The 57671-nt window shown below is 70.3% G+C and carries 48 protein-coding genes (2 of these 48 only partly in view); 27 read left to right on the top strand and 21 right to left on the bottom strand.

Annotated elements, in window-relative coordinates; translation table 11 throughout:
- Positions 1-571, bottom strand: partial view of a hypothetical protein gene (locus A4U64_RS21185; protein WP_065923077.1) — the 5' portion only. 68 nt of this gene lie to the left of the window's left edge; only the first 571 of its 639 coding nucleotides appear in the window; it begins with the start codon at positions 569-571; the stop codon falls past the left edge of the window.
- A gap of 287 nt (positions 572-858) precedes the next feature.
- Here A4U64_RS21185 and carD point away from each other — a divergent pair, with 287 nt between their 5' ends.
- From carD to A4U64_RS21155, 6 genes are all read left to right on the top strand, one after another.
- Complete coding sequence (gene carD, locus A4U64_RS21180; RefSeq protein ID WP_003935974.1) at positions 859-1347, top strand: RNA polymerase-binding transcription factor CarD; 489 nt, start codon at positions 859-861, stop codon at positions 1345-1347.
- 27 nt (positions 1348-1374) lie between these two features.
- Positions 1375-2067, top strand: a complete 693-nt coding sequence (gene ispD, locus A4U64_RS21175; RefSeq protein ID WP_065923076.1) for a 2-C-methyl-D-erythritol 4-phosphate cytidylyltransferase — start codon at positions 1375-1377, stop codon at positions 2065-2067.
- Positions 2068-2544 carry a 2-C-methyl-D-erythritol 2,4-cyclodiphosphate synthase gene (ispF, locus tag A4U64_RS21170; RefSeq protein WP_029540770.1) on the top strand — a complete coding sequence of 159 codons (477 nt, stop codon included), beginning with the start codon at positions 2068-2070 and terminating at the stop codon, positions 2542-2544.
- A gap of 11 nt (positions 2545-2555) precedes the next feature.
- A complete protein-coding gene (gene cysS, locus A4U64_RS21165; RefSeq protein ID WP_029540772.1) occupies positions 2556-3950 on the top strand; it encodes a cysteine--tRNA ligase in 1395 nt (464 codons plus the stop codon).
- A complete protein-coding gene (gene rlmB / locus A4U64_RS21160; protein WP_029540775.1) occupies positions 3950-4912 on the top strand; it encodes a 23S rRNA (guanosine(2251)-2'-O)-methyltransferase RlmB in 963 nt (320 codons plus the stop codon). The genes cysS and rlmB overlap by 1 nt, the downstream gene beginning before the upstream one ends.
- A gap of 143 nt (positions 4913-5055) precedes the next feature.
- Complete coding sequence (locus tag A4U64_RS21155) at positions 5056-5541, top strand: hypothetical protein (RefSeq protein ID WP_029540778.1); 486 nt, start codon at positions 5056-5058, stop codon at positions 5539-5541.
- 12 nt (positions 5542-5553) lie between these two features.
- On the opposite strand, the gene A4U64_RS21150 is transcribed toward A4U64_RS21155, so the two are convergent.
- Together A4U64_RS21150 and A4U64_RS28595 are read right to left on the bottom strand one after the other, a co-directional pair.
- Positions 5554-6423, bottom strand: a complete 870-nt coding sequence (locus tag A4U64_RS21150) for a biotin-dependent carboxyltransferase family protein (RefSeq protein WP_065923075.1) — start codon at positions 6421-6423, stop codon at positions 5554-5556.
- Positions 6424-6472: 49 nt separating this feature from the next.
- Positions 6473-6904 (bottom strand): STAS domain-containing protein, encoded by a 432-nt coding sequence (locus A4U64_RS28595; protein WP_029540784.1) that lies wholly within the window; start codon positions 6902-6904, stop codon positions 6473-6475.
- Between the two features lie 268 nt (positions 6905-7172).
- Between A4U64_RS28595 and A4U64_RS21140 the strand changes: the two genes are divergently transcribed.
- Entirely contained in the window at positions 7173-8438 is a 1266-nt protein-coding gene (locus A4U64_RS21140) for an MFS transporter (RefSeq protein WP_006947935.1), read from the top strand.
- Here A4U64_RS21140 and A4U64_RS21135 read toward each other — a convergent pair.
- The 4 genes from A4U64_RS21135 to A4U64_RS21120 all read right to left on the bottom strand — a co-directional run bounded on the left by A4U64_RS21135 (position 8426) and on the right by A4U64_RS21120 (position 15033).
- Positions 8426-12082, bottom strand: coding sequence for a hydantoinase B/oxoprolinase family protein (locus A4U64_RS21135; RefSeq protein WP_157127595.1), 3657 nt, complete (start codon positions 12080-12082; stop codon positions 8426-8428). The genes A4U64_RS21140 and A4U64_RS21135 overlap by 13 nt on opposite strands.
- 51 nt (positions 12083-12133) lie before the next feature.
- On the bottom strand, positions 12134-13048 hold the full coding sequence (locus tag A4U64_RS21130; protein ID WP_065923073.1) for a metal ABC transporter permease: 915 nt from the start codon (positions 13046-13048) through the stop codon (positions 12134-12136).
- Complete coding sequence (locus A4U64_RS21125; RefSeq protein WP_232334206.1) at positions 13045-13857, bottom strand: metal ABC transporter ATP-binding protein; 813 nt, start codon at positions 13855-13857, stop codon at positions 13045-13047. The genes A4U64_RS21130 and A4U64_RS21125 overlap by 4 nt, the downstream gene beginning before the upstream one ends.
- A 135-nt stretch (positions 13858-13992) precedes the next feature.
- Positions 13993-15033 (bottom strand): metal ABC transporter solute-binding protein, Zn/Mn family, encoded by a 1041-nt coding sequence (locus A4U64_RS21120; protein WP_377445266.1) that lies wholly within the window; start codon positions 15031-15033, stop codon positions 13993-13995.
- Positions 15034-15189: 156 nt separating this feature from the next.
- Between A4U64_RS21120 and A4U64_RS21115 the strand changes: the two genes are divergently transcribed.
- Positions 15190-16299 carry a LacI family DNA-binding transcriptional regulator gene (locus A4U64_RS21115; protein ID WP_065923070.1) on the top strand — a complete coding sequence of 370 codons (1110 nt, stop codon included), beginning with the start codon at positions 15190-15192 and terminating at the stop codon, positions 16297-16299.
- Here A4U64_RS21115 and otsB (A4U64_RS21110) read toward each other — a convergent pair.
- Together otsB (A4U64_RS21110) and kstR are read right to left on the bottom strand one after the other, a co-directional pair.
- Positions 16287-18884, bottom strand: coding sequence for a trehalose-phosphatase (gene otsB, locus A4U64_RS21110; RefSeq protein WP_006943418.1), 2598 nt, complete (start codon positions 18882-18884; stop codon positions 16287-16289). The genes A4U64_RS21115 and otsB (A4U64_RS21110) overlap by 13 nt on opposite strands.
- 94 nt (positions 18885-18978) lie before the next feature.
- Entirely contained in the window at positions 18979-19644 is a 666-nt protein-coding gene (gene kstR / locus A4U64_RS21105) for a cholesterol catabolism transcriptional regulator KstR (protein ID WP_006943416.1), read from the bottom strand.
- Positions 19645-19736: 92 nt separating this feature from the next.
- On the opposite strand from kstR, the gene A4U64_RS21100 reads away from it, so the two are divergent.
- From A4U64_RS21100 to A4U64_RS21055, 10 genes are all read left to right on the top strand, one after another.
- On the top strand, positions 19737-21881 hold the full coding sequence (locus tag A4U64_RS21100) for an acyl-CoA dehydrogenase (RefSeq protein ID WP_065923069.1): 2145 nt from the start codon (positions 19737-19739) through the stop codon (positions 21879-21881).
- A gap of 65 nt (positions 21882-21946) precedes the next feature.
- Complete coding sequence (locus A4U64_RS21095) at positions 21947-23005, top strand: acyl-CoA dehydrogenase family protein (protein ID WP_065923068.1); 1059 nt, start codon at positions 21947-21949, stop codon at positions 23003-23005.
- Entirely contained in the window at positions 22990-24141 is a 1152-nt protein-coding gene (locus A4U64_RS21090) for an acyl-CoA dehydrogenase family protein (RefSeq protein WP_006943410.1), read from the top strand. Before A4U64_RS21095 ends, A4U64_RS21090 begins: the two co-directional genes overlap by 16 nt.
- A 14-nt stretch (positions 24142-24155) precedes the next feature.
- On the top strand, positions 24156-25193 hold the full coding sequence (locus tag A4U64_RS21085) for a bifunctional MaoC family dehydratase N-terminal/OB-fold nucleic acid binding domain-containing protein (protein WP_065923547.1): 1038 nt from the start codon (positions 24156-24158) through the stop codon (positions 25191-25193).
- Entirely contained in the window at positions 25190-25597 is a 408-nt protein-coding gene (locus A4U64_RS21080; RefSeq protein ID WP_065923067.1) for a MaoC family dehydratase, read from the top strand. The genes A4U64_RS21085 and A4U64_RS21080 overlap by 4 nt, the downstream gene beginning before the upstream one ends.
- Positions 25594-26766: a lipid-transfer protein gene (locus A4U64_RS21075; RefSeq protein WP_065923066.1), complete on the top strand. Its 1173-nt coding sequence runs from the start codon at positions 25594-25596 to the stop codon at positions 26764-26766. Before A4U64_RS21080 ends, A4U64_RS21075 begins: the two co-directional genes overlap by 4 nt.
- An 81-nt stretch (positions 26767-26847) precedes the next feature.
- On the top strand, positions 26848-27567 hold the full coding sequence (locus tag A4U64_RS21070; protein ID WP_043797593.1) for a TetR/AcrR family transcriptional regulator: 720 nt from the start codon (positions 26848-26850) through the stop codon (positions 27565-27567).
- Between the two features lie 57 nt (positions 27568-27624).
- A complete protein-coding gene (locus A4U64_RS21065) occupies positions 27625-28443 on the top strand; it encodes an SDR family oxidoreductase (protein WP_006943395.1) in 819 nt (272 codons plus the stop codon).
- Positions 28444-28520: 77 nt separating this feature from the next.
- Complete coding sequence (locus A4U64_RS21060; protein ID WP_006943394.1) at positions 28521-29504, top strand: daunorubicin resistance protein DrrA family ABC transporter ATP-binding protein; 984 nt, start codon at positions 28521-28523, stop codon at positions 29502-29504.
- Entirely contained in the window at positions 29501-30304 is an 804-nt protein-coding gene (locus A4U64_RS21055) for an ABC transporter permease (protein WP_006943393.1), read from the top strand. Before A4U64_RS21060 ends, A4U64_RS21055 begins: the two co-directional genes overlap by 4 nt.
- A 109-nt stretch (positions 30305-30413) precedes the next feature.
- Here A4U64_RS21055 and pyk read toward each other — a convergent pair whose 3' ends face one another.
- The 4 genes from pyk to A4U64_RS21035 form a co-directional block, all read right to left on the bottom strand.
- The gene (pyk, locus tag A4U64_RS21050) at positions 30414-31910 is read right to left on the bottom strand and encodes a pyruvate kinase (protein WP_198163321.1); all 1497 of its coding nucleotides are present in this window, start codon (positions 31908-31910) and stop codon (positions 30414-30416) included.
- Positions 31911-31992: 82 nt separating this feature from the next.
- The gene (locus A4U64_RS21045; RefSeq protein ID WP_065923065.1) at positions 31993-33183 is read right to left on the bottom strand and encodes a glycerate kinase; all 1191 of its coding nucleotides are present in this window, start codon (positions 33181-33183) and stop codon (positions 31993-31995) included.
- Between the two features lie 35 nt (positions 33184-33218).
- Positions 33219-34700 carry a C4-dicarboxylate transporter DctA gene (gene dctA / locus A4U64_RS21040; protein ID WP_037200455.1) on the bottom strand — a complete coding sequence of 494 codons (1482 nt, stop codon included), beginning with the start codon at positions 34698-34700 and terminating at the stop codon, positions 33219-33221.
- A gap of 112 nt (positions 34701-34812) precedes the next feature.
- On the bottom strand, positions 34813-35907 hold the full coding sequence (locus tag A4U64_RS21035; RefSeq protein ID WP_006943389.1) for a tartrate dehydrogenase: 1095 nt from the start codon (positions 35905-35907) through the stop codon (positions 34813-34815).
- A 201-nt stretch (positions 35908-36108) separates the two neighbouring features.
- On the opposite strand from A4U64_RS21035, the gene A4U64_RS21030 reads away from it, so the two are divergent.
- The 3 genes from A4U64_RS21030 to otsB (A4U64_RS21020) all read left to right on the top strand — a co-directional run bounded on the left by A4U64_RS21030 (position 36109) and on the right by otsB (A4U64_RS21020) (position 43081).
- The gene (locus tag A4U64_RS21030) at positions 36109-37053 is read left to right on the top strand and encodes a LysR family transcriptional regulator (protein WP_029540818.1); all 945 of its coding nucleotides are present in this window, start codon (positions 36109-36111) and stop codon (positions 37051-37053) included.
- A gap of 124 nt (positions 37054-37177) precedes the next feature.
- Positions 37178-38785 carry an SLC13 family permease gene (locus tag A4U64_RS21025; RefSeq protein WP_006943387.1) on the top strand — a complete coding sequence of 536 codons (1608 nt, stop codon included), beginning with the start codon at positions 37178-37180 and terminating at the stop codon, positions 38783-38785.
- 336 nt (positions 38786-39121) lie between these two features.
- A complete protein-coding gene (gene otsB, locus A4U64_RS21020) occupies positions 39122-43081 on the top strand; it encodes a trehalose-phosphatase (RefSeq protein WP_065923545.1) in 3960 nt (1319 codons plus the stop codon).
- Positions 43082-43096: 15 nt separating this feature from the next.
- Here the strand turns inward: otsB (A4U64_RS21020) and A4U64_RS21015 are convergent, their stop codons facing one another.
- The 6 genes from A4U64_RS21015 to A4U64_RS20990 form a co-directional block, all read right to left on the bottom strand.
- Complete coding sequence (locus tag A4U64_RS21015) at positions 43097-43498, bottom strand: TIGR02611 family protein (protein ID WP_006943381.1); 402 nt, start codon at positions 43496-43498, stop codon at positions 43097-43099.
- Positions 43499-43703: 205 nt separating this feature from the next.
- On the bottom strand, positions 43704-44051 hold the full coding sequence (locus tag A4U64_RS21010; RefSeq protein WP_174824746.1) for a hypothetical protein: 348 nt from the start codon (positions 44049-44051) through the stop codon (positions 43704-43706).
- 112 nt (positions 44052-44163) lie between these two features.
- Positions 44164-45237, bottom strand: a complete 1074-nt coding sequence (locus A4U64_RS21005; protein WP_043797574.1) for a patatin-like phospholipase family protein — start codon at positions 45235-45237, stop codon at positions 44164-44166.
- 80 nt (positions 45238-45317) lie between these two features.
- The gene (locus tag A4U64_RS21000; protein ID WP_043797571.1) at positions 45318-46355 is read right to left on the bottom strand and encodes a DUF5914 domain-containing protein; all 1038 of its coding nucleotides are present in this window, start codon (positions 46353-46355) and stop codon (positions 45318-45320) included.
- Positions 46352-47917, bottom strand: a complete 1566-nt coding sequence (locus A4U64_RS20995; RefSeq protein ID WP_065923064.1) for an FAD-dependent oxidoreductase — start codon at positions 47915-47917, stop codon at positions 46352-46354. The genes A4U64_RS21000 and A4U64_RS20995 overlap by 4 nt, the downstream gene beginning before the upstream one ends.
- Positions 47918-48019: 102 nt before the next feature.
- On the bottom strand, positions 48020-48256 hold the full coding sequence (locus A4U64_RS20990; protein ID WP_043797567.1) for a hypothetical protein: 237 nt from the start codon (positions 48254-48256) through the stop codon (positions 48020-48022).
- A gap of 107 nt (positions 48257-48363) precedes the next feature.
- On the opposite strand from A4U64_RS20990, the gene A4U64_RS20985 reads away from it, so the two are divergent.
- The 4 genes from A4U64_RS20985 to A4U64_RS20970 all read left to right on the top strand — a co-directional run bounded on the left by A4U64_RS20985 (position 48364) and on the right by A4U64_RS20970 (position 51968).
- Entirely contained in the window at positions 48364-49779 is a 1416-nt protein-coding gene (locus A4U64_RS20985; protein WP_043797563.1) for an apiosidase-like domain-containing protein, read from the top strand.
- A 441-nt stretch (positions 49780-50220) separates the two neighbouring features.
- A complete protein-coding gene (locus tag A4U64_RS20980; protein WP_043797559.1) occupies positions 50221-50511 on the top strand; it encodes a hypothetical protein in 291 nt (96 codons plus the stop codon).
- Between the two features lie 204 nt (positions 50512-50715).
- Positions 50716-51462, top strand: a complete 747-nt coding sequence (locus A4U64_RS20975; RefSeq protein WP_037200461.1) for a flavodoxin family protein — start codon at positions 50716-50718, stop codon at positions 51460-51462.
- A complete protein-coding gene (locus tag A4U64_RS20970; protein WP_006943359.1) occupies positions 51462-51968 on the top strand; it encodes a COG4315 family predicted lipoprotein in 507 nt (168 codons plus the stop codon). The genes A4U64_RS20975 and A4U64_RS20970 overlap by 1 nt, the downstream gene beginning before the upstream one ends.
- A gap of 194 nt (positions 51969-52162) precedes the next feature.
- On the opposite strand, the gene A4U64_RS20965 is transcribed toward A4U64_RS20970, so the two are convergent.
- A complete protein-coding gene (locus tag A4U64_RS20965; protein ID WP_029540844.1) occupies positions 52163-53380 on the bottom strand; it encodes an erythromycin esterase family protein in 1218 nt (405 codons plus the stop codon).
- A 113-nt stretch (positions 53381-53493) separates the two neighbouring features.
- Here A4U64_RS20965 and A4U64_RS20960 point away from each other — a divergent pair, with 113 nt between their 5' ends.
- Positions 53494-54186 (top strand): MerR family transcriptional regulator, encoded by a 693-nt coding sequence (locus A4U64_RS20960; protein ID WP_029540847.1) that lies wholly within the window; start codon positions 53494-53496, stop codon positions 54184-54186.
- A gap of 87 nt (positions 54187-54273) precedes the next feature.
- Here the strand turns inward: A4U64_RS20960 and A4U64_RS20955 are convergent, their stop codons facing one another.
- A complete protein-coding gene (locus A4U64_RS20955) occupies positions 54274-55488 on the bottom strand; it encodes a PucR family transcriptional regulator (protein WP_051359164.1) in 1215 nt (404 codons plus the stop codon).
- 145 nt (positions 55489-55633) lie between these two features.
- Between A4U64_RS20955 and A4U64_RS20950 the strand changes: the two genes are divergently transcribed.
- Positions 55634-57671, top strand: partial view of a flavin-containing monooxygenase gene (locus A4U64_RS20950; protein ID WP_029540854.1) — the 5' portion only. It continues 515 nt past the right edge of the window; 2038 of the gene's 2553 nt are visible here — the first part of the coding sequence; it begins with the start codon at positions 55634-55636; its stop codon lies off the right edge, out of view.

Genomic DNA, 57671 nt, shown 5'->3' with positions numbered 1-57671 from the left:
CCGGGACCTGCATGGTGACGTCGCCGGCCTCGGCGAAGGTGAACGTGACCGGGATGGTCAGGCCGGGGCGCACGCCCTCCTTCAGTCCGGTGAGCTCGACCTGGGCCACGGACGGGGTGTCGGAGGACTCGGCGGCCTCGGCGGGACGCGGGGACTCGTCGGTCGCGGCTTCGGCGGTCGCGTCCTCGGCGAGGGTTTCACCGGTCAGGCCGGCCGAGATCGAGGCCTGCGGCTCGATGTGCAGGCCGGACACGCCGGTGGCGGAGGACGCGAAGTCGGTGGTGATGCGGGTCAGCTCGTCGGGGGTGGTCTCGCTCAGGTTGACCACGGTGAAGCCGAGCGCGGCCTTGCCGCCGGGTTCGAGGCTGTACTCCTCGGAGTCCGGGTAGATCACGTGCACGTTGCGCAGCGCGATGTTTCCGAGCTCGGCGCTGTTGCCGTTGACCGCGGCCACCTGGGTGGCGGTCTGGCTGATCTGACCGGCGCCGCAGGCGGACAGCGTGAGCGCCGCACCCGCGGCCAGGGCGAGAGCGGTCGCGACTCGGCGAGTCGGCGCTTTGGGAGCAGTCACGGGTTGTCCTCCACTCGAGTAAGGCTCGCAATCCACTAGGCAGAGTAGTAGTCGAAGGGCGCCGAGTCTGCGCCGGGGGCGGAAGTCGGGGCTTTCGTCCCCCTCGGGCCGCGTCCGCGGGGCCGCGAAGGGCCGCTCCGGGCGGTGTGTCGAACATCACCGGATGCACGTAACCGGTTGGCTGTCAAGTCCTACGCGCACGCGTCTGTGCCCCTGACCTGCGCCGTTGATGAGAGCCGGACGTAAGCACGTGTTAAACTCGAAGAATCGAAAGGGGCACGGGACACATGATTTTCAAGGTCGGAGATACCGTCGTATACCCCCATCACGGTGCGGCGCTGATCGAAGCTATCGAAACGCGCACCATCAAGGGTGAGCAGAAGGAATATCTGGTTCTGAAAGTCGCCCAGGGCGACCTGACGGTTCGGGTACCTGCGGATAATGCAGAATACGTCGGCGTTCGCGACGTGGTCGGGCAAGAAGGCCTCGACAAGGTTTTCCAGGTGCTGCGCGCACCGCACACCGAAGAGCCGACCAACTGGTCGCGGCGGTACAAGGCCAACCTCGAGAAGTTGGCCTCCGGAGACGTGAACAAGGTCGCCGAGGTCGTGCGCGACCTGTGGCGGCGGGAGCAGGACCGCGGCCTGTCCGCAGGTGAGAAGCGGATGCTGGCCAAGGCGCGGCAGATCCTCGTCGGCGAGCTCGCGCTCGCGGAGGGCACGGACGACGTCAAGGCCGACAGCCTGCTCGACGAGGTGCTCGCCGCCGCTTCCTGAGCGGCCGCGCGAACTGCAGAATTACAGATGAGCGATCGCAACGGGCCGGTCGTCGGAATCATTCCGGCGGCCGGCCGTGGTGTACGTCTGGGCGAATCGCTGCCCAAGGCGTTCGTCGAACTCGACGGGCGCACGATGCTGGACCGGGCAGTGGAGGCCATGCTGGCCTCGGCGGTGGTCGACCGCGTGGTCGTGGTGGTGCCGTCGGAGCTGGTGGCGTCCGTCGCGGCCACGGCGCCGGCGCGGGTGTGCGTGGTGGCGGGCGGCGCGGAGCGCACCGATTCGGTGCGCGCCGGGCTGGCGGCGGCGGAGGACGCCGCCTACGTCCTGGTGCACGACGCCGCACGCGCCCTCACTCCGCCGCGGTTGTTCGCCCGGATCGTGGTGGAACTGCGCGGCGGACGGTCCGCGGTGATCCCCGTGCTGCCGGTCGCGGACACCGTCAAGAGCGTCGACCGCGACGGCCGTGTCACCGGCACCCCCGACCGGTCCGTCCTCCGGGCGGTACAGACCCCGCAGGGATTCGAGGCCGGCCTGCTGCGCCGCGCCAACGCCGGCGCCGGGGACGCGACCGACGACGCCGGTCTCGTCGAGCGCCTCGGCGAGGGCGTGTACACCGTCCCGGGCGAACCGCTCGCCTTCAAGATCACCACACCGCTCGATCTGGTCCTGGCCCGTGCCGTGCTCGCGGCCGGGGCCCCCGTCGGACAGGAGAGCTGAGTGCGCGTCGGGATCGGAACCGATGTCCATCCGATCGAGCCCGGACGGCCGTGCTGGCTGGCCGGTCTGCTGTTCGAGGACGCCGACGGGTGTGCGGGGCATTCGGACGGTGACGTCGCGGCCCACGCGCTGTGCGACGCCCTGCTCTCCGCGGCCGGCCTCGGCGACCTCGGTTCCGTCTTCGGCACCGGCCGGCCGGAGATGCACGGCGCGAGCGGTGCGGCCATGCTCGCCGAGGTGCGGCGCCTGCTCGACGGCGGGGGCTTCGCGATCGGGAATGCCGCCGTCCAGGTGATCGGGAACAGGCCCAGGATCGGTCCCCGCCGCGACGAGGCGCAGCGGGTGCTGTCCGAGGCGCTCGGGGCGCCGGTGTCGGTGTCGGCGACGACGACGGACGGCCTCGGCCTGACCGGGCGCGGCGAGGGCGTCGCGGCCGTCGCGACGGCACTCGTATTTTCGCGCGACGACGACCGGTAGGATGGCCGGTCGTGACCTTGCGCTTGTTCGACACCGAATCGCGGGCCGTGCGGGATTTCGTTCCGCTGGTCCCCGGCCGGGCTTCGGTGTACCTCTGTGGCGCGACGGTCCAGGGTGAGCCCCACATCGGTCATGTGCGCAGCGGCGTCGCCTTCGACGTGCTGCGGCGCTGGCTCATGGCGAAGGGCCTGGATGTCGCCTTTGTGAGAAACGTCACAGACATCGACGACAAGATTCTGCGCAAGGCCACCGAGGCGGGCCGGCCCTGGTGGGAGTGGAAGACGACCTACGAGCGGGCCTTCGCCCGCGCCTACGACCAGCTCGGTGTGCTGCCGCCGTCGGTGGAGCCTCGCGCGACGGGTCACGTCACCCAGATGGTCGAGCTGATGCAGCGCCTGATCGACGCCGGGCACGCCTACGCGGCCGACGGGAACGTCTATTTCGACGTGCTCAGCTACCCCGAGTACGGCCGGCTGTCGGGCCACCGGATCGACGACGTCCATCAGGGGGAGAGCGCGGGCAGCGGCAAGCGGGATCCGCGGGACTTCACCCTGTGGAAGGCGGCGAAGCCGGGCGAGCCGTCGTGGCCGACGCCGTGGGGCCGCGGCCGCCCGGGCTGGCACCTCGAGTGCTCCGCGATGGCCGAGTACTACCTCGGCGAGTCCTTCGACATCCACTGCGGCGGAATGGATCTCGTCTTCCCGCACCACGAGAACGAGATCGCCCAGGCCAAGGCCGCCGGCGACGGGTTCGCGCGGTACTGGCTGCACAACGGCTGGGTCACGATGGGCGGCGAGAAGATGTCCAAGTCGCTCGGCAACGTGCTGTCCATCCCGAACGTGCTCGCCCGGGTGCGGCCCCAGGAGCTGCGGTACTACCTGGGAAGTGCCCACTACCGGTCCATGCTCGAATACTCCGACGCCGCGCTGCACGAGGCGGCGGCGGGGTACCGCGGCCTCGAGGCGTTCGTCCTCAAGACCCGGGACCGGGCGGGCGACATCCCGGTAGGAACGTGGACCGAGGAGTTCGCCGCGGCGCTCGACGACGATCTCGGCGTCCCGAAGGCGCTCGCCGAGATCCACGGCCGGCGCAGCGAGGGCAACAAGGCGCTCGACGCCGGCGACCTGGACACCGCGGTGCACATCGCCGCGCAGGTACGCGCCATGCTCGGCATCCTGGGGGTGGACCCGCTCGACCCGCACTGGGCCGAGGTGGCCGGCCGCGACTCGGCGGCCCTCGAGGCCCTCGAGGTGCTGGTGGCTGCCGAACTCGACCGCCGGCAGGCGGCGCGGGCCGCGAAGAACTGGGCGCTCGCCGACGAGGTGCGCGATCGATTGACGGCGGCGGGCATCGAGGTGACCGATACGCCGAACGGACCCGAGTGGTCCCTGAAAGCAGGGCAGTGATGGCTGGAAATTCTCAGCGACGAGGTGCGGTCCGCAAGGGCGGCACCAAGAAGGGCCAGGTCGTCGGGTCCGGCGGGCAGCGCCGCCGCGGCCTCGAGGGCCGCGGTGCCACCCCCAAGGCCGAGGACCGGCCGTACCATCCCGCCGCGCGGCGCGCCCGCGCCGCGGCGAAGGCCGCCGACAAGCGCGGCCGCAGCACCGCCGGCCGCAAGGGCGAGGACGGGCCGGAGATGGTGCTCGGCCGCAACCCGGTCGTGGAGTGCCTGCGCGCGGATGTTCCCGCGACGGCGCTGTACGTCGCGGTCGGCGCCGAGGCGGACGAACGCCTCAAGGAGGCCGTGCAGCGGGCCGGGGACGCGGGCATCTCGATCCTCGAGGTTCCGCGCGGCGAGCTCGACCGTCTCACCGCCAACGGCATGCACCAGGGCATCGGGTTGCAGGTCCCGCCGTACCGCTACGCCCATCCGGACGACCTGCTGGCCGTCGCCCACGACCACCACGAGCGGCCGCTGCTGGTGGCCCTCGACAACATCACCGATCCGCGGAACCTCGGCGCGGTGATCCGGTCGGTGGCCGCGTTCGGCGGGCACGGCGTGCTGATCCCGCAGCGGCGCAGCGCCGCGGTCACGGCGGTGGCGTGGCGGACCAGCGCGGGTGCCGCGGCGCGCCTCCCCGTCGCCCGGGCGACGAACCTGACGCGCACCCTCAAGGAGTGGCAGTCCCGGGGCGTCCGGGTCGTCGGGCTGGATGCGGGGGGCGACACCAGCCTCGACGAGTTCGACGGCACCGATCCGGTGGTGATCGTCGTCGGCTCCGAGGGCAAGGGACTGTCGCGCCTGGTCCGCGAGACGTGCGACTCGATCCTGTCGATCCCGATGGCCGGCGACGTGGAGTCGCTCAACGCGTCCGTCGCCGCCGGCGTCGTCCTCGCGGACATCGCGCGTCAGCGCCGCCTGCAGTAGTCCCGGATCCGCGCCGACGGTCGGCCGCGACACCCATCGAGGTGGCGGCCGACCGGGGACCACGCGGCCGGATGTTCCGGGGAACGGTTCCGTCCCCGACTGCGTCGAATCGGGTAGAGCGATCGACCGCGGACGGGGGACACATGGCACATCGAACCGAATTCACCGGACGGATCGAGATCGATCCTCCGCTGAACCGGCAGGAGATCGACTTTCTCGTCGCGTTCGCCGGCCCGGCGAGTGGCCCGCACCGGTCGCCCGCCGACGGACTGCCCAGGCGGGGGCGCCCGCTGTCGTGGTGCCAGTGGGTGCCCACCGCCGACGGCACCGCACTCGGCTGGAACGGCGGCGACTGCTTCTACTTCTACACGGAGTGGCTGGCCTACCTGATCGACACCTTCCTCTCGCGCCGGGCGCGGTTGCGCCGCGCGTCGCGGGGCCCGCGTGCGACGGTCCCGGCCGGATGCACGGGTTTCACGTTCGACCACGTGCTCGACGGCACGGTCGACGTCCGCACGCCGGCCGGCACGTTGCGACGAATCACCGTGCGGGACAATCGCGTCGAGGAACACCTCGTTGCGGGCCCGGGCCTCGCGGTCCGGTCGTCGAGCGATGCGGCGGTGTCCTGACCGGTCGCGGGGTCACCGCGTGAGGGTGGCGACGAACCGCACCCGGTGCCCCGGCTCGAGCTGCGCGGCGACGGGAAGATCGGCGGGCACGACGACGGCGATCACCGGGTGATCGCCGACGACGGGATGGTCGGCCAGGAACAGGATGGGGTTGCCGTCCGGGGGAACCTGCACCGAGCCCGCGACGGTCGGCTCCGGGCGGTCGGTCCCGCCCCGCGCGAGATGCAGCCTGCCCGGGCCGTGCAACCGGATCCCGACGCGGTCCAGCTGCGGCGTCACGGTCCACGTCTCGTGCAGCAGCGCGTGCACCGAACCGGCGCTGAACACCTCGGAGTGCCGGCTCAGACGCACACGCAGCATCGCCGGATCCTCGATCGGGGCCGGCGGCGGGATCTGCTCCTCGATGGGCAGCTCGCCTGCCAGGGTGCCGACCGGGAGCCGGTCGCCGTCCCTGAGCGGGGCGGGGCCGGTCCAGGTCAGGGTGTCGGTGGATCGGCTGCCGTGGGTCTCGGGCACGTCGATTCCGCCGCGCACCGCCAGGTACGAGCGCAGCCCCCTCGACGGGCTGCCCAGCGCCAGCACGTCACCGTCGTCCAGCTTCAGCATCGCGTAGTCGGCCTCGGGGTGGCCGTCGACGGTCACCGGCACGCGGGCGCCCGTCACCGCGACGACGTTCGCGCCGATGCTGCGCACGGTCAGCCCGCCGGCGGCGACCTCGAGGGTCGCGGCGGCGGGCTCGTTGCCGACCAGCCGGTTGGCGGCGTCGTGCGCCGCGCGGTCGGCGGCGCCGGACGTGCCCAGCCCGTGGTCCCCGTGTTCCGGCCGGCCGCGGTCCTGGACGGTGGTGAACATCCCGCTGTGGACGACTTCGAGCCCCTGCATGGGGAAATTGTCCCCGGAACCGCGGGGGTGCCGGGGGCGTCTTCGCGAATCAGCTCGCCGCGGAGCAGGGCGGTTCGACGGCGGTGACCAGCGGGCCGCCGGCCGGAACCAGGGAGCCGACGGCCGAATCGAGGTTGTCGTGCAGATTCAGGCGGGAGCGGACCCCGGCCGCGGCGATCGTCCGGCGGACGCGTCCTGCCGGGGCGACGACGGCGACGGTGCCGGGATGGGCGGAGGTCGCGCGCAGGAGGATCGTGAGGCCCACCGCGCCGAAGAAGGTGACGCCGCCCATGTCGGCGACGAGGGCACGGCCGCGATGGGCGTTGTCGAGCGCGGAGCGCAGCAGGTGCGCGGTGGTCATGTCGATCTCGCCGGCGACCGAGAGCACGGCGTATCCGGCACGTTCCGACAGGGTGGCGCCGAAGGCCGGCGACGGTGCGGGGGAATCGGACGGAGTCTCGGGAGTAGTGGGGTCGATCATCGGCACGAACCTTTCGCTCGGGATGTCTCGACGCCGTGGATCCGACGCTGTTTCGCAAAAGCAAGCATGTCGCAGTTCGATAACGGCCCAGGACCGCGCTCCATAGCGAAATGATCTCGAAAAGATAGCGATGAGATAACGGAGACGGGAAAGGCCTGGCAGAGGAGGGGACCGGACTGCGCGGAACCGGCCGCTTCGCCGCCCGAAAATCGCTCGTGCCGGCCGCCGTGCTCCTGCTAGCGTCGCGGCACCGCCTCCTCCCGAGTGAATGCCGACCGCCGTGACCACCCTCGACCTGACCACCCGCCGCTTCGCGCCGCTGATCCTCCTCAACGTCGCCACCCTGCTGTCCGCCACCGGCAACGGCATCGTAGTCGTCGCGCTGCCGTGGCTGGTGCTCGAGCAGACCGGCCGGGCCACCGACGCGGCGATCGTCGCGGGCGCGGCCACCGTGCCGCTGCTGCTGGCAAGCCTGCTCACCGGCACCGTCGTCGACCGGTTCGGCCGGCGGCGCACCGCCGTGGTCTCGGATGCCCTCTCGGCGCTGTCGGTCGCGACGATCCCCGTGCTCGCGGCCACCGTCGGACTCTCGGTGCCCCTGCTCGCCGCACTCGCGGCGCTCGGTGCCGTGTTCGACCCGGCGGGCATCTCGGCGCGGGAGTCGATGCTGCCGGCGGCGACCCGCGCCGCCGGGTGGTCGCTGGACCGTGTCAACAGCCTCTACGAGGCGAACTACAACCTCGCCTACCTGATCGGACCGGGTGTCGGCGGTGTCCTCATCGCGGCGGTCGGTCCCGAGAACACCCTGTGGGTGACGTCGGCGTGCTTCGTGCTCTCCCTCGTCACCGTCGCCTTCCTCCGGCTCGAGCACGCCGGCCGGCCCGACCGGGCCACCCGGCCCGCCTCGCTGTGGGCCGGCACCCTCGAGGGGCTGCGGTTCGTGTGGCGCGACCGGTTGCTGCGCACACTCGCGCTGGTCGACATGGTCATCATGGCGCTGTTCCTGCCGATCGAGTCGGTGCTGCTGCCCGCCTACTTCACCGGCCTGGACGCACCCGCTCAGCTCGGCTGGGTGCTGATGTCGCTGAGCATCGGTGGCCTGGTGGGTGCCCTGGCCTACGGCGCCTTCGCACCGCGCCTGCGGCGCCGCACCCTGATGCTCGTCGCGGTCACGGTGCTGGGCGCGGCGACGACCGGCATGGCGTTCCTGCCGCCGCTGGGGGTCCTCGTGCTGCTGGGCGTCCTCATCGGCCTGGTGTTCGGCCCGGTGGGGCCGATCGGGAACTGGGCCATGCAGACCCGCAGCCCGGAGCACATGCGCGGCCGCGTCGTCGGTGTGATGACCTCGACCGCGTACGCGGCGGGCCCGGTCGGGATCCTGGTCGCCGGGCCCCTGATCGACGCGGCGGGTGTGCGGACGACGTTCTTCGCGCTGGCCGTGCCGATGATGTTCGTCGCCGCGGTGTGTTTCGCGCTGCCCGTCCTGCGGGAACTGGATCCCACCCCGGAGTCCCGTGCGGCCTACCGGCCGTAGCCGCCCCCGCCCGGCGTCTCGACCACGAGCACGTCACCGATCCCGACCTCGACGGAGTCGCAGCCGGCCATGTGGGTGACGGCGCCGTCGGCGCGCTCGATGCGGTTGCTGCCCAGCGCTCCCGGCCCGCCCCCGGCCATCCCGTACGGCGGCACGCGCCGGTGCCCGGAGAGCGTGCTGACGGTCATCGGCTCGAGGAACCGGAGCCGGCGCACGGCGCCGTCGCCGCCGCGCCACCGGCCGCCGCCCCCGCTGCCGTGACGAATCGTGAAGGCCTCCAGCAACACCGGAAGGCGCCACTCCAGTACCTCCGGATCGGTGAGCCGCGAGTTCGTCATGTGGGTCTGCACCACCGACGTCCCGTCGAACCCCTCGCCGGCGCCCGACCCGGAGCCGAGCGTCTCGTAGTACTGGTATCGCGCGTTTCCGAAGGTGACGTTGTTCATCGTGCCGGCGCCCTCGGCCTGCACCCGCAGCGCCGCGTAGAGCGCGCCGGTGACGGCCTGCGACGTCTCGACGTTGCCCGCGACGACGGCGGCGGGGAACTCGGGGGCGAGCATCGACCCGTCGGGGACGACGATGTGCAACGGACGCAGGCACCCGTCGTTGAGGGGGATGTCGTCGGCGACGAGCGTGCGGAAGACGTACAGCGCCGCGGCCCGCGTGACGGACGAGGGCGCGTTGAAGTTCGACGCGAGTTGCGGTGACGTGCCGGTGAAGTCGATCGTCGCCGAGCGCGCCCGCCGGTCGACGGTGACCCGCACCGCGATCACCGCACCGGAGTCCATCTCGTAGCGGTACTCGCCGTCGTGGAGGCGGTCGACGACGCGGCGCACCTCCTCCTCGGCGTTGTCCTGCACGTGGCGCATGTAGGCCTGGACGACGTCGAGACCGAAGTGGTCGATCATCCGGCCCACCTCGACCACCCCGCGGGCGTTGGCCGCGATCTGTGCGCGCAGGTCCGCGAGGTTGGTGTCCGGGTTCCGGGACGGGTACGGGCCGCCGGTGAGCAGCGCGCGGGTGTCGGCCTCCCGGAAGGTTCCGTTCTCGACGAGCAGCCAGTTGTCGAACAGCACGCCCTCCTCGCGGATGTCGTGGCTGCCGGAGGGCATGGAACCCGGTGTCGATCCGCCTATTTCGGCGTGGTGACCGCGGGAGGCGACGAAGAAGAGGATGTGCTCGCCGGTCCCGTCCGGCCCGGGGCCGAAGACCGGCGTGATCACCGTGACGTCCGGCAGGTGGGTACCGCCGTGGTACGGGTCGTTGACCGCGTACACGTCACCCGGCTTCATCGACCCGTGCCGGCGGCGCACCACCTCCTGCACGCTCGTGCCCATCGAGCCGAGATGGACGGGGATGTGTGGCGCGTTCGCGATCAGGTTTCCGTCCGGATCGAACAGCGCGCACGAGAAGTCCAGGCGCTCCTTGATGTTCACCGACTGCGCGGTGGATTCGAGGGTGGTGCCCATCTGCTCGGCGATCGACATGAACAGGTTGTTGAAGATCTCGAGCATCACCGGGTCGGCGTGGGTGCTCACCGCGGTGTCGTCGTGGGCGTGCACCCGGGTGAGCACGAGATGGCCCTGCTCCGACATCGTCGCCGCCCAGCCGGCCTCGACGACGGTGGTCGAGTTGTCCTCCGCGACGATTGCCGGGCCGGCCACGGCGTCGCCGGGGGAGAGGTGTTCGCGGCGGTACAGGGGGGCATCGCGCCACGCGCCGTCGACGAACATCCGGACGGTGCCGCGCGGCGGGCGGGTGGGCTCGGGTGCGCCGCTGTCGTCGCTGCGGCCGCGTCCGAGCCCGGACAGGTCGGGCCGGCGCGTCGCCCCGACGGCCTCGACCGCGACGGCATCGACGATCAGCGGACGGTCCATGAGGAAGGAGTAGGTGCGCCGGTGCACGGCCTCGAACTCCGCGGTCATCGTCGCCGGGTCGGCGAGCGCGACGGGCACGGACGTGTCGGTGCCGTCGTAGCGCAGGTGCGCCCGGAAGGCCACGTCGATGCGTTCGGGGGGCACGTCCTCGTCGAGCAGTTCCGCGCGCGCCGCGGCCTCGAGTTCGGCGGCGACGTCGCGCAGCCGCGGCATCGCCTCCGCGTTCAGTTCGACGACGACGGACTGCTCGCGCATCGCGGTGGTGTCCGCGAGACCCATGCCGAGCGCGGACAGGACACCGGCCAGCGGCGGCACGAGGACGGTCCGGATGCCGAGCGAGTCGGCCACCGCGCAGGCGTGCTGCCCGCCGGCGCCGCCGAAGGTCGTCAACGCGTACTCGGTGACGTCGTGTCCCTTCTGCACCGAGATGCGCTTGACGGCGTTGGCCATGTTCGCCACCGCGATCTGCAGGAAGCCGGCGGCGACCTCCTCGGGGCTGCGGTCGTCGCCGGTCGCCTCGCGGATCTCGGCGGCCAGGGCGGCGAACCGGGCCCGCACCGTCTCGTCGTCCAGCGGTTGGTCGCCGCCGGGACCGAACACGTGCGGGAAGTGCGCGGGCTGCACGCGGCCGAGCATGACGTTGGCGTCGGTGACGGTGAGCGGGCCGCCGCCGCGGTAGCAGGCCGGCCCGGGGTCGGCGCCGGCGGAATCGGGCCCCACCCGGTACCGGCTGCCGTCGAAGTGCAGGATCGAGCCGCCGCCGGCGGCGACGGTGTGGATGTCCATCATGGGGGCGCGCAACCGCACCCCGGCGACGACGGTGTGGAAGACGCGCTCGTATTCCCCGGCGAAGTGCGACACGTCCGTCGACGTCCCGCCCATGTCGAACCCGATCACCTTGTCGAACCCGGCCAGCGCCGACATCCGGCTCATGCCGACGATGCCCCCGGCAGGACCGGAGAGGATCGCGTCCTTACCGCGGAAGTGCATCGCCTCGGTGAGCCCGCCGTTGGACTGCATGAACATCAGCCGCACGCCCGGCAGTTCCTCGGCCACGCGGTCCACGTAGTGGCGGAGCACGGGCGAGAGGTACGCGTCGACGACGGTGGTGTCGCCGCGCGGCACCAGCTTCATCAGCGGGCTGGCGACCGCGGACAGCGAGATCTGCCCGAAGCCGAGACGCTCGGCGAGCTCACCGATCGCGTGCTCGTGCTGCGGGTACAGGTGGCTGTGCATGCACACCACGGCGACGGAGTCGATGCCGTCGTCGCGCACCTGCCTCAGGTCCCGCTCGAGCCGGTCGAGGTCGGGGGCACGCAGCACCGTGCCGTCGGCCCGGATGCGTTCGTCGACCTCGAGCACCCGCTCGTACAGCAGCTCGGGCAGCACGATGTTGCGCTCGAAGATCCGCGGCCGGTTCTGGTAGCCGATGCGCAGCGCGTCCCGGAAACCGGCGGTGATCACCAGGGCGGTCCGGTCGCCCTTGCGCTCGAGCAGTGCGTTGGTCGCGACGGTGGTGCCCATGCGCACCTGCTCGACGAGGTCGGCGGTGACGGGTTCGCCGGCGGGCACCCCGAGCAGCTCCCGGATCCCGGCGACGGCCGCGTCCCGGTACCGGGACGGGTTCTCCGACAACAGCTTGTGGGTGACCAGGGCACCGTCGGGCCGGCGGGCGACGACATCGGTGAAGGTGCCGCCGCGGTCCACCCAGAACTCCCAGCGCCCGGGTGTCCGGTCTCGTTCGCTCGCCTGCTCCGCTGTCGCCATGACAGCAGGTTAGCCACCGCGGCGGGACGGCCCAGACCGCCGCACCCGGGCTCAGGCGGTGACGGCCGCGGCCCTGTCCAGGGCCGGCGCGGGCGCTCTGCGTCCGGTGCCGCGCCGGGTGCGGGCCGCGCCGATTCCGCGGCACACGAGATAGATGACGAACGCGATCGCCGTGATGAACGCCGAGACCGGCACGCCGGGCGCGAGGGCGAGCAGGATCCCACCGACCGCGGAGACCTCCGCGAAGATCACGGCCAGCACCGTCGCGGCGAGCGGGCCGCCGGCCACCCGGGACGCCGCGGCGGCCGGGGTGATGAGCAGCGCCATCACCAGCAGGGCCCCGACGATCTGCACGCCGAGGGCGGCGGTGATTCCGACCAGCACGGCGAAGACGATGGACAGCGCCCGCACCGGCACCCCGCGCGCGGCGGCGACCTCGGGGTCGGTGCTGGCGAACAGCAGCGGGCGGTAGATGACCAGCATGGTGCCGATGACGCCGACGGCGCAGGCGGCGAGCAGCGCGATGCCCGTGCCACCCGGCGCGACGATCTGGCCGGTGAGGAGGGAGAACGCGGCGCCGGTGCGGCCGTCGTAGGCCCACAGCAACAGCACGGCCAGACCGAGCCCGAACGCCATGACGACGCCGATGACGGAATCGCGTTCACGGGCGCGGGTGCCGAGGACACCGAAGAGGATGGCCGCCACCACCGCCCCCAGCACGGCGCCGAGTCCGACGGAGACGCCGATGATCAGGGCCGCGGCGGCACCGGTGAGCGAGAGCTCGGAGGTGCCGTGCACGGAGAATGCCATCTGACGGCTGATCACCAGCGGCCCGATCACGCCCGCGAGCAGGCCGAGGATCGCGCCGGCCAGCAGGGCCTGCTGCACGAAGTCGTACTGGAGCAGGTCGACGGTGGCCTGCACGTCGAACATCCGGCCCATCGCGTCGGTGAACTTGCTGCTCAATGCTGATCCTCGTGATGGTCGTGGTGGACGCCCTCGCCGGGGCGCAGCCCGCCGGCGCTGCCGAGCGCGTCGATGGCGTCGCCGGTGCCGACGACGACGAGACGGCCGCGCATCTCGAGGACCTCGACGTCGGTGCGGTACAGCTCGGAGAGCACCTCGGAGGTCATCACCTCGGCGGGGGTGCCGATGCGGAACTGCCCGTCGACGAGATACAGCACGCGGTCCACCAGGGGCAGGATCGGGTTGATCTCGTGGGTGACGAACAGGACGGCGGTGCCGTGTTCGCGGCGACGACGGTCGATGAGGGACGACACGAGGTGCTGGTTGGCCAGGTCGAGACTGAGCAGCGGTTCGTCGCAGAGCATGACCCGCGGGTCGCCGACGAGGGCCTGCGCGATGCGCAGCCGCTGCTGTTCGCCGCCGGAGAGGGATCCGATCGGGGCGTTGGCGTAGGTTTCGGCGCCGACCTGCCGGATCGCGGCGTCGACGGCGCTGCGGCGGGTCTTCCAGTAGCGCAGGCCGGTGCCCCAGCGATGGCCGTCCACGCCGAGCCCGACGAGGTCGCGGCCGCGCAGGGGCACGCCCTCGTCGAGCGACTTCTGCTGCGGCACGTAGCCGACGTGCGAGTTGCCCGTGCGGGCGGGCGCGCCGGCGATCGTGGCGGTGCCACCGCTGAGGGGTAGCTGACCGAGCAGGACCTTCAGCAGCGTCGACTTGCCCGCCCCGTTGGGGCCGAGCACCGCGACGAACTCGCCGGGCTCGACGGTGAGATCGAGGCCCCGCCACAGGACGCGGTCGCCGAAGGCCATGCGGGCGTCGCGGAGCTCGACCGCGGCGGTGCGGCCGGCGGGCGTCGCGGGCGCGCTCGGTGTCGCGGCGGTGCCGCCCGGTGTGACGTCGGCCGGTGTGGTCACGGGAGTGATGTCCTTGCCCTGCTCGAAGGGTCAGCGGGCGGCGTCGAGGGCGGCGGCGAGCGCCTCGGCCGTCTGCTTCTGCCACTGAATGTAGTCCACGCCCGCGGGCAGGGTCTCCACAACTTCGACGACGGGGATGCCCGCGGATTCCGCGGTCGCCCGCATGTCGCGGCTGACCTTGTCCTCGGTCTGCGGGTTGTGGAGCAGGACGGCGACCTGCTTGTCGAGGAGCAGCTGGCGGGTCGCGGCGATCGCGGCGGGCGACGGGTCGGTGCCGTTCTCGACGGCGTTGGTGAAGTCGGCGGGCGTCCGGTCCTCGAGCTTCGCGGACGTGACGAGGTAGTAGCCGATGGATTCGGTCTGCGCGACGGGGGTGTTCGCGTGCGCGGCGGCGATCTCGGCGGTCACGTCGGTGACCTCGTGCAGCTGCGAGTGGAAGGCCTCGGCGTTGGCGCGGTAGGTGTCGGCCCCGGCCGGATCCAGTTCGGCCAGCCGGTCGGCGACGGTGTGCGCGACGGCGTCGGCGGCGGCCAGATCGTACCAGACGTGCTCGTTGATGCCGCTGTGATCGTGCCCGGCGTGCGCGTCGCCTTCCTCGGCGGCATGGGTCTCGCCCTCGTGGGTGTCGCCCTCGGGTGCGGTGCTGCTCGAGTGGTCGTGGCCGTCCTCGAGGTCGCTTCCGGTGCCGGACTCGAACAACGCGAGGGCGTCGACCGTGGCGGTGTCGGTTCCGGTGGACTCGAGGATGTCGTCGACGAACTGGTCGTAGCCGCCGCCGTTGTAGACGACGAGGGTGGCGTCGCTGATGGCGGCGGCGTCGGCGGGGCTGGCCTCGTACGAGTGCGGGTCGGCGGACGGCTCGGTGATCAGCGACTGCACCTGGGCGCGGTCCCCGGCGACGGCCTGCGCGACCGAGCCCCACACGTTGGTGGACGCGACGATGCGGATCTCGCCGGAGCCGGTGCCCGCCCCGTCCCCCGAGTCGCTGCCGCAGGCGGCGAGGGTGAGCGCGGCGGCGCAGGTCAAGCCCACGGTCGCGGTGGCGGCGCGCATTCGGCGGGGCAGTCGCACGGTTCCATCTCCTGTGATCACGTTCGGCCGGAGGGCCGGGGAGGTCGCGGTTCCCACCTTATTGGAAACCGTTACCGTTCCACTTTAGCGGATGTCCGGATCTGCGCCCATCCGGCCCGATTCGTCGCCGCGGCGCGGACCCGCTACCGTCCGTTCATGCCCAGGTCTCCTCAGCCGCGTCCCCAGGCCACCCTGGCGTCGATCGCTGCCGAGCTGAAGATCTCCCGCACCACCGTCTCCAACGCCTACAACCGGCCGGACCAGCTGTCCGCCGAGCTTCGCGAGCAGATCCTCGAGGTCGCCAAGCGTCGCGGCTACGCAGGTCCGGACCCGATGGCCCGATCCCTGCGCACCCGCCGGGCCGGGGCCGTGGGCGTGCTGCTCACCGAGGCGCTGAGCTATTCGTTCCGGGACCCGGCCGCGATGAGCTTCCTGTCCGGCCTCTCCGAATCCTGCGAGGCCGCCGGCGAGGGCCTTCTGCTCATCCCCGCCGGACCGGAACGCGACGAGGAGGAGGCAGCGCAGGTCGTGCACGGCGCGGCGGTCGACGGCTTCGTCGTCTACTCGGTTCCGTCCGACGATCTGTATCTCGCCGCCGTCCTCGAACGGAACCTGCCCCTGGTGGTGTGCGACCAGCCCCGCGGCATCGCGAGCGCGCCCCTGGTCGGCATCGACGACCGAGGCGCGATGCGCCGGCTCGCCGAGCACCTCATCGCCCTCGGCCACCGCCGGATCGGGGTGCTGTGCATGCGACTCGGCCGCGACCGGCACGACGGTGTCGTCGACCCCGCCCGCTTCGAGTCCGACCGCTTTCACGTGCAGCACGAGCGGATCCTGGGCGTGCAGGAGGCCCTGCGCGCGGCCGGCCTCGACCCCGCGAGCCTCACGGTCGTCGAGCGCTACGCGCACACCGCGGAGGACGGCGCGTCCGCCGCCGCGCAGGCGCTGGCGGCGAACCCGGCGATCACCGCCCTGATGTGCACCACCGACGTCCTCGCGCTCGGCGCGCTGGCGTGGGCACGCAGCGCCGGCCTGGAGGTCCCCGGACGGTTGTCGATCACCGGCTTCGACGGGATCGGCGAGGCCCTGCGCGAGGGCGTGACCACCGTGCGCCAGCCTCAGGAGGAGAAGGGCCGGCGCACCGGCGCCCTGCTCATGGCCGCGCCGTCACACTCCGGGGTCGCGACGGTGGAAACCCTTGCGACGGAACTGCTCATCGGCCAGACCACCGGCGTGCACGACGAGACGTCGATCTACGCCGAGTGATCGACGACCGACAGCGTCCGATCCGCCTCCGCCGGCGCCGCCGCGAGCAGCTGGGCGCACCGCAGTAGCCCGAGGTGGCTGTACGCCTGGGGATGGTTGCCGAGTGACCGCTCCGCCACCGGGTCGTACTCCTCGCTGAGCAGCCCCGTGGGCCCCGCCGCGTCGACGAGCTGTGCGAACAGCGCCTCCGCCTGCGGACGGGCGCCGACGAGGAGATATGCCTCCACCAGCCACGCCGCGCACAGGTGGAAGCCGCCCTCGGTTCCGGGCAGGCCGTCGTCGTGCAGGTAGCGGTACACCGTCGAACCGCTGCGCAGCTCCGCCTCCGTAGCGACGACTGTCGCGTGGAACCGCGGGTCGTCGGGGTCGATGAGCCCGGACAGGCCGATGAACAGGGTCGCCGCGTCGAGATCGGTGCCGTCGTAGGCCGCGGTGTAGGAGCAGACGTCCTCGTTCCAGCCCTTCTCCAGCACCTCCTCCGCGATCTCCGCGCGCAGCCCGGCCCAGTTGTCGCCGGCGGTGCGCCCGAACTTCTCGGCCAGCGTCAGCGCGCGGTCCACGGTCAGCCAGCCCATGACCTTCGAGTACACGTGGTGGCGCGGGTTGTCGCGGATCTCCCAGATGCCGTGGTCGGGCTCGAACCAGCGGCATTCCACGGCGGTGACCATGGCGCACACCAGCTCCCAGTCCCGGTCGGTGAGGGCCTGATCGTGCGGGACGCCGCGCTCCTCGCGGCGGTGCGCCAGCGCCGAGATCAGGTCCACGATCGGGCCGAACACGTCGAGCTGGACCTGCTGGCTCGCGGCGTTGCCGACCCGGACGGGCCGGGAGCCGGCGTAGCCGGGCAGCGTGTCGATGACGGCCTCGGGCGGCAGCGCGCCGCCGGCCAGCGTGTACAGCGGGTGCAGGCGCTCGGGACCCGGCACGGTGTCGAGCACCCGGTGCACCCAGTCCAGATAGGCGTCCGCCTCGGCGAGCGACCCGACGCTCACCAGGGCATGCGCGGTCAGGGCGGCGTCACGGAGCCAGCAGTAGCGGTAGTCCCAGTTGCGGACGCCGCCCATCTCCTCGGGCAGCGACGTGGTCGCGGCCGCCATGATGGATCCCGTCGGTGCGTGCACGAGGCCGCGCAGAGTCAGCGCCGACCGCTTCATCAGGTCCCGCTTGAGCGGCGGCAGGTCCAGGCCCGCCGCCCACTTCCACCAGTACTCCTCCGCGGACGCGCGCCGCTGCACCTCCGCGACGGGGTGTGGGCCGATATCATCGGTGCCGCAACGGAATTCGAGGATGATGTCGCTGTCGGACGGATCGACGACGGCGTGCGCGGTCTGATGGGCGCCGTCGGTGGTGATGTTCCACTCGACGCCGGGGGAGCGCAGCACGTACGGCTCGTTGAATCCGAGTACCCGCAGGCCGTCGGCCACGGGTTCGAGCCCGACCTGGCCCTGTCCGAACTCGGGGCGCGGCGCGAACGTGACCACCGCCTTGGCCTTGCCGGTGATGACCCGGGTCAGGTCGGTGCGGCCCGGTTCGACGTCGTGCGGAAGGTAGTCGATCACCGCGAGGCTCGCCCAGCGGGTCACCGCCGTCATGGTGCCGTCGATGTAGCGCTGGCTCAGGGGCAGGGCCTCCCGGCTCGGACCGATGGTGAAGTGCCCGGCCGGTTCGCCGCCGAGCAGATGCGCGAACACCGCCGCGGAATCCGGCTCGGGGTGACACAGCCACGTCACCGTTCCGTCCGGCGTCAGCAGCGCCTTCGAGCGCGGGCTGGCCAGCATCGTCAGCCGCTCGATCGGGCAGGCCTCCGCGCCCGAGAGCCACGTGCGGCGCTGGTCGAGCAGGAACGCCAGCGCGGCCGCGACGTCCTCGACCGTGCCGATCCGGTACTGGGCGGCGGTCTCGCCGTCCCCGACCTTGACGCCCACGTCCGGGCCGTGGAGGGAGGCGAAGGCCTTCTCGTCCGTCACGTCGTCGCCGAAGAAGACCGCGGCGCTCGCCGATTCCTGGTGCCGGATGATGTCCAGGGCGTGGCCCTTGTCAGTGGGCACGACCGCCAGCTCGATGACGGCCTTGCCCTCGGTGACCTGCACACCCGGGTGCCGGGCGAGGTCGCCGCGGACCAGCGACAGTGCCAGCTCGGCGTCGGCCGGGTCGGCGTTGCGCACGTGCAGCGCGGCACTGGCCGGCTTCGCCTCGACGTGCACGCCGTCGTAGCGGGCGGCGATCGCCTCGAGCTCGGCGACGATATCGCGCAGCAGCTGCCGGGCGTCGCTGTCGATGGCGTGGACGAAGCCGATGTCGAACTCCGAGCCGTGGCTGCCGACGAGCTGCACCTCGGCGGGCAGGCGGGACAGGGCCGCGAGATCCTTCAGGGCGCGACCGGAGATCACGGCTGCGGCCGTGGACGGCAGGCCGGCGAGCGCGCGCAGGGCGCGGACCGACTCGGCGTTCGGGAACGCCTTGTCCGGATCCGAGACGATCGGCGCGACGGTACCGTCGTAGTCGGAGGCCACGAGGAGCCGCGGGGTCCGCGCCAGCGCGACGAGGGCGCGGCGCAGGTCGATCGGGAGGTCTTGGGCGCTCACTCACTCAAAGGTAGGTGATCCGGCGCCCGGCGTCGTCTCCCCTGTCCGGTTCGGGACGTGTTTCCCGTTACAGTTCCGCTCCTCGCGGCGCAGGTCAGCCTTCCTGGACCGGAATCGAGGCCGGACGCTGCGATCCGTCGCCGAGCAGCAGTTCGACGGTCAGCTCCAGCCGGCGCGCGACGTCGGTCGCGGACGAGCGCCGCGTCAGCCACGCCACGAGGTTCGACAACCACACGTCGCTGATGACGCGGGCGATCGCCAGTTCCTCCTCGGTGGGCTCGCCCTCGTTCATCGCGCGGGCGAAGAGCCGGTCCATGAGCAGGCCGACCTGATCGACCTCGGCGGCGGCCGAGGCGTCGGCGAACATGAACGCCCGGGTCATGGCTTCGGTGAGCAGCGGGTCACGTTGCATCGCCTTCGTGATCAGGCTCAGGATCAGTTGCATCCGCTCGAGCGGCGTGTGGCCCGGGGGGATCTTGCCCTTGCCCTCGATGCGCGCGAACTCGCGGCCGAGGGCCGAGACGAGCAGGTGCACCTTCGAGGGGAAGTACCGGTACAGGGTGCCGACGGCCACGTCGGCCTTCTCGGCGACGGAGCGCATCTGTACGGCCTCGTACCCACCCTTGGAGGCGAGCGCCAGGGTGGCGTCGAGTATCCGCTTGCGCCGTTCCTTCTGGGCGTTGGAACTGAGATCGTCCTCGGTGAGGGCGGTCAGAGTTCCGCCGCCGCCGGTGGAACGTGAGCGGGACGATGTCGTCATCGAGATGTCTTCCTCTGCCTTGACTCTGAACCGGCTGTCATATTAGAACACGTTCTAGGCATCGTGTCATTCCCGAAAGGCGGAAACCCGCTGTGAGCATTGCCACCACCGAGGAACAGCAGGCCGCGCAGGCCTCTGTAAAGGCCTGGGCGCGCGCCACAGCGCCGATCCAGAACCTACGCGAACGACCGGCGACCATGTGGCGGCCGGGGTGGGAATCGCTCGCCGACCTCGGAATCTTCGCCGTCGCCGTGCCCGAGGCCGCGGGCGGCGCCGGCGCCGGCATCGTCGACCTGGCGACGATGCTCGAACAGGCTGCGCACCACCTCGCGACGGGCCCCGTCCTTCCCACCGCCCTGGCCGCGCTCGTCTTCGGCCGCGCCGCCGGCACCGACGGCGCCAAGTGGACGGAACTCCTGGCCGAGGGCACCCTGCCGACCGCCGTCGCATTGGACGGCGCGCTCACCGCGACGACCCGGGAGGGCGGGTACGACCTCGACGGCGACGCGGGCCCGGCGCTCGGCGGCGAGCCGGGCGTCGCGGTCCTGGTCCGCATCGGCACCGACGGCGGGACCGAACGCTGGGCGCTGCTCGACGCCGACACCCCCGGACTGAACCTCGAACCCCTCGACACCCTCGACAAGTCGCGGGCGCTCGCCCGCGTGCGGCTCGCCGGCGTCGCCGTCACCACCGACCGGGTCGTCTGCGTCCCGGCAGGCCTGGTGCGCGACCTCGCCGCCACGCTCGCCGCCGCCGAACTCGCCGGCGTCGCCGGCTGGGCCCTGGCCACGGCCGTCGAGTACGCCAAGATCCGCGAACAGTTCGGCAAGCCCATAGGCTCGTTCCAGGCGATCAAGCACCTGTGTGCCGAGATGCTCTGCCGTACCGAGAAGATCCGCGCGGCGGCCTGGGACGCCGCCGTGGCGGCCGACGCGGCCCCGCACGAACTGCCCCTGGCCGCGGCCGTCGCGACCGCCGTCGCCCTCGACGCCGCCGTGCAGAACGCCAAGGATGCCATCCAGGTGCTCGGTGGTATCGGCTTCACGTGGGAGCACGACGCCCACCTGTACCTGCGCCGCGTCGTCGTCACCCGTCAGTTGCTCGGCGGCTCCGCCGCCTGGCGGGCCCGGGTCGCCGGCCTCGCCCGCTCCGGCGCCCGCCGTCACCTCACCGTCGACCTGAGCGCCTTCGACGACGAACGCGTGCGCATCCGTGCCGAGATCGCGCAGCTCCTCGACCGGCCCGGACCGCAGCGGCGGGCCGCGCTCGCCGAGGCCGGGTTCCTGGCCCCGCACTGGCCGCCGCCGTACGGCCGGGGCGCGCACGCCGCGCAGCAGATCCTCATCGAGGAGGAACTCGCGGCCGCCGGCGTGGACCGGCCCGATCTGGTGATCGGGTGGTGGGCCGTGCCCACCATCCTCGAGCACGGCACCGCCGAGCAGATCGACCGCTTCGCCCTGCCGACCCTGCGCGGTGAGATCGTCTGGTGTCAGCTGTTCTCGGAGCCGGGCGCCGGATCCGACCTGGCGTCGCTGCGCACCGCCGCGGAGAAGGTCGACGGGGGCTGGCGCCTGCAGGGGCAGAAGGTGTGGACCTCGCTGGCCCAGGAGGCCGACTGGGCGATCTGCCTGGCCCGCACCGACCGCGACGCCCCGAAGCACAAGGGCATCACCTACTTCCTCGTCGACATGAAGTCCGCGGGCATCACCGTCTCGCCGCTTCGGGAGATCACCGGCGACGCGCTCTTCAACGAGGTGTTCCTCGACGGCGTGTTCGTCCCCGACGAGTGCGTCGTCGGCCCGCTCGGCGGCGGGTGGAAGCTCGCCCGCACCACGCTCGCCAACGAACGGGTCGCGATGAGCGGCGGATCCTCGCTGGGGAAGGCGGTCGAGCAACTGCTGGACCTGGTGGCACCCGGCGACCCGGTCGCCGAGGACCGGATCGGCGGGCTCGTCGCCGAGGCCACGGCCGGGTCGCTGCTCGAGCTGCGGACCACCCTCGCGCAGCTCGACGGTCAGGACCCCGGCCCGGCGTCGAGCGTGCGCAAGCTGATCGGCGTGCGGCAGCGCCAGGACACCGCGGAGCTCGCGTTGGATCTCGCCGGTGCGGCCGGCTGGGTCGAGGGCCCCCTCGCGCGCGAGTTCCTCAACACGCGCTGCCTGACGATCGCCGGCGGCACCGAGCAGATCCTGCTCACCCTCGCGGCGGAGCGCCTGCTGGGCCTGCCGCGCGGCTGACGGGTGCTTCCACCCGCCCTGCCGAGGTGATACAACTAGAACACGTTCTAATCGAAGGTGGAAACGTGGACTTCGCTCGTGACGACACGCAGGAGGCCGTGGCCCAGGTCGCCGTCGACCTGCTCGCCCGCGACCTGAGGCCGGACGAACTGTGGCGCGCCCTCGCCGACGCCGACCTCCTCTCCCTCGCCCTGCCCGCGCGGCTCGGCGGCGACGACCTCGGCGTCGCCGAGGTCACCGCACTGCTCACCGAGATCGGGCGACGTGCCGCACCCGTCCCCGCCCTGGCCACCCTCGGCTTCGGTGTGCTGCCCGTCCGGATCCTCGCCGCCGACACGCAGCAGGACGAGCTGCTCGCGGGCGTCGCCGACGGCGCCGTCCTCACCGCCGCCCTCGCCGAGGTCGGCCGCGCCTTCCCGGCGTCCCCCGCCGCCACGGCGGTACCCGACGGCGAACGCCACGCCGTCACCGGGCACTTCGTCGGCGTGCCCTACGCGGCGACGTCGCGAAAGATCCTGGTGCCCACCGACGCCGGTGTGATCGCCGTCGAACCCACGGCGCCGGGCGTGACCCTGACCGAGAGCCCGTCGTCGGCCCGCGCCCCCGAGTGCTCCGTGCGGCTCGAGTCCGCGCCGGGCCTGCTCCTCGGCGACGGCGCCGACCCGGCCGCCGACGTCGCCGTCCTGTACCGCCTCGCCCTCGCGGCGGTCGGCGCCTACGCGGACGGACTGCTTTCGGGCGCAACGCAGCTCACCGCACAGCACGTGAGCACCCGGCACCAGTTCGGCAAGCCGCTCGCCGCCTTCCAGGCGGTGGCCCAGCAGATCGCCGACGTCTACGTCACCTCCCGCACCCTGCACGTCGCCGCGCTCGCCGCGGCCTGGCGGGTCGCGCAGGACGCCCGCAGCGCCGCCGCGGACGACGACCTCGACGTCGCGGCGTACTGGATCGCCACGGAGCTGCCGCCCGCCGTGCGCGTGCTGCACCACCTGCACGGCGGTCTCGGCGTGGACGAGACCTATCCGCTGCATCGCTATTCCTCGACCGCAAAGGATCTGGCGCGCCTGCTCGGCGGCGCCTCGTACCGACTCGACCTCGTGGGGGCCCGGTGTTCATCGATCTGACCGACGAGCAGCGTGCGCTGCAGGCGGAACTGCGACGGTACTTCGCGGACCTGATCTCCCCCGAGGAGGCCGCGATCATGCGCACCGAGCGTCACGGCCCCACCTACCGGGAGGTCGTGCGCCGGATGGGCAAGGACGGCTGGCTCGGCGTCGGCTGGCCCGTCGAATTCGGCGGCCGCGGCTTCGGTGAGGTCGAGCAGCAGATCTTCGTCAACGAGGCCGTGCGCGCCGACGTGCCGCTGCCCAGTGTCACCCTGCAGACGGTCGGGCCGACCCTGCAGGTCTACGGAACCGAGGAACAGAAGCGGAAGTTCCTGCCCGCCATCCTCGCCGGCGAGGTCCACTTCGCGATCGGCTACTCCGAGCCCGACGCCGGGACCGACCTCGCCGCACTGCGCACCACGGCCGTGCGCGACGGCGACCACTACGTCGTGAACGGGCAGAAGATCTTCACCACCGGCGGCCACGACGCCGACTACGTCTGGCTTGCGGTGCGCACCGGCAGCGCCGACTCGAGGCACCGCGGCATCTCGATCCTCATCGTCGACACCAAGGACCCCGGCTTCGGCTGGACCCCCATCATCACCTGCGACGGCGCGCACCACGTCAACGCCACGTACTACAGCGACGTGCGCGTCCCGGTCGAGATGCTCGTCGGCGAGGAGAACGAGGGCTGGAGGCTGATCACCACCCAGCTCAATCACGAACGCGTCATGCTCGGCCCCGCCGGCCGCGTGGGCGGGCTCTACGACCGGGTGTTCGCCTGGGCCCGTTCCCGGGACCTGCTCGGCGAACCCGACGTGCGGCGCGGGCTCGGCGAGATCCACGCGACGTTCCGGCTCAACGAACTGCTCAACTGGCAGGTCGCCGCCAGCGAATCCGAGGCGGTCGACATCGCGGACGCGTCGGCCACCAAGGTGTTCGCCACCGAACGCATCCAGCGTGTCGGCCGGCTCGCGGAGGAGATGGTCGGCCGGTTCGGGGATCCCGGCGACCCGGAGACCGCCGACCTGCTGCGCTGGCTCGACATGCAGGTCAAGCGGAACCTGGTGATCACCTTCGGCGGCGGTGTCAACGAGGTGATGCGGGAACTGATCGCGACGGCGGGCCTGGCCATGCCCCGGGTCCCGCGGTGAAGGGGGACGTGTCGATGAGCGCCGCCGTGCCGGGCCCCCACGACGAGATCCGCGCGGCCGCCGAACGCGTCCGCGCCGACGGGCCGTCCAAGCCGCGTGCGGGCCGCGACCGGGTGAACCTGCCGCTGATCCGCAACTGGCTCGAGGCGATCGGCGACGAGAACCCGATCTACACAGACGAATCCGCCGCGATTGCGGCCGGGCACGGCGGCCTCGTCGCGCCACCCGCGATGGCGCAGGTGTGGACCATGCGCGGCCTCGGCGCCAAGCGCGAGGAGGACGATCCGCTCCGCCGGATGACGGAGATCCTCGACGAGGCGGGCTACACGTCGGTCGTCGCCACGAACTGCGATCAGGTCTACCACCGCTTTCTGCGCCACGGCGAGGAGGTGACCATCGAGTCCACCCTCGAGGACCTCGCCGGACCGAAGAAGACCGGCCTCGGCGAGGGCTGGTTCTTCACCACCCGCAGCGTGTGGAAGGTCGGCGACGAGGTGGTCGCCGAAATGCTCTTCCGCATCCTCAAGTTCGCGCCGCCCCTCCGCGAGACCGGCCGAATGTCACATTCTGTCGATTCAACCGAACCGGTGTCACATTCGGCCCCGGCGGTTCCGGCGGACCTCGACCCCACCCGCATGCTGCGGCCGTCCGCGTCGCAGGACACGCGGTTCTTCTGGGACGGTGTCGCCGCGCACGAACTGCGTATCCAGCGGCGGCCCGACGGCACGCTGCAGCACCCGCCGGTGCCGGCGCTGTGGCTGGCCAAGGACGAGACGACCGACTACGTCGTCGCGTCGGGCCGCGGCACCGTCTTCAGCTACGTGGTGCACCACGCGCCGAAGGTGCCGGGGCGGACGGTGCCGTACGTCGTCGCCCTCGTCGAACTCGAGGAAGGCGTTCGTATGCTCGGCGAACTGCGCGGGGTGGACCCCGGCGACGTGCGCATCGGGACGCCGGTCGAGGCGATCTTTCTCGATTTCCCGGGCGACGACGAGACCGGCGGCGACCCCTGGACCCTGTACGCCTGGCAGCCGAGCGAGGAGCGCGCATGAACGCGGGAACGGTCACCGTCGGACAATCCTTGCCGCCGTTGACGATCCGGGCCGATCCGACGTTCGTCGTCTCGACGGCCTTGGCCACCAGGGACTTCCAGGACGTGCACCACGACCGCGACAAGGCGCAGCAGCGCGGGTCGAAGGACATCTTCGTCAACATCCTCACCGACACCGGGCTGGTGCAGCGCTATGTCACCGACTGGGCCGGTCCGCGCGCGGTGCTGAAGTCGGTCTCGCTGCGGCTGGGGGTGCCCTGGTACGCATACGACTCGCTGACCCTGACCGGGACCGTCGCCGCCGTCGAGGCCGACGGGCGCATCACCGTCGACATCGTCGGCAAGAACGGTCTGGGCGACCACATCACCGCGAAGGCCGTCCTCGAGATCGGAGGCTCCACATGAGCGACCTGTCCCGCCGCGCCGCCATCGTCGGCATCGGCGCCACCGACTTCTCCAAGGACTCCGGCCGCAGCGAACTGCGCCTGGCCGCGGAGGCGGTGCGGGCGGCGCTGGCCGACGCCGGCCTGCGCCCGGCGGACGTCGACGGCCTGACCTCCTTCACGATGGACACCAACACCGAGATCGCCGTCGCACGTGCGGTGGGGATCCCGAGCCTGAAGTTCTTCTCCCGCGTCCACTACGGCGGCGGCGCGGCATGTGCCACCGTGCAGCAGGCGGCGATGGCCGTCGCCACCGGCGTCGCGGACGTGGTGGTGGTGTACCGGGCCTTCAACGAGCGCTCCGGGGCGCGGTACGGTCAGGTCAACACCGCGCTGTCCGCGCAGGTCAACTCCTCCGGCACCGACTACGCCTTCTCCTATCCGCACGGCCTGGGCACCCCCGCTTCGTTCGTGGCGATGGCCGCCCGGCGCTACATGCACGTCACCGGGGCCACCAGCGCGGACTTCGGGAAGGTCGCCGTCGCGGCCCGCAGGCACGCCGCGACGAATCCGCATGCCTTCTTCCACGGCAGGCCGATCACCCTCGACGACCACCAGAATTCGCGGTGGATCGCGGAACCGCTGCACCTGCTCGACTGCTGCCAGGAGTCCGACGGCGGCGTCGCGCTCGTCGTCACCACGACCGAACGGGCGCGGGACCTGCCCCAGCCGCCGGCCGTGGTGGCGGGGGCCGCCCAGGGCAGCGGACCGGACCAGTACATCATGGCCAGCTACTACCGTGACGGCCTGACGGGGCTGCCCGAGATGGGCATCGTCGGCCGCCAACTGTGGGAGCAGTCCGGCCTCGGCCCGCAGGACGTGCAGACGGCGGTGCTCTACGACCACTTCACGCCGTACGTGCTCATGCAGCTCGAGGAACTCGGGTTCTGTGGGCCCGGCGAGGCGAAGGACTTCGTCGCCGACGGGGCGATCGAGCTCGGCGGCCGGCTGCCCCTCAACACCCACGGCGGCCAGCTCGGCGAGGCGTACATCCACGGGATGAACGGCATCGCCGAGGGGGTGCGCCAGCTGCGCGGCACATCCGTCAATCAGGTTCCCGACGTGGAGAACGTACTGGTCACCGCGGGCACCGGCGTGCCGACGTCGGGACTGGTGCTGGCGAGGAGCTGAGGGCGCCGGTGTCCGCCCGGACCCGGGAGGATCCGGCCGGACATCACGGCCGGGAGCCGACCGGGACGGTATAAGTAGGACATGAATTCCGCCTCACACTCAGGCCGCGGCGACGCGGGCCGCGACGCCGACTGGGACGGACCGGCGCCGTCCATGGCGCCGGCGGACCTGCTGCACGACCCGCCGGTCACCCAGCGCGGGGCGCGCCGCCGCGCCGAGCTGATCGCGGCGGCCCGGGTCGTCTTCGAGCGGTCCGGGTTCCTCGACAGCAAGCTCACCGACATCACGCGTGAGGCGAAGTGCTCGACGGGGTCCTTCTACACCTACTTCAACAACAAGGAGGAGGTGTTCGCGGCCGTCCTCCAGGAGGCCCAGGAGGACATGCTGCACCCGGGGATGGGCCGGGCCGCGGGCACCGACGACCCGTACGCGGTGCTCGAGGCCAGCAACCGGGCGTACCTCGAGGCGTACCGCCGCAACGCCCGCCTCATGGTGCTGCTCGAGCAGGTCGCGAGCATCGATCCGCGCTTCCGCGAGCTGCGGCGCCGGCGCGGCGAGACCTTCATCCGGCGCAACGCGCGCAGCATCGCGGAGCTGCAGAAGCGCGGCATCGCCGATCCGGAACTCGATCCGATGCTCGCCTCGCGCGCGCTGTCGGGCATGGTCAGCCGCCTGGCCTACTCGACGCTCGCCCTCGGCGACGCCGAGCCGGTGGATTTCGACGTCCTGGTGACCACCCTGACGCGGCTGTGGGCCAATGCGCTGCGGATCCCGGAGCGCGCCGCCACGGCAACCACTTGAACTCGAGGTTTGATTCAACTAAACAGAGAGACATCATCCCCGACGAGAGGAACGCCAGTGCACGTCGAAGGCAAGGTCGCCGTTGTCACCGGAGCCGGTAACGGGATCGGCGCCGCACTCGCTGCCCGGCTCGTCGCCGCGGGAGCGCGGGTGCTCGTCGCCGATCTCGACGGCGACGCCGCGCAGCGCGTGGCCCGCGAACTCGATCCCGACGGCGCCGGTCTGGCCGTGGGCGTCGGCGCCGACGTCGCCGATCCCGACCGGATCCGGGAGATCGTCGACCGCGCCGAGGCCGACCTCGGTCCCGTCGCGCTGTACTTCGCCAACGCCGGAGTCGCCGGGGCAGCGGGGCTCGGCGCCGACGAGTCGGCCTGGGACCTCGCGCTCGACGTGAACCTGCGCGCGCACGTGCGGGCCGCGCAGCTGATGGTGCCGCGATGGCTCGAGCGCGGCGAGGGCTACTTCGTGAGCACCGCCTCCGCCGCCGGGCTGCTCACCCAGATCGGTTCGGCCACCTACTCGGCCACCAAGCACGCCGCCGTCGGATTCGCCGAATGGCTGTCGGTCACCTACGGCGACAAGGGAATCCGCGTCAGTTGCGTGTGCCCCATGGGGGTGAACACCCAGCTGCTGCACGAGGGGGAGACCTCCGGCGAGGGGCTGGGCATGGCGGCCGCGCGGGCCGTCACCTCCGCGGGGGCGGTCCTCGAACCGGCCGACGTCGCGGAGGTGGTGCTCGCGGGGGTCGAGGCCGAGCAGTTCCTGATCCTGCCGCACCCCGAGGTCCTCGACATGTACCGGATGAAGGGCGCCGACTACGACCGCTGGCTCACCGGAATGCGGCGCTATCAGGAACGACTGCTGGCCGGTATCTGACGAGCCGGGAAAACCGCTCGAAACCTGTCGGAGGTCTGTAGCACACTGGGGCGCACATCCGACGACGGGGAGGACTCATGGCCGACGCCATAGTCGCCGAGGGGTTGATCAAGAGGTACGGACGGGTCACGGCCCTCGACGGAATCGATCTGCGAGTCCCGGAAGGGACGGTGACGGCGCTGCTCGGGCCCAACGGCGCCGGCAAGACGACCACGGTGCGGGTGCTCACCACCCTGCTCGTACCGGACGAGGGCCGGGCCACCGTGGCGGGACTCGACGTCGTCGCCGACGCGCGCGCTCTGCGTTCGCACATCGGCGCCTCGGGCCAGTACGCCGCGGTCGACGAGTATCTCACCGGGTTCGAGAATCTCGAAATGGTCGGTCGCCTCTACCATCTGGGTATCAAGCGCAGCCGCGAGCGGGCGCGTGAGCTGCTCGAGCAGTTCGACCTGGTCGAGGCCGGGGACCGTCCGGTCAAGGGCTACTCCGGCGGCATGCGGCGCCGGCTCGACCTCGCCGGTGCGCTGGTGGCGCAGCCACCCGTGCTGTTCCTGGACGAACCCACCACCGGGCTGGACCCGCGGGCCCGGCTCCAGCTGTGGGAGGTCATCGACCAGCTCGTCGCGCAGGGGACGACGCTGCTGCTCACCACCCAGTACATGGAGGAGGCGGAGCGGCTCGCAGACCGGATCGCGGTGATCGACCGGGGCGTCGTGATCGCCCGCGGCACCGCCGACGAACTCAAGAGCCTCGTGGGCGGGGAACGCATCGAGCTGGGGGTCGCGGACGCCGCCACGATCCCGACCGTGCGCCGCGAGCTCGACGACCTCGCGGTCGGCGAGATCCAGGCCGACGCGGGATCCGGTCGCGTCACCGTGCCGGTCAGCGACACCGGCTCGACAGGCAGCGGCGCCGATGTGCTGGCCACGGCGCTCGGCCGGCTGTCCGCGGCGGGCATCCGCGTCACCGATGTGGCGTTGCGCAAACCGACACTGGACGACGTGTTCCTCGCCCTCACCGGGCACGAGGCGGACGAGAAGATCGAGGAGGCGGTGGGATGAACACGGCTCAGATGATGGTGTCGGACGGGGTCACCATCGCCAAGCGCAACGTCATCAAGATCAAGCGCGTGCCCGACCTCATCGTCTTCACGATGCTCTCGCCGATCATGTTCGTGTTGCTGTTCGCGTACGTGTTCGGCAGCGCGATCCAGGTTCCGGGGATGTCCTACCGCGAGTTCCTCATCGCCGGCATCTTCACCCAGACGGTGATCTTCGGGGCGACCTGGACCGGTCTGGGCATGGTCGAGGACCTGCAGAAGGGCATCATCGACCGGTTCCGCTCGCTGCCCATGGCGCCGTCCGCGGTGCTGGTCGGCCGCACCTCCACCGACGTGCTCATCAACGTGCTCAGCCTGGTGGTGATGTCGCTGACGGGCCTGCTCGTCGGGTGGCGGATCCACTCGTCGTTCGGGGAGGCCCTTGCCGGATACGCGCTGCTGTTGTTGTTCGCCTACGCGCTGTCCTGGGTGATGGCGGTGGTGGGGATGTGGATCCGCACGCCGGAGGTGTTCAACAATGCGAGCTTCATGGTGATCTTCCCGTTGTCGTTCGTGGCCAACACGTTCGTCGACATCTCCTCGCTGCCCCCGGTGCTGCAGACGATCGCGGAATGGAACCCGGTGTCGGCCCTGACGCAGGCTGTGCGGGAGTTGTTCGGCAACACCAATCCGGCGATGCCCGTGTCGGACGCGTGGCCGCTGCAGAACCCGATCCTGGCGTCGCTGCTGTGGACGGCCGCGATGCTGATCGTGTTCGTGCCCTTCGCGATCCGTCGCTACCAGAAGGCCGTCAGCCGCTGAGGAACCCTGGTCGACGCGCTGGGGTCGCGCACGGGCCGCGGCCCCAGCCGTCGAACGCGCTACGCGGTGCTCGTGGCCGGACTGGTGCACTTGCCCCCCGACCCGATGGTCAGTGGGAGGTGTGGTCGTTGGTGCCGATGCGGTGGACGTGGATGAGGTCGGTCGAGCCGATGGTGTTCGGGGGTGATCCGGCGACGATGACGACGAGGTCGCCGTGCCGGTAGCGGTCGAGTCGGAGGAGGGCGGTGTCGACTTGGCGGATCATGTCGTCGGTGGTGCGGACGGGGTCGACGAGGAAGGTCTCGGTGCCCCACGTCAGGGCGAGTTGGTTGCGCACTTCGGGCAGCGGGGTGAAGGCCAGTAGTGGCAGCGGGGTGTGCAGGCGGGCGAGGCGGCGGACGGTGTCCCCGGATTGGGTGAACGCGACGAGGGCTTTCGCGTGCAATCGCTCCCCGATGTCGCGGGCGGCGAAGGACAGGACCCCGCCCTTGGTGCGGGGTGTGTGCGTGAGGGCAGGAACGGTGGTGGTTTCGCGTTCGACGGCGGCGAGGATGCGGGCCATGGTGCGGACCGTCTCGATCGGGTACTTGCCGACGGAGGTTTCGCCGGAGAGCATGACAGCGTCGGCGCCGTCGAGGACGGCGTTGGCGACGTCGGAGGCCTCGGCCCGGGTGGGGCGGGAGTTCTCGATCATCGAATCGAGCATTTGGGTGGCCACGATCACCGGCCGCGCGTTCTCGCGGGCGAGTTGCACGGCCTTCTTCTGCACCAGCGGGACCTGTTCGAGGGGCACTTCGACTCCGAGGTCGCCGCGGGCGACCATGATCGCGTCGAACGCGAGCACGATTGTCTCCAGGTTGTCGACGGCTTCCGGCTTTTCGATCTTCGCGATCACCGGGACGTGGCGGCCGACTCGGTTCATCACCTCGTGGACGCGGTCGATGTCGGCGGCGGCGCGCACGAAGGAGAGTGCGACCAGGTCCACGCCGAGCCGGAGGGCGAATTCGAGGTCGTCGACGTCCTTGTCGGACAGCGCGGGAGCGGAGATGTTCATCCCGGGCAGCGACAGGCCCTTGTTGTTCGACACCGGTCCGCCCTCGAGGACGGTGCAGACCACGTCGGGGCCCTCGACGGCGGTGACAACGAGGTGGAGTTTGCCGTCGTCGACGAGCAGGTGGTCGCCGGGGCGGGCGTCGTCGGCGAGGCGACTGTAGGTGGTGGAGACCCGGTCGTGGTCGCCGGGACAGTCGTCGACGGTGATCCGTACCGTCTCCCCGCTCGCCCACACGGTGGCGCCGTCGGCGAAGCGGCCGAGACGGATCTTCGGCCCCTGCAGGTCCGCGAGGATCCCGACCGATCGGCCGGTGGCCTCCGCGGCCGCCCGGACCCGGTCGTAGTTGGCCTGGTGATCGCTGTGGTCGCCATGGCTGAAGTTCAGCCGGGCGATGTCCATCCCCGACTCCACCAACTCGAGCAGCCCGTCGTCCGTGGCGACCGCGGGCCCGAGGGTGCAGACGATCTTCGCCCGCCGCGGCGACAGCAGGGCGCCGAGATCGAGAGGGGACGCCGCAGCGATGACGGGGCGGACGTGGTCGGTGACGGTCATCGGGATCCTTCGATTCGGGTGCGGTGAAGTGGTTCGGCGCCGGGCCGGCCCTTGTCGGGGCGCCGTCGGGGTGGGCGGGAGCTCAGCGCGCGCTCTCGGCAGTGTGCCGGTAGCGGGCATTGCCGGCGGGGGGTACGAGAGGGCCGGCGGCGGAGGGAAGCCGCGTGTCGTAGGTGTGCGCGATCTCTCGCGCGATGCGAGTGAGGAGCCGGCCCGTCAGGGCGGGGTCCGTCGAGGTATCCCGGTCGGTGTAGTCGCCGAGTGCACAGATTCGGCTGAAACCCGCTTGCTGCCAGCGTGACCGGGGCAGGCTGTTGCGGCCGGCAACGGCGATCACCGGGACCGGGTGGGCGCGGCGAGCCAGGACGGTCAGCAGTTTGCCGTGTTCGGTCTGCTCGTCGATGCTGCCCTCGCCGGTGATCACCAGGTCGGCGCCGGGAAGGTAGCCGTCGAAGTCGAGCAGTTCGAGGAAGAACTCGGCGCCGGACACCATCCGGGCGCCGAGCAGCATGGCGGCGAACCCGATGCCGCCGGCACTGCCGGCCCCTGCGGAGTCGGCCACCGCCCTGGCCTGGGGACAGCCGCTCCGGGTGAACGCGTCGACCAGGTTCTCCAGGCCGTCGTCGAGGTAGCGCACGGTGGCGGGGTCGGCGCCCTTCTGGGGCCCGTACACCGCCGCCGCGCCGGTCGGGCCGGTCAGCGGGTTGGTGACATCACCGGCGACCACGATCTCGATGCCGGTCAGGTTCACCGCCCGGGAGGCGTCGACCGTGTGGACCTGGCGCAGGGTTCGCCCGCAGGCCCGTAGCTGCCGGCCGTTGCTGTCGTAGAAGACGAAGCCCAGCGCCGCGAGCATTCCCATGCCACCGTCGGTGCTGGCGCTGCCGCCCAGGGCGAGGACCAACCGGACGGGGTGGTGGCGCAGGGCGTGGCCGATCGCCTGCCCCATTCCGAGGCTCGACGCGTCGAGGGGGGCCCTTCGGCCGCTCGGGAGGGTGGCGAGCCCGCAGGTGTCGGCGACTTCGACCACAGCGGTGCCGTCGTGGACGCCGATTCGGCCATAGTGCGGCGTTCCGGTTGCTCCGGCCACGGTCACCGGATGGGGAGTGAACCCGCCGGCCACCGCTGCGTCGACGCTTCCGTCACCGCCGTCGGCGAGGGGAAGCCGCCGACTGTCGATGCCCGCCGCGGAAAGTCCGGTCGCCAGATGCTCGGCGACCTCCGCCGCGGAAAGTGACCCCTTGAACTTGTCGGGGGCGACCAGAACCCTCATCGTCAGCCTTTCCGGGTGTGTGGTGTATGCGTCGTTCAGTGCCGGGCGGTGTGCGCGTCGTCGAGGCGTTCGTGGTCGATGCGGACTGCGTCGGCCTCGGCGAAGAGGGCGGGGGCGGTGTTGTCGCGATGTGGGTCGTGACGGTGCCTGTCCCGGGGTTCCTGTTCGAGGATCTCCATGTCGAAGTCGTTCTCGGTCTCCCCGGCTGGTGGGGGGAGTACCTCGCCGGCGAAGACGCGGCGGGCCCGGTCGACATCGAGTTCGTGGTTCCACTTGGCGACGAACAGGGTGGCGACGGCGTTGCCGATGAAGTTGACCAGGGCGCGGCACTCGGACATGAATTTGTCGATGCCGAAGATCAGCATGATGCCGGCGGCGGGAATGGTGCCGAGGGTGCTCAAGGTTGCGGTCAGGGCGATGAATCCGCCTCCGGCTACGCCCGCTGCGCCCTTCGAGGTGAGCAGCATGACACCGAGCAGTCCGAGTTGCTGGGGGATCGACAGGTCGGTGTTGGTGGCCTGCGCGATGTACAGGGCGGCGAGGGAGAGGTAGATGGCGGCGCCGTCGAGGTTGAAGCTGTAGCCGGTGGGAACGACCAGTCCGACGGTGGTCTTCTTGACGCCGGCATACTCCATCTTCCGCATCAGGCCGGGCAGGGCGGGCTCGGCTGTGGAGGTGCCCAGGATGAGCAGGAGTTCTTCCTTGAAGAATCCGAGCATGCGGAAGATGTTGAGCCGCAGGTACGCCATGACCGATCCGAGGACCACGATCACGAAGAACGCGGAGGTGACGTAGAACAGCAGGATCAGGCTGCCCAGGCTGGTGAGGGTGGAAACGCCGTACTTTCCGATGGCGAAGGCCATCGCGCCGAATGCGCCGAGCGGAGCGAGCTTCATGATGAAACCGAGCACCTTGAAGATCACCGCGGTGAGGCGTTCGACGGCGTCCCGGATCGGTGCCGCGACCTGTCCGACCGCGTTGATCGCGACGCCGAAGATGACGGCGAGGAAGATGACCTGGAGGATGTCGCCCTCGACGAACGGACCGAGGACGCTGTCCGGGACCAGGTGGGTGATGAACTCCCACCACTGTTTCTCTTCGCCGCTCTTGATCAGCGTCTCGGCGGAGTCGGTGGTTTCGAGAGAGGCCGCGTCGGCGTTCACACCGTCGCCGAGGCGGAAGATGTTGATGGCCACCAGGCCGGTGATCATGGCGATGATGGTGCCGACCTGGAAGTAGGTCAGTGCCTTGATTCCGGTCACCCCCACCTTCTTCAGGTCCGCGACGCTCGCGATGCCGCCGACGATGGTGAGGAACACGATCGGGCAGATCAGCATCTTCATCGCGGTGATGAAGGTGGTGCCGATCGGTTCCATGGCCTCGCCGGTGTCAGGCCAGAGCCATCCGACGAGAATGCCGAGCACGATGGCGATCAGGACCCAGAAGTACAGTTGTCTGTACCAAGGCTTCTTCACAGTCGCCGGTGGGGAACTCGCTGCGCTACTGGGTGTTTGCATGACATGCACCTCGGGTGAGAGTTTCGGGCGGAAGGTCGGGTGGGCACGGCCGGATCCGGGGCCCCGGTCCGGCAGAGCGTGCCGGACCGGGGTGGCTGCGGGAGAAGCGCTGTCAGGCGGGGGCGAGCGCGCTCTGCAGGGCGGTGACGATGGCCTCGGTGACCGTGCCGGTGTCCGCGGTTCCACCGATGTCGCGGGTGAGGGCGCCACTGCCGGTGGCTGTTTCGATGGCGGCCTCGATGCGGCGGGCCTCGTCGTGCAGTCCGAAATGGTCGAGCATGAGGGCGGCGCTGGCGATCGCGCCGATCGGGTTGCTGATGCCCTGGCCGGCGATGTCGGGGGCGGAGCCGTGAACGGGTTCGAACATGCTCGGGAAGCGACGTTCGGGATTCAGGTTCGCGCTCGAGGCCACGCCGAGGCTGCCGGCGAGCGCGGAGCCGAGGTCGGAGAGGATGTCGGCGTTGAGGTTCGACGCGACGACCACGGACAGGTCCTCGGGGTGCAGGATGAACTTCGCGCTCATGGCGTCGACGAGGACGCTCTCGGTGGCCACGTCCGGGTAGTCGGCGGCAACGCGGTCGAAGACCTCGTCCCACAGAACCATGCCGTACTGCTGAGCATTGGACTTGGTCACGCTCGATACCTTCTTCACCGTGCGGGTGCGGGCCAGATCGAAGGCGAATCGCATGATTCGCTCGCAACCCTTCTCGGTGAACAGAGCGGTCTGCAGTGCGACCTCGTTGCCCGGTCCGCGGCCGCTGAGGTTGCGCCCGCCGAGGCCGGCGTACTCACCCTCGCTGTTCTCGCGGACGACGACCCAGTCGAGTTCGGTGTCGTCGGCCTTGCGCAACGGGGACTGCACGCCGGGCAGGAACTTTACGGGCCGGACGTTGGCCCATTGATCGAAGTTCTGGGTGATGTTCAGGCGCAGGCCCCACAGGCTGATGTGGTCGGGGACGTTCTCCCATCCGACCGCGCCGAAGTAGATGGCGTCGAATGCCTTCAGGGTTTCCAGGCCGTCGTCGGCCATCATCTTTCCGGTCTGTGCGAAGTACTCGCAGCCCCAAGGGAATTCTTCCCACTCGAAGGCGAATCGCCCGCCGGATTGTTCGGCGAGGACGTCGAGCACGCGCCGTCCTGCTGCGACGACCTCCTTGCCGACGCCATCGGCGGGGATCGATGCGATCTTGAACGTCTGCGGTGCCATGCCGGTGCCTCCATCGTGTTGTGCTGATCACAGTGCGTGATGTCTCCATTAACCCGTCACGGCAATGGGGCGTCCATGACGAAGACTCGATCCGCCTTATAGGTTTTGCCTAATTGGCGGGTATCTTCGCAGGTAGGACGAGTGCGGTGAGTGGATGCGCACCACGGGGCGACCCGGGTCGGTATCGGAGACGAGGTTCGGATGGACGCACGGCAGCTGAGGTACTTCCTGGCGGTGGTCGACGAGGGTGGCATCAACCGTGCCGCGGAAACCCTGTTGATCGCCCAGCCGTCCCTGTCCCAGTCCATCGCTGCACTCGAGCGCGAACTCGGCGTTCCCCTGTTCCACCGAGTCGGCCGTCGGCTGGTGCTCAGCGACGCCGGCCGCACGCTCATCGGTCCGGCCCGCGTGGTCCTGCGAGACCTCGAAGACGCCAAAGCCTCCGTCGAGGCGTTGAAAGGGCTGCGCAGCGGCCGCGTCGATCTGATCACAATGCCGTCGCCCGGGATCGAGCCGCTCACCACGATCCTGACCAGCTTCAGCCACACCTATCCGTCGGTGATCATCAACGCCGAGGCGGCCTTCACGCCCGACGAGGTTCTGCACGCGGTCCGCACCGGCATCTGTGAGGTGGGCATTCTCGGATCCCCTGAGGAAGTTCGTGCTGCTGAACTCGACGTCGTCGCGCTCGAAAGCCAGCCGCTGATCCTGATCTCCGGTCCGAACGCGGACACCCCGGACCGCCCCGAGATCCGCAGATCCGAGCTGTCCGGATTCCGGTTGATCGTCTCGCAGCGTGGATCGTTGATGCGGACCCTGGTCGACGAGGTCCTCGCCAGTGGCGTCGAAGCCACCATCGTCGCCGAGGTCGCGCACCGCACGTCGATCATGCCCATGGTCCTCAGTGGGTTCGGTCAAGCCGTGATGCCGTCCTCCTGGGCCCCCTCGGCACGTCAAGCAGGTGCGCGCGTGCACCGCATCATCCCCGAGTCGTATCTCCACGTCGCGGCCGTCTCCCGGCGGACGCACCTCACGCCACCCGCACGCACCCTGATGGACGAAGCACGCCGCTATGCTGCGCGCACCCCTGCCGCATGGGAGGTTCCACCCGGCGTGACGCCGCGCTCCAGGTCACGGTCACAGTGATCCGACTGCGCTCCGACCACCACCCGAGGAGGTGCCGGTATCCGAAAAAACATCCCGCGCTGCGACTAGCGCGCTCGGAGATGGGTACTCCGTCCGTACCGATCCACGTCGTGGGGAAGGGGCCATGACAGCTGAGAACCAGGGCGACCGAACCGACGTCGACAAGGCGTTGCTCGGGCACGCCACCTATCGCAGCCTCGGCGAACAGCGGCTCTCACCCGCCGAGGAGCGGTTCGAGAAGGGCCGCCGCACGATTGGGCTGTTTCTCGCGCCGCTGATCGCGATCGTCTTCCTCGCCCTGCCGATCGACATACCGCCGCAACAGCAGACGTTGGCCGGTGTGCTGCTCGGCGTCATCCTGCTGTGGGTGAGCGAGGCGATGCCGATCCCGATCACCGGACTGCTCGGTGTGGCGGTCGTGGTCTTTCTGGGGGTGGCGCCGGCCGACGAAGTCCTCGCAGCGTTCGGGTCGTCGACGATCTTCACTTTCATCGGAGCGTTCATCCTCGCTCAGGCGATGCTCAAACACGGCGTGGCGCGTCGGTTCGCGTTCCGCATCCTGACCCTGCCGCGTGTGGGCCAGTCCACCACCGGGGTGATCATCGCCTTCGGCGCGATCACGTGCGGGCTCTCGGCCTTCGTATCCAACACCGCGACCGTCGCGATGCTGCTGCCCACGGCGCTGGGCATCCTCGGCGTCATCGCGAAGCTCATGCAGAACCGCGGCGTCGTCGCACCCGACTTCGACCCGCTTCGCGTCCGGGTGGGCGCCGCGATCATGCTGATGCTCGCGTACGGAGCAAGCGTGGGCGGCCTGCTGACGCCGGTCGGGAGCCCACCCAACCTCATCGGACGCGGGCTCATCGAGGAGGCCACGGGAGAGCGGATCAGCTTCGGGCAGTGGATGGTGATCGCCATCCCGATCTGTCTGTCGATGTTCATCGCGCTCGCCGTCATCCTGCTGCGCCTGAACAAGCCCGAGATCCGACGTATCGAGGGCGTCGCCGACTACCTGGCGCAGCAGCGCGCGGAAATGGGTCCGCTGTCTCGTGCCGAGAAGAACACGCTCATCGCCTTCGGAGTCACGGTGACGCTGTGGATCCTGCCCGGTGTCGTCGCGGTGATCGCCGGCAACGACTCGGACCTCTACAGCACGATCAGCGACCGGCTCGACGAGGGCATGGTCGCGGTCTTCGGGGCGGCGTTGCTCTACCTTCTGCCGACCGATTGGGAGAATCGCGAGTTCACGCTGCGCTGGCGAGACGCAGCGGAGATCGACTGGGGCACGATCGTGCTGTTCGGCACCGGCATCATCTTCGGCTCCCTGCTCGCCGACACCGGCCTCGCCGAGACGATCGGCACATCCGTCGCGGACTCGCTGGGCCTGACGAGCGTCGTCGCCATCACGGTCTTCGCCGTCGTGCTGGCCATCGCCGTATCGGAGACGACGAGCAACACGGCGTCGGCGGCGGTCGTGGTGCCGATCGTGATTCCGGTGGCGGTGGCGGCCGGTGTCAACCCCTTCGTGCCGGCGCTCGCGGCCACGTTCGCTGCGTCGTTCGGCTTCATGCTTCCGGTCTCGACGCCGCAGAACGCCGTGGTCTACGGCTCCGGGGCCGTTCCGATCACCACGATGATTCGAAGCGGGGTGATCTTCGACATCGTGGGTGCGATCCTGATCATCGTTCTCCTGCCCTTGACGATCGCCCTGGTCGGCCTCGGCGCTGCATGATCGACCACACCGTCGTCGCGAAGGTCGACGTCCGGAGACTGCACGCGACGGGGGTGGTTATCGATGGCGCGATGCGGTTGCGGTTCGTGGGTGTAGTCGTCGGTGCGGTCGACGTGGATGCCATTGGCGTGCAGCCTCGGTAGGGCAGCGCTCGCACCTCGTTCAGGAGGCCGGGGTCGTCGTTGCCGAGGGAGGCGATCGCTGCGTGCCGCGGCCCTTCCACCCGAAAGAGCCTGAGTGAACGGCCCGGAGCGATGCCGGTCGCCGTGGGATAGTGGGCCTGTCGAGCGAGTACAGGGAGCAGGCCCACATGCACGAATCGACCGGGAGATGACGATGAGTGGACCGGTGATCGACCCCCGCCGTCACGACGCGGTGATCTTCGACCTCGACGGGGTGGTCACCGACACCGCGGCGGTCCACGCCGGGGCGTGGAAGGAACTCTTCGACCGGTATCTCTCGCGTCGTCCCGAACGCGACGGCGAGGAGCATCGCGAGTTCACCGACGAGGACTACCGCAAGTTCGTCGACGGCAAGCCGCGCGTCGACGGCGTCGCCGATTTCCTTGCCTCGCGCGGCATCACGCTGCCGTGGGGGGACCCCGACGACGGCCCGGACGTCGAGACCGTGTGTGGGCTCGGTGCCCGCAAGGACGAGATGTTCCGCGAGCGGATCCACCGCGACGGTGTCCCGGTGTTCGAGTCCAGCGTCGATCTCGTGCGCCGGGTCCAGAGCCTCGGGCTGGGCACCGCGGTCGTCACCTCGAGCCGCAACTGCACGCTCGTGCTCGAGGCCGCCGGGCTCGCCGACCTGTTCGGCGTCCGGGTCGACGGCGTGGTCTCCGACGAACTCGGGTTGCCCGGCAAGCCCGATCCGGCGGCCATGCTCGAGGCCGCCCACCGGCTCGGGGTCCACCCGGCCCGGTCCGTCGTCGTCGAGGACGCGGAGGCGGGCGTCGCCGCGGGCCGGCACGGCGGGTTCGGTCTCGTCGTCGGCGTGGACCGGGTCCATCATCGCGACGAACTGCGGCGCCGCGGCGCCGACGTGGTGGTCGACGACCTCGCCGAGCTGGTGGTGCGCACCGGCGACCGGCGCATGTCGGAGATCCCGGACGCGTTGGCGTCGCTCCAGCAGCTGACCGCCTTGCTCGGCACACGCCGGCCCGCCGTCTTCCTCGACTTCGACGGCACGCTGTCCGAGATTGTGAACGATCCCGCGGCCGCCACGCTGGTCGACGGTGCGGCGGCGGTGCTGTCTTCCCTGGCGAGCGAATGCACCGTCGCCGTCATTTCGGGACGCGACCTCGCCGACGTGCAGACCCGGGTCGGTCTTCCGGGCCTGTGGTACGCGGGAAGTCACGGCTTCGAACTGATCGGCCCCGACGGGCAGCACCAGCAGAACGATGCGGCCCTGGCCGCCGTGCCCTACCTCGAGCGGGCCGCCGCCGCGCTGCAGGAACGGCTCGCCGACGTGCCGGGCGCGGTGATCGAACACAAGCGGTTCACCGTCGCCGTGCACTACCGCAACGTCGCTCCGGACCGCGAGGAGGGACTCGTCGCCGCGGTGCACGAGGTCGCCGCCGCCGAGGACCACCTCCGGGTCACGACCGGTCGCAAGGTCGTCGAGATCCGCCCCGACGTCGACTGGGACAAGGGCCGGGCTCTCGAATGGGTGCTCGAGCACGTGCGCGACGAGGACAACCCGATCCCGGTCTACATCGGTGACGACATCACCGACGAGGACGCGTTCGACGCGCTGGCCGGCACCGGACTCGGAATCGTGGTGCGCCACACCGAGGACGGCGACCGTCGCTCGGCGGCACAGTTCTCGGTGGACGGCCCCGAACAGGTCCGGCGGCTGCTGCAGCGGCTCGCCGAGCTGTGGGGCGAGGACCAGGAGGTCGGCCCGCGTCACGACGCCTGGACCCTGTACTTCGAGGGTTACGATCCGCCGGCCGAGAAACTGCGCGAGGCCGTGTGCACGGTCGGCAACGGGTACTTCGCCACTCGTGGCTGCGCCCCCGAATCCCGCGCCGGTGCCGTGCACTACCCCGGCACGTACGCCGCCGGGATCTTCAACCGCCTGACGGACGAGGTGGCGGGCCGCACCATCGACAACGAGAGCATGGTGAACCTGCCGAACTGGCTGCCGGTCACCTTCCGCATCGACGGCGGCGAGTGGTTCGACATCGACTGCGTCGAAGTGCGGGAGTACTGCCAGTATCTCGATCTGCGCCGGGCCGTGCTCACCCGGCGGTTCCGATTCCGCGACGGTGCGGGCCGCACGACGACGGTCGTGCAGCGCCGGTTCGTCGCGATGCACCAGCCGCACGTGTGCGGCCTCGAGACGACGATCGTCCCGGAGGACTGGTCGGGGCGGCTCGAGATCCGGTCGGAGGTCGACGGCGCGGTCCGCAACACTCTCGTCGAGCGCTACCGGCACCTGGCCGGCGATCATCTCCGATTGCTGCACACCGCCCGGTTGTCCGAGGACTCGGTGTGCCTGACGGTGCAGACCAACCAGTCCCGCATCCCCGTCGCCGTGGCGGCTCGCAGCACGCTCTGGCGCGACGACGAACGGATCCCCGCCGAGTACACCCTCCTCGACTCGGGAGGGCGGGTCGGGCACATCATCGCGCTCGATGTCGCGGCCGGGGAGCCCGTGACCCTGGAGAAGATGGCCACCCTGTTCACCGGGCGTGACCAGGCGGTGTCCGAGCCGTCGGAGGAGGCCACGCGCTGGCTGGCCCGCACGGGGCGCTTCGAGGAAACGCTCGAGGGGCACGTACTCGCCTGGGTGCACCTGTGGGACCGCGTGGACATCTTCCTCGGGGGCGACGGCGAAGGCCTGCGGATAGTGCGGCTGCACCTGCTGCAGATGCTGCAGACGCTGTCGCCGAACACCGCGGATCTCGACGTCGGCGTACCGGCGCGCGGCCTGCACGGCGAGGCGTATCGAGGGCACATCTTCTGGGACGAGCTGTTCGTGCTGCCGGTGCTGAACCTGAGGTTGCCGGGGTTGACCCGTTCGCTCCTGCGCTACCGCCACCGCCGCCTGGACGAGGCCCGCCGCGCGGCGCGGGAGGCGGGTCACAGCGGCGCGATGTTCCCGTGGCAGTCCGGCAGCGACGGCCGCGAGGAGAGCCAGCAGGTGCACCTCAATCCGAAGTCGGGACGGTGGAATCCCGACGCGAGCTGGCGCCAGCACCACATCGGGGTCGCGGTCGCGCACAACGTGTGGCAGTACTACCAGGTGACCGGGGATCTGGGGTTCCTCGCGGAGTACGGGGCCGAGATGCTGGTGGAGATCGCCCGGTTCTTCGCCGATCTCGCCACGTACGACCGCGCCCGTGATCGGTACGTCATCCGCGGCGTCATCGGCCCCGACGAGTTCCACTCCGGCTATCCCGACGCGCCCTTCGACGGGATCGACAACAACGCCTACACCAACGTCATGGCGGTGTGGGTGATCCTGCGCGCGCTCGAGGCGCTGGAGATCATCCCGCTGCGGATCCGCACCGAACTGGTCGACACCCTCGGCCTGACCGCTCGCGAGACGGCGCGTTGGGAGGACGTCAGCCGCCGCATGTTCGTGCCCTTCCACGATCAGGTCATCAGCCAGTTCGAGGGCTACGGGGACCTGGCCGAACTCGACTGGGAGGGATACCGGCGCCGGCACGGCGACATCCAGCGTCTCGACCGGCTCCTCGAGGCCGAGGGCGACGACGTCAACCGCTACCGCGCGTCGAAGCAGGCCGACGTGCTCATGCTGTTCTACCTGCTGTCGGCGGACGAACTGCGGGAGCTGTTCGAGCGGCTCGGCTACCAGCTGACGGGCGAAACCATTCCGCGGACGATCGACTACTACATGGCGCGGACGTCACACGGGTCGACGCTGAGCGCGGTGGTCCACTCGTGGGTTCTGGCCCGGGCGCATCGCGGTCAGGCCATGGAGTTCTTCGACCGGGTGCTGGCGTCCGACATCGCCGACATCCAGGGGGGCACCACCTCGGAGGGGATTCATCTCGCGGCCATGGCCGGCAGCGTCGACCTGCTGCAGCGTTGCTTCTCCGGGCTCGAGGCGCGGGGGGACCGCCTGGTCTTCGGCCCGGAGTGGCCGGAGGAACTCGGCGCGCTCGAATTCCCGATCTTCTATCGGGGGCACCACCTGCAGGTGCGGATCTCCGGTCGGCAGGTCGAGGTCAGTGCAGGTGCGGGCATCCAGCGGCCGATCGAGATCGAATGCCGCGGCCGGGTCGAACGCCTGCATCCGGGCGACACGGTCCGGATGCTCTGACGGTCCGGCCGTCGGCTAGAGCGGGCTGTCGAGCCACGAGTAGTCGACCCCGATCCAGCCGCCGGCCAGGCTGAGCGTGCCCAGCAGCCACAGCGTCATGACCACGATCGCGCCGGTCGTGAGCGCTCCCGCGCCCCGCACCACCAGCGACTGCTGCCCGAACCAGTGCATGAACCGGTCGTAGCGGCCCCGCGCGAAGTGCAGCAGACGGTGAGCCCAGGCGAACTCCGAGGCCAGGATCCCGAGGCCGGCGAAGACGATCAGCCAGCCCGGGCCGGGGTAGGGGATGGCGACGACGCCGGCCAGCAACACGAGCGCTCCGAAGGTACCGACGGTGATGCGGTACGTCAGATTCAGCGACGGGCGCGTCTCGATGCGCCGGCGCCAGCGGAGCCACCGCTGCTTCAGCCGACGCAACGGGGATATGTGGGTCCGGGCCCCGACCCGGTCGGGCGCAACCGCGTGCCGAATCCGTCCTTCACTCACGATCTACCGAGCCTGCTTCTCGTCATACCTGGGTGCCGTGCACGGCAGGGTCGTCTTCCAGTCTACCGACGACCGGCGGGTACGGCGGGGCCCGGAAACGCGGACCCGCACGTCGCGGCCGGTCCGATCCACGTGGTCAGGCCGCCGCGGCGTCCGTCGGGGCGGGATTCGCGGCGGTGAGCCGGTCCAGGTAGGCGGTGAAGACGGTGCCGAGGGCGACCGCGGTCTCGATCGTGTCGAGCCCCCGTATCGCCGCCACGAAGGACTCGTAGACGATGGCCGCTGCCTGCGACGGGAACAACCCGCCCTCGTCGGCGGTCAGCACCCGCACCGCGTCGTCCACGCTGCCTTCCACCGCGCCGGCCACCGATCCGTGCAGCGGCACCGCGGCAGCCGCGGCGAGCAGGGCGTCCGCCAGCGCGGAGGAGGGGAACGCCACCGCAGCCGGTGCGATCACCCGACGGAACATCGTTACGTTCGCCATGTCGAACCTCCCGTGGAATCTCCCGAGCCGTTCTGTCGAGTGGTACCCGTGCGGGCACGTTGTACACAGTGCCCGAGGGGACCGACAAGTTCCGCTGCCGGCGAGCGACTCGTCACGCCGCCAGGACGCGCCGGGCATCGGCACGTCCGGCCTGCATGAACTCCGGCCAGTCCCGGGTGCCGAGGAACTGCCGGTAGAAGCCGACGCCCCGCACTTTCTCGTACGGAACCGGCTCGATCATCGTGACGTGGGAGGCCGAGCGCAGCCGCGCCAGGTTCTCCCGCGCCAGCTCGACCTGCTGGGACGTGCGCACCTGACCGGCGATGTAGAGGATGCTCGCGCGCCGCTCGGCCCAGCCGGTGGCGTCCTCGCCTTCGAAGCCGGGTGGGTAGAAGCCGTTGACGGCGAGGGTGACCTCGCACGGCTGCTCGAGGTCGAGCAGCGGGTGGACGGGGAAGATGTCGACGATCCCGCCGTCACACCAGTGGAATCCGCCGAGCTCGACGGGCGCGACGAACAGCGGCAGCGCGACCGCCATGTGCACGGCCCGGGCCACGGGAAGGTCGGGATACGTTCGTGGCCCGAGGTATTCGAGCCGGTTCTGTTCGATGTTCCAGATCGGCGCGTAGGCGGGTACGGGCATCGCGGCGAGCGTCATGTCGCCGAGCAGGCGCCGGTACGTGGCCTCGATCGCATCGCCGCGCAGGATGCCGGCGAACCCGCGGCCCACCGTCGGTGCGACGGCGAGCAGCCGACGCCAGTCGACGTCGAGATAGTCCTCGGGATCCAGCGCGAGGGTGAACTCTGCGACCTCCTCGGCGGGGACTCCCGCCGCGATCGGGAAGCCGAACAGCGCGGAACCGGAGCACAAGGAGATCACCGCCGGCCGGATCCCACCCTCCTCCATCGCCCGGGCCACACCGACCAGAGACGCGAGCGCTCCGCTGCCCCCTGTCGCGGCCACCGCGATCCGATCCCCCTCCTGCAGCCCGACCCGGAAGGGCTCGAACCGGGGAAAGGGGTGCAGTTCCCGGTCCGGCGTGCCCGAGGGCCGCCGCAGGGCCGCCCGCGCGACGTCGACGAGAAAACCGGCGTCGCTGCGCACGCCTTCGACCACGTCACGACCGCGGGAGAGGAGGTCGAAGTACTGGCGCACCCGGAAGATGTCGAGGACGGTGTCGAGCATGCCTCGACTGTGCGCGCGTGCCACACCGCGGGCCAGGGTCCTCGGTCCCGAATCCGTGCGGGATGCCCGCCGCGCAGCGGCTACCGGCCGGGGACGCGGCCCGATTGTGCCGCGGTGCGGAGTTGATAGCGCCGTTCGGCGTAGTCCAGGTCGTCGCGCCACAGCCGGGTGGCCGTGTGCCGCATGAGGGGGCGGAGGGCGGCGGCGGCGCGCCGGGTGGCGATGCCGAACCCGGGGCGAGGGGAATCGGCGACGACGGCCTCGACGATCGCGGTCCGGGGCCACCCGTCCGGTCCGGCACCGAGGGGCGTCGCGTGGGTCTCGACCACGCTGCCCACGCCCTCGCCCGACACGATCCGCATGACGACGGTGCGCGGGTCCGGGCTGGTGAATTCGGCGCGCACCGGCACACCGATCCGGCCGGCGACCCGGAAGGTGACGTCGACGAGGAACCGGTCCTCGCCGTCCGCAGTGCCGCGGGTGGAGGGAGCCTCGACCACCTCCAAGCGGGCGAACGAATACGGGTGGAACCAGGCGCCGTGCCACGGGTCGAGGCGGTTGGCGACGATGTCGGCCGGTTCGCACACACCGACGAGGGTGGCCACCGCGGCGATGCGGGACCCGGCCGTCGGGCGAGTCGGGACGATCGGCAGTTCCGTCGGCTCCTCGCCGCCGACGTGATCGAGACGGACCCACACGAGCACCCCGTCGTCGTGGCTGGGGAAGGGCTTCCAGCCGTAGGCGCCGTCGGCGTCGAGGCGCAGCCCGTGCCAGCGGCAGACCAGCGCGCCGCAGTCCACCGCGGCCAGCGCCATCGGGGCGCCGAGGTGGGGGCAGGCGCCGGGGCCGACGAGCACCCGGTCGCCGTCGCGCCAGGCGACGAGTTCGATGCCGGCGATCGTGATGCCGAAGGGCCGGTCCGCGCCGATCTCACGGCTGGCCGCCACGACGTACCAGTTGCCGGACGGCCGGCGCTGGGCGCGGTCGAGGACGGCGGAGATCAGCTCGGGCCGTGCACCGCGGTAGGTGGGTTGCTGCGCGGCCCAGCGATCCGGGTCGATGGGCCGGACGGGCCAGGTGTCGGGCCAGCGCCGGTACAGCGGATCGAGCACGCTCATGCGGGGTGCCTTTCCAGGGCGGCGAGCCGGCGCAGGACGGGTGAACGGCCCTGCGTGGGCACCGTGTACAGGTCGTGTCCGGCCACACCCCATTGCGCGAGAAGGGAATTCGCGGCGTGCCACCCGGTGGTGGCCGCGCGTTCCATGAGGGCCACCGGCAGGTCGATCCGGATGCCGTCGCCGGCGAGCATCAACCGTTCGTGCGGGGTGCGGACGGTGGGCCGTCGCGCGAAATCGCCCACCCCGAACAACGGACAGTCCTGACGCCAGAGGGTGCGTTCCTCGACGACGCGGGCCGCGGCGGTCTCGGGATAGATCGCGTGCAGGCGCGCGAGCACCTGGGCGCGCACGTCGTCGGGCGAATGTGCCCCGCCGACAGCGTCTCCCGTCGCGGCGTACGCGTGCAGTTCCACGACCGAGCCGCCGGTGCGGCGAGTCCAGGCCCGGGCCTCCTCCTCGTAACGGTCGAGCACGCTGACATTGTCGAGCGGGCGCAGGCCGCCTGTGCCGAGAAATGCCGGGCGGTCCGCGGCGACGGGACGGTCCAGCCACAGGCGCTGCACCAGGAACGGGGGCGCGGAACGCAATCGGTCCACCCGGGAACGCCATCCGGGATCGCCGAGATCCGGCGAGGCGTCGACGAGGGCGCGCAGCCCGGCCACATCGAGCGCGAGGACGAGGCCGTCGGCGTCGATGCTGCCGCCGGTGCCGTCGTGGACGCGGAAGGTCCGGGTACCGCCGAGTTCGACGCCGGTCACCGCGGTGGACGTCCGGATGCGCGCGCCGTGTCCCGCGAGGTACCGGCCGAGCGGCTCCCACAGGGTGGTGTCGAAGTTGCCGGTGGCCACGTCGAAGAGCAGTCCCTCGGCGGAGCCGAGGAAGTAGATGTGGAACATCGTGGCCAGCTCGGCGGCCGACATGCCGGCCGGGGGAGCGAAGAAGCTGCGCGAGAACACCTCGAACGCCAGATGGTTGGCCGCCTCTGGAAAGCGGATGCGCTGCAGGAACGTCTGTGCATCGACGTCGTCGAGCCGGTCGTAGATCTCCGGCACGGACACGGTCGCCAGCGGGGCCGCCGCCCGCACGTCGATGCGCACCAGGTCCTGCAGCCGGAACGTGGGGCTGCGCAACGCGAACACCAGCGCGTTCCACGGAGGGGTGTTCGGGATCCCGCGAAAGGTGTCGCGCCGGCCCTCGCCGTCGATGAGCGGATAGTCGTCGACCGCCGTCAGCCGTTGCAGATCCGGGTCGGTGCGGCGCAGCAGCCGGCGCAGGTTGTAGTACTGCCGGAAGAAGGCGTGGAACCCGCGGTTCATCGCGATCCCGGTGCCGTCGTCGAGCCGCTCGTGCCACCCGCCGACCCGCCCGCCGAGGTGAGCCTCGCGTTCGAGCACCTCGACCTCCACGCTGCGCTCGGCGAGGGCGGTGGCGGCGGTCAGCCCCGCGATGCCCGCGCCGACGACCACCACTCGGGGCCGCTGCGGCAGATGCCCGGTGTCCGGCGCACCCCGAGAGGCGGCGTGGTGGGCGATCCGCCGATCGCTGCCGACGGCACCGTTCATATAGCTGCCCTCCTGCGGCGCCGGTCCGAATCCGGCCGTCCTGGTCGAACAGTGGCGAGGCCGAGCCTACCGCGGCAAGGCCCCCGGCGACGGCCGACGCGGTCAGGCGCCGAGCCGGGCCGCGTGCGACGCGACGGTCTCGAGATGCTTGTCCGCGGTGCTCAGATCCAGGTGGGCGTCGGTGAGGCCGTCGATGACCTCCCGCAGGTTCGCCTCGGCGGCGTCGTCGTCCGGTACCGGATCCACCAGGTCGAACGCCTCGGCGAGGGAGCGCACGCGCCGGTCCAGGGCCTGCAGATCCGTGCGCAGTTCGGCGACCTGCCGGAGGAGATCGTTCATCGTGCTCCCTCCCCGTGCTGTGCGGCCGGCGACGGTCCGGGCGCGAGCATTCGGCCGCACGCTCACGGTAAGCCGGAACCGGGGACCTTCGAGGCGGAACCGCCGGCCTGTCCCTCCTGGTCCTGCTCTGCCTGACGAGTTGTTCGGATGGCGGCGGGCCGCAGGTTCGGCCGTCGCCGCCCGCGACCGTCCCGGCGGCCGCAGCGTGCGACGTCACCGAGAGCGCCGGCCATCGCTACATCTCCGCTGTCGGTCGTGACGGCCGCTACTTCGAAGATCAGCATGGCGATCCGATCCTGATTCGCGGAGACTCGCCGTGGTCCGGCCTGGCGGACTGGTCGCCCGAGCAGGCCGAATCGTACTTCGCGAATCGTGAGGCCCACGGGTTCAACGCATCGATAATCTCTGCGGTCGCCGTCCCCGACAACGGCGGGCCGAGCGAGGAGGGAGCGACCTTCGACGGCATCCGACCGTTCGTCGACGGTGACATCACGGCGTGGAACGAGCGGTACTGGGCGCGTGTCGACGAGTACCTGCGGATCGCCTGCCGGCACGGGAACACGCTGTTCCTCTACCCGATGGACGGGTGGAACATTTCCGACGTGTTCGCATCGGCGACTGCCGAACAGGCCGCCGTCCACGGCCGGATGTTCGCCCAGCGATACGCTCGGTTTCCGAACATCGTCTGGATGACCGGCGGCGACTATTCTCCCGAGACAGACGATCCCGCTGCCGGTTCCGACTCCGACCACGTGTTGCGCGGCATGCTCGAAGGGATCAGGGCGGCCGGCTCGGACAGGCCGTTCTCGATACAGCTGGGACCCCAGAAATCGCTCTCGACGGACAACCCCTTCTGGGAACCGTTGGCGGACTGGAACTTCGTCTACACATATCTGCCGACGTACAAGGCAGTGCTGGACGGTTACCAGCGACCGGCGGGCGCCAGGGACCCGCGCCCCGCCGTCTTCTCGGAGGGAAACTACGAGGGCGAGAACAACCAGCCCGACACGGCGCCGACAACCGACGAGACCCTTCGGCGCCAGGCTCTGTGGGCGTTGACCTCCGGATCACCGGGGGAGTTTCGTGGCTCCGACGACTGGGAGTTCCGAGACGGCTGGGAATCGCGCCTCGACACACCCGCCGTCACACAGCTCGAGGCCATTCGTGATCTGTGGGCCTCGTGGGCCTGGTGGCAGTTGGTGCCGGACGTCGACGAGCCGTTCGTGCTCGACGGGCGAGGCACCCGATCGACGGACGACGAGATGGTGGACGTCCTGGACGACGACTACGTCACCGCTGCACGCACCCCGGACGGCTCGCTCGCCGTCGTCTATGTGCCGACGCAGCGCACGATCCGGCTCGAGCGTGCACTGATTCCGCCGGGAGCGACACTCGGCTGGATCGATCCCGCCGATGCCGCCGCGCCTTCGCTGCCGGCGGAGATCGATCGGGACGGAAACGTGGCCACCCCGGGGACGAACGTCGACGGCGACCGGGATTGGCTCCTGGTGGTCGAGGCGTGAACGGGGAGCCGGGTCCGCGCGTCAGATCATGATGGCGGCGATGGCTACGGCCACCAGGACGGACGCTGCGACTGCCAGCCCGAGAAGCACCGAACCGGTGACGGCGACCGCCATGGCTGCCGCCACCATGCACGCACCTGCCGCCGTGCCGGACGTGTGCCGGAGACGCGAGTAGGACTCGCCGGCGTCGTCGTCGATATCGGTCCGTAACCGGTGCCGACCCTCGCATGTATGGACCACTGATGTACCCCCTGCCGTACCACAGTGTGATCGCTCTCACATTATGCACTCATTTGTATCGCATCACAAAACGATTTCGCCAGTCGAACGCGTATCCGGATCGTCGCGGTGCTCCTCTCGTCCCCTGTTCGTGCACCGAGGGTGTGAATTCCGTCCGGGCTGGGTATCGGGTACGGAGTCGGCAGGAAAGGAGACGGGCGGATGGAGACGGAACGACAGGGCGGCAACGACGAGCCTCTGGTCGCGCACCCCGTGGTGGCTTTCGTGCTGGACGGCGTGCTGGTGCTGGCCGTAGCCGTGGTGGGGATGTGGATGTTCGGTTCGCTCCTCTGGGCGGCACTCGGCGGGGCGTTCTGCGCGGCCACGCACCTGCTGTGCCGGGCCACGGGGAACTGCGGTGCGCCCTCGCGCTCCACGGTCACGCAGCCGGAGAAGCAGAAGTCGGTCCCGGTGGCCACGGACGTCCGAGCCGAGGTCGCACAGGCGGCCTGACGCTCGGTCCCGCGGGTTCGAGTCGCACGCTCACGACGCGTCCTCGCTGCGCGAGTTCGTCGGTCACGGGTGCCGATCCCTTCCCCGGGCAACGATGTTCCGAACGTTACCGTAGGTCTCCGGCAGCAGAGGAGACACGGAACCGCCTCCGCGGGGTGTCGTCGCGGCCTATCGTAGGCGTGCGGATCTCGTATGGGAGGACCCATGGCCGAACCGGTGTTCGAGGAGTCGCAGGGCGCGGGTGGACCGCCGCAGTTCGAGGGACTGCGTGCCATGTTCGTCAACTGCACGCTCAAACGATCGCCCGAGACCAGCAACACGCAGGGGTTGATCGATCGCAGTGTGGCGTTGATGGAACGCGAAGGCGTCACGGTGGACCAGATCCGGGCCGTCGACCACGACATCGCGACGGGCGTGTACCCCGACATGACGGAGCACGGATGGCCGAGCGACGAATGGCCGCAGTTGTTCGACCGGATCCTCGCCGCGCACATCCTCGTCATCGCCGGGCCCATCTGGCTGGGTGACAATTCGTCGGTCACCAAGAAGGTCGTCGAACGTCTCTACGGCTGTTCCTCGCTGCTCAACGAGCACGGCCAGTACGCGTACTACGGCCGCGCGGGCGGTTGCCTGATCACCGGCAACGAGGACGGCGTCAAGCACTGCGCGATGAACATCCTCTACAGCCTCCAGCACCTCGGATACGTGATCCCGCCGCAGGCCGACGCCGGCTGGATCGGGGAGGCCGGCCCGGGTCCCTCGTACCTCGATCCGGGGTCGGGCGGCCCCGAGAACGACTTCACCAATCGCAACACCACATTCATGACCTACAACCTCATGCACACCGCCGCACTGCTCGTGCGGGCCGGCGGCTTTCCGGTGGGTGGCAACCAGCGATCGCTGTGGGACGCCGGGTGTCATCCGTCGTTCGAGAACCCCGAGCATCGGTGATGCCGGCACAGATCGGCGAGCGGGGGCCGGGGGCCGTGTGGTGCGCGCTCCTCCCGCTCGTGGTGCTCGTCGCCACCGGCTGTGGGGCGACGGGCGAGAGCTCCTACGATGTCGTCCCGGCGTCGGAACCTGCGGTGACCACGGCCGGCGAGCCGACGGTGATCACCACGGCGAACGGTCCCATCGGTGAAATGCTCTTCGACCGGAGGGACCAGGCGATCTACATCTTCGACCGGGAGGCAGGCACGGTCCCCGACTGCTACGGGGACTGTGCCGTGGCGTGGCCGCCGGTGCTCACCGTCGGTGCTCCCGTCGCGGCCGGTGACGCCGACCAGGGGCTGCTGGGCACCACGTCGCGCTCCGACGGGACCGCTCAGGTCACCTACGCCGGGCACCCGCTGTACTTCTATGCCGACGAGGAGCCCGGACAGGTGCTGTGCCACAAGGTCGAGGAGTTCGGCGGCCTGTGGCTGGCGATAGACGAGGCCGGCGTGCCACTCCCGTGACCGGGGTGACCGTCCGGTGGTGTTCTACCGTCGCCCGGGCGAACGTGAGCGGGTACCAGGAGTGACGGGTGCGCACCATTCGAACTCGCTATATCGGTATGCGCACCAGATTCCTTGTTGTGCAGCCTATTTCGAGCGACGGTCCTCGTTCGGTGAGGGGCTTCCGCGGACCTTGGCCTGCGCGTCGAGTGCGGCTACCAGTACTGATGCCGTCTTCCGTCGGTGTCGGCGACGAAGATGACCGCGTCGGCGCCGTCCAGGTCTGCCGGGCCCAGCGGGATGTGGCCGGGCACGATCGGTTCGCCCGTGCCCATCGACGGGGCAAGCGCGGCGCGCAGGGCCGGTGCCGGGAACAGGGCGCGGCGGGTGGTCGCCTCGGCCAACACGCCTTGGAGGGTGCCCGGATCGCTGTCGGGGTTGGCGTCGGTGGCCAGGAACACATAGCGCTCGCCGAGGGTGAGCCCGACGAGCGCGCCGGCGCTCCCCCAGCTCACCTCGCTCTCGCCGACCGGCATGTGGGACTGCGCACGCTGGAGGTGAACGTTGTGCGCGAACACCAGACTCGGCCCGCGTCGCTGCTCCTGGGCAACGATCGCGAGCAGGTTCTCGGCCATCATCTCGGCGCGCAGGCTGAGCAAGGTCGCGATGCGATCGGGTGCGGGACTGGCCATGGCGGCGTGATAGCGCAGCAGGCCCTGGGCGGTGCGCGCGTGCGCGACGGCGTGGTCGTAGCCGGTCGGGTCGGCGGAGCGCAGGCCGGGTGCCGCGCGGCGCAGGGCGCTGGCGAGGTCGTCGGCGACAATGCGCAGGGCGCGAGCGCGATCGGAGTCGCCGACGGACGCTGCCGGGTCGAACATGGCCGCCTGGTTCGTCCAGTCCGCGTCCTCGCCGAGCAGCGCGTCGAGGTCGCGGACCGATGCGGGCCGCAGCGCCGCGGGCAGGTAGTCGTTGGCCGAGGACAGTGCGCGTCGCGGGCTCGGCGCCCCGGAGAACTCCAACGGCGCGTCGAAGCCGTGGAAGCGAACCCGATCCTGCTCCGCGCGGCCGGCATTGTGCGCGCGGAGCCATTCGACGAGTTCGCGGTTGCCCGGCACCGCGCCGAACCCGTGGCTGAACCCGGTCGCGAGCACCGTGTCGATCTCCGCCGTTCCCCCGGCCACGTAGTCGTCGACGACGGACGCGGCGAAGACATCGGTCTCCAGCACGATCGACCGGTACCCCCGTTCGACGAGGTGACCGAGGAGTTCGTTGCGCAGAAACGGGAACGCCTCGATCCCGTGGGTCGGCTCGCCGAGGGCGAGCAGGGTCGGCGGCTCGGGCCGCGTGGCGAGCAGTTCGTCGAGGGCGCGGCCCAGGCTCGCCGAGTCGTCGAGTTGGCGGCCGATTCCACGCAGTGCTGCGGCAGTAGACATGAACACCCCTTGTCGGAAGGAACTACCCTCGACGATATCGTTGAAGAATCGAGTGAAACTTCTGCGACTCCGACCAGGAATACAGAGGTAGAAGCCTCAATCGGAGGTGCACGTTGCGACCCATCGACCTCGCCCGGGAACACGGGTTGTCCGCACAGGCGATCCGCAACTACGACGACGCGGGCATCCTCCCGCCGACCGAGCGCAGCGAGACCGGCTACCGGCGCTACACGCCCCTGCACGCGCAGGCTCTACGCGCCTTCCTCGCGTTGCGCGGCGGCCACGGGCACCGGCAGGCAACGGACATCATGCGTTCAGTCAACCGCGGCGACACCGAGTCCGCCTACCGGCTGATCGACGCCGCGCACGTCGCGCTGCTCGCCGAACGCGGCACCCGCACCGAGGTCGCAACGGCCCTGGGCGCACTGTCCGCCACGGCACCGACTGCTGTCCGCGGTGGACCGCTGACTGTGGGCGAACTCGCCCGCCGACTCGGCGTGCACCCGGCCACGCTGCGCACCTGGGAGACCCAGGGCATCCTGCGCCCCGACCGCGACCGGGCAACGGGCTATCGCCAATACGGACCGGACTGCGTGCGCGACGCCGAGATCGCACGGCAACTGCGCCAGGGCGGCTACCCGCTGTCCCAGGTCGCCCGGTTCCTCGAGTCGCTGCGCACGGCGGGCGGGGCGGACGCGTTGGCCGCCTTCCTAGGCTCCTGGCAGGATCGGCTGACCACGCGCAGCCGCAACCTTCTCGCCGGCGCGGCCCAGCTCGATACCTACCTCACCATGCTCGATGACTGAACTGCATCGAACCTCGATCATTGTGATGGTCTTGCTGAGGAGCGCCGCTCGAGGTGCCGCCGAGATGACGAGATGGACGTTGACGACCTACTCATCGGCATCATTCGTGTGCGTACCAAGCTGTGCCTCCAGGTGCAAGGCAATCTCGGTCTCGAGGCGCCTGTCGAGTATCCCACGCCCCAATGCCTCCTCGGCCTTGGCCAAACGATAGCGGATCGTGTTGTGGTGTAGCAGAAGTCGGGCCGCAGTCGCGCGGTAATTGCAGTTCTCGGCGTAGAAGCTACGTAGCGTTTCGCGGAGCAACCGATTGTGCGGCGAGGGGTCCGCCAGCGCACCGAGCACCGAGGTGACGAACTGGCTCAGTGCTGCGGGTTCATGACTGCAGAGCGCGGTGAGCTCGATGTCCGAGAAGTGCGTGACGGCCGGGAATCCGCGGCCTGCCAGGCGTGCTACCCGGACTGCTTCGAGTGCCTGGCGATGGCTGAGCCGGAACCCGTCGAGTCCGCGGCCGGGTCGCCCCTGTCCACAGGTCACTCCTTCTCTCACCGGCGTCGCCCGCGCCTCGGTGTTCGTGGGGATCCAACACCACAGCGTGTCGCTGTCCACAAGCAGGGTCAGTGGTCGCGAGCCCGAGATGGTGCCGGCGAGCTCGCGGGCCGTGGCCTCCAATGGTGCCTGATTGCTGCCGTCACGAACAACCACCAGAGCCACATGATGTCGCGTGAGATCGTAGCCGAGGCGGCGGCTGGCGGTGGTGATGTCCACGTCGTCCGACGCGAGAATCCGCCGCGCTTCTTCGGTTCGCGCCATCGACCATTCGCGCGAGAGTCGCTCGGCCTCATCGCGATACGCAACACTCAACCTGTTGGTGATCATTTGGAGCCAGGACAACAGAAACGTCGTCCCGTAGTCCGTGACCCGTAGTGCCACGGGCACGCCGGCCCGGTCGCAGTACCGCTCGACCGCACGGGTCCATCGGCTGCACCAGTACGCGATTCCGACCTGGTAGCCACTGACCAGCGTGTCGAGGCTGATCGCCTTCGCCAGGTCTCGGGTCGTCCGGATGACTTCCTCGGAGGGCGCCATTGCATCGATGGTGATCCCCCGCATCAGCGCGTCGAGAAGCGCAGCACTGTTGGCCTGGCAGGCGGCGAGCGCGACCGCGGACACTTCCTGCCGCGCGAACTCGGGGACGCGTTCGAAGATGTATGCAGCCGTACCCGAGCCGAGGTCCGGCAGTTCCGGAAGCAGGGCTACCGCGACGTCGTGGACGTACGTCGCGACCTGATCGTCACCCGACATGCTGTCACCTCTGCTGATCGTATGCGCCAAATGGTCAAAGCTTGTGCGCAAGTCTGCGCGTTTCACCATAGAAGGCGCAATCGTGGTGTGACTACGCTCACTGCTCAGAAGGTCCGAACTGGAATTTCACGAGGAGTGTTCGAGCATGAAGGCCGACAAGGATGTAGTGATCGTCGGAGCCGGGTTCGCCGGCTTGTACGCTGTTCACAAGCTGCGTAACGAACTCGGTCTGGAGGTGCAGGCGTTCGACGCCGGCGGCGGGCCGGGCGGCACGTGGTGGTGGAACCGCTATCCGGGGGCACGGTGCGATTTCGACTCGGTCTACTACTCGTACTCGTTCTCCGAGGAGATCCAGCGCGAGTGGCAGTGGACGGAGAAGTACGCCGCACAGCCGGAGATTCTGAACTACCTCGAGTGGGTGGCGGACCGTCTCGACCTGAAGCGCTCGTTCCAATTCAACACTCGGGTGACCTCGATGGTGTGGAACGACGAGGGGCAGTACTGGACCGTCGGCACCGACGACGGACGCACGTGCACTGCCCGGTACGTCGTCTGCGGAACCGGCAACGTATCGATCCCGAAGAAGCCGGAGTTCCCCGGGATCGAAGACTTCAAGGGTGAGGTTCTGCAGACGAGCTCGTGGCCGCACGAGCCGGTCGACTTCAGCGGCAAGCGCGTCGGGATCATCGGAACCGGTGCCACCGGAATCCAGCTCATCCCGGAACTTGCGAAGCACGCCGCACATCTGACGGTCTTCCAGCGCACCGCGCAGTTCGCATCGCCGCTGGGGAACGAGAAGCTCGATCCCGAGGCGCGCCGATGGCTGGCCGAGAACCACAAGCAGGTGCGCGCCGGGGCGCGCGATCACTTCCTCGGCGCACCGTACGACGCTCCCCGCCCTTCGGCCCTCGCCGATTCGCCGGAGGAGCGCAAGAAGGTCTACGACGAGCACTACGGAAGCGGCGGCTTCCGGATGGTGGTCTCGACGTACGGTGACCTTCTCTACAACAGGGAATCCAACGACACCATCGCCGACTATCTGCGCGATCGCATCCGGGAACGCGTGACGGATCCGAAGATCGCGGAGATGCTCTGCCCCACCGATCACCCGTACGCCACCAAGCGGGCCCCGTTCGAGACGAACTACTACGAGACCTACAACCGCGACAACGTGACCCTGGTCGACGTGCGCAGTACTCCGATCGAACGTGTCACCGAGCACGCCCTGAAGACCACCGCAGCCGAGTACGAGATCGACGTGCTCGTCATGGCAACCGGCTTCGACGTGTTCACTCGGCCGCTGCTCGAGATGGGGATCGTCGGCCGCGACGGGCTGACCCTCGACGAGAAGTGGAGCGGTGTGCCGGGCACCTACCTCGGGATCCAGACCGCCGGCTTCCCGAATCTGTTCACCGTCACCGGACCGCAAAGCGCTGTCGCGCTGTACAACAACGCGCTCGCCATCGAGGATCACGTGGAATGGATCAGCCGAGCGATCGGTCACCTGCGTACCACGGGTGCGACCACGATCGAGCCGACCGCAGAGGCCGAGTCTCGCTGGGGTGATTTCGCCGAGGGAATCCTCAATCAGACTTTGATCCCGCAGTCGGAGAGTTCGTGGTACATGGGGGCCAATGTCGTCGGCAAGACGCGCGGAACGTACATCTTCGCTGCCGGCGCTCCCGTGTACCGAGCCATCTGTGCCCAGGTGGCCGAGCGCGGTTACGCCGGGTTCGCGATCGACGGTGTCGAGACCGCGGTCCCGCCGATGGCCAAACTCGACCCCGAGGTCGTGACCGCCCTGAGTGCCATCCACCGCCCCGGATACAAGCCGCTCGAAGACTGCACCGTCGAGGAGACGCGGGCGATGGTGGAGCAGCTCGTCGGGATGCAGGTGCCCGGCCCGGACATGCAGGTAGACGACATCGTCGATCCTGCTGTGCGCCTGTATGTTCCGAGAACACAGACGGAGGGCACGCGTCCCGTCATCGTATTTCTGCACGGTGGCGGCTGGGTCGCCGGCTCGCTCGACGTCGTCGACAATCCGTGCCGCCAGATCGCCCGGGCCACCGACGCCATCGTCGTCTCGGTCGACTACCGGTTGGCGCCGGAGCATCCTTTCCCCGCCGCGCACGACGACGCATTCGAGGCGGTTCGGTGGGTGCAGGAGAATATCGCCGGCT

Source organism: Rhodococcus sp. WB1 (assembly GCF_001700945.1).
Lineage (GTDB): Bacteria > Actinomycetota > Actinomycetes > Mycobacteriales > Mycobacteriaceae > Rhodococcus > Rhodococcus aetherivorans.
This window is presented reverse-complemented; position numbering and strand designations above follow the sequence as displayed.

Coding starts and splice junctions, on each gene's coding strand:
- carD (WP_003935974.1), top strand. CDS start 859: ATGATTTTCAAGGTCGGAGATACCGTCGTATACCCCCATCACGGTGCG.
- ispD (WP_065923076.1), top strand. CDS start 1,375: ATGAGCGATCGCAACGGGCCGGTCGTCGGAATCATTCCGGCGGCCGGC.
- rlmB (WP_029540775.1), top strand. CDS start 3,950: ATGGCTGGAAATTCTCAGCGACGAGGTGCGGTCCGCAAGGGCGGCACC.
- A4U64_RS21155 (WP_029540778.1), top strand. CDS start 5,056: ATGGCACATCGAACCGAATTCACCGGACGGATCGAGATCGATCCTCCG.
- A4U64_RS21150 (WP_065923075.1), bottom strand. CDS start 6,423: ATGCAGGGGCTCGAAGTCGTCCACAGCGGGATGTTCACCACCGTCCAG.
- A4U64_RS28595 (WP_029540784.1), bottom strand. CDS start 6,904: ATGATCGACCCCACTACTCCCGAGACTCCGTCCGATTCCCCCGCACCG.
- A4U64_RS21140 (WP_006947935.1), top strand. CDS start 7,173: ATGCCGACCGCCGTGACCACCCTCGACCTGACCACCCGCCGCTTCGCG.
- A4U64_RS21135 (WP_157127595.1), bottom strand. CDS start 12,082: ATGGCGACAGCGGAGCAGGCGAGCGAACGAGACCGGACACCCGGGCGC.
- A4U64_RS21125 (WP_232334206.1), bottom strand. CDS start 13,857: ATGGCCTTCGGCGACCGCGTCCTGTGGCGGGGCCTCGATCTCACCGTC.
- A4U64_RS21115 (WP_065923070.1), top strand. CDS start 15,190: ATGCCCAGGTCTCCTCAGCCGCGTCCCCAGGCCACCCTGGCGTCGATC.
- kstR (WP_006943416.1), bottom strand. CDS start 19,644: ATGACGACATCGTCCCGCTCACGTTCCACCGGCGGCGGCGGAACTCTG.
- A4U64_RS21085 (WP_065923547.1), top strand. CDS start 24,156: ATGAGCGCCGCCGTGCCGGGCCCCCACGACGAGATCCGCGCGGCCGCC.
- A4U64_RS21080 (WP_065923067.1), top strand. CDS start 25,190: ATGAACGCGGGAACGGTCACCGTCGGACAATCCTTGCCGCCGTTGACG.
- A4U64_RS21075 (WP_065923066.1), top strand. CDS start 25,594: ATGAGCGACCTGTCCCGCCGCGCCGCCATCGTCGGCATCGGCGCCACC.
- A4U64_RS21070 (WP_043797593.1), top strand. CDS start 26,848: ATGAATTCCGCCTCACACTCAGGCCGCGGCGACGCGGGCCGCGACGCC.
- A4U64_RS21060 (WP_006943394.1), top strand. CDS start 28,521: ATGGCCGACGCCATAGTCGCCGAGGGGTTGATCAAGAGGTACGGACGG.
- A4U64_RS21055 (WP_006943393.1), top strand. CDS start 29,501: ATGAACACGGCTCAGATGATGGTGTCGGACGGGGTCACCATCGCCAAG.
- pyk (WP_198163321.1), bottom strand. CDS start 31,910: ATGACCGTCACCGACCACGTCCGCCCCGTCATCGCTGCGGCGTCCCCT.
- A4U64_RS21045 (WP_065923065.1), bottom strand. CDS start 33,183: ATGAGGGTTCTGGTCGCCCCCGACAAGTTCAAGGGGTCACTTTCCGCG.
- dctA (WP_037200455.1), bottom strand. CDS start 34,700: ATGCAAACACCCAGTAGCGCAGCGAGTTCCCCACCGGCGACTGTGAAG.
- A4U64_RS21035 (WP_006943389.1), bottom strand. CDS start 35,907: ATGGCACCGCAGACGTTCAAGATCGCATCGATCCCCGCCGATGGCGTC.
- A4U64_RS21030 (WP_029540818.1), top strand. CDS start 36,109: ATGGACGCACGGCAGCTGAGGTACTTCCTGGCGGTGGTCGACGAGGGT.
- A4U64_RS21025 (WP_006943387.1), top strand. CDS start 37,178: ATGACAGCTGAGAACCAGGGCGACCGAACCGACGTCGACAAGGCGTTG.
- otsB (WP_065923545.1), top strand. CDS start 39,122: ATGAGTGGACCGGTGATCGACCCCCGCCGTCACGACGCGGTGATCTTC.
- A4U64_RS21010 (WP_174824746.1), bottom strand. CDS start 44,051: ATGGCGAACGTAACGATGTTCCGTCGGGTGATCGCACCGGCTGCGGTG.
- A4U64_RS21005 (WP_043797574.1), bottom strand. CDS start 45,237: ATGCTCGACACCGTCCTCGACATCTTCCGGGTGCGCCAGTACTTCGAC.
- A4U64_RS21000 (WP_043797571.1), bottom strand. CDS start 46,355: ATGAGCGTGCTCGATCCGCTGTACCGGCGCTGGCCCGACACCTGGCCC.
- A4U64_RS20995 (WP_065923064.1), bottom strand. CDS start 47,917: ATGAACGGTGCCGTCGGCAGCGATCGGCGGATCGCCCACCACGCCGCC.
- A4U64_RS20990 (WP_043797567.1), bottom strand. CDS start 48,256: ATGAACGATCTCCTCCGGCAGGTCGCCGAACTGCGCACGGATCTGCAG.
- A4U64_RS20980 (WP_043797559.1), top strand. CDS start 50,221: ATGGAGACGGAACGACAGGGCGGCAACGACGAGCCTCTGGTCGCGCAC.
- A4U64_RS20975 (WP_037200461.1), top strand. CDS start 50,716: ATGGCCGAACCGGTGTTCGAGGAGTCGCAGGGCGCGGGTGGACCGCCG.
- A4U64_RS20970 (WP_006943359.1), top strand. CDS start 51,462: ATGCCGGCACAGATCGGCGAGCGGGGGCCGGGGGCCGTGTGGTGCGCG.
- A4U64_RS20965 (WP_029540844.1), bottom strand. CDS start 53,380: ATGTCTACTGCCGCAGCACTGCGTGGAATCGGCCGCCAACTCGACGAC.
- A4U64_RS20955 (WP_051359164.1), bottom strand. CDS start 55,488: ATGTCGGGTGACGATCAGGTCGCGACGTACGTCCACGACGTCGCGGTA.